The 57671-nt window shown below is 34.8% G+C and carries 52 protein-coding genes (1 of these 52 running past the window's edge); 33 read left to right on the top strand and 19 right to left on the bottom strand.

Going from position 1 to position 57671, the window contains the following annotated elements:
• The 10 genes from RTY06_RS00260 to RTY06_RS00215 all read left to right on the top strand — a co-directional run.
• A protein-coding gene (locus RTY06_RS00260; RefSeq protein WP_312821922.1) for a glycoside hydrolase family 88 protein crosses the window boundary here: on the top strand, positions 1-215 show its 3' portion. The gene continues 1018 nt to the left of window position 1, outside the view; only the last 215 of its 1233 coding nucleotides appear in the window; its start codon lies off the left edge, out of view; it ends in the stop codon at positions 213-215.
• A gap of 189 nt (positions 216-404) precedes the next feature.
• A complete protein-coding gene (locus RTY06_RS00255) occupies positions 405-2048 on the top strand; it encodes a glycoside hydrolase 43 family protein (RefSeq protein WP_312821921.1) in 1644 nt (547 codons plus the stop codon).
• A 172-nt stretch (positions 2049-2220) separates the two neighbouring features.
• Complete coding sequence (locus tag RTY06_RS00250) at positions 2221-3051, top strand: rhamnogalacturonan acetylesterase (protein ID WP_312821920.1); 831 nt, start codon at positions 2221-2223, stop codon at positions 3049-3051.
• Between the two features lie 98 nt (positions 3052-3149).
• Positions 3150-4817, top strand: a complete 1668-nt coding sequence (locus RTY06_RS00245; protein WP_312821919.1) for a glycoside hydrolase family 28 protein — start codon at positions 3150-3152, stop codon at positions 4815-4817.
• 28 nt (positions 4818-4845) lie between these two features.
• Positions 4846-5790, top strand: coding sequence for an alpha/beta hydrolase (locus RTY06_RS00240; RefSeq protein WP_312821917.1), 945 nt, complete (start codon positions 4846-4848; stop codon positions 5788-5790).
• Between the two features lie 4 nt (positions 5791-5794).
• Positions 5795-6766, top strand: coding sequence for a pectinesterase family protein (locus RTY06_RS00235; RefSeq protein ID WP_312821916.1), 972 nt, complete (start codon positions 5795-5797; stop codon positions 6764-6766).
• 355 nt (positions 6767-7121) lie between these two features.
• The gene (locus RTY06_RS00230) at positions 7122-7901 is read left to right on the top strand and encodes a T9SS type A sorting domain-containing protein (protein WP_312821915.1); all 780 of its coding nucleotides are present in this window, start codon (positions 7122-7124) and stop codon (positions 7899-7901) included.
• 215 nt (positions 7902-8116) lie between these two features.
• A complete protein-coding gene (locus RTY06_RS00225; protein WP_312821913.1) occupies positions 8117-9424 on the top strand; it encodes a T9SS type A sorting domain-containing protein in 1308 nt (435 codons plus the stop codon).
• A 35-nt stretch (positions 9425-9459) separates the two neighbouring features.
• A complete protein-coding gene (locus RTY06_RS00220) occupies positions 9460-12096 on the top strand; it encodes a pectinesterase family protein (RefSeq protein WP_312821912.1) in 2637 nt (878 codons plus the stop codon).
• Positions 12097-12274: 178 nt separating this feature from the next.
• A complete protein-coding gene (locus RTY06_RS00215) occupies positions 12275-13303 on the top strand; it encodes a LacI family DNA-binding transcriptional regulator (RefSeq protein ID WP_312821911.1) in 1029 nt (342 codons plus the stop codon).
• 44 nt (positions 13304-13347) lie between these two features.
• On the opposite strand, the gene RTY06_RS00210 is transcribed toward RTY06_RS00215, so the two are convergent.
• Positions 13348-14013 carry a head GIN domain-containing protein gene (locus RTY06_RS00210; protein ID WP_312821910.1) on the bottom strand — a complete coding sequence of 222 codons (666 nt, stop codon included), beginning with the start codon at positions 14011-14013 and terminating at the stop codon, positions 13348-13350.
• Positions 14014-14160: 147 nt separating this feature from the next.
• Between RTY06_RS00210 and RTY06_RS00205 the strand changes: the two genes are divergently transcribed.
• From RTY06_RS00205 to RTY06_RS00165, 9 genes are all read left to right on the top strand, one after another.
• A complete protein-coding gene (locus RTY06_RS00205; RefSeq protein WP_312821907.1) occupies positions 14161-15687 on the top strand; it encodes a S41 family peptidase in 1527 nt (508 codons plus the stop codon).
• A 182-nt stretch (positions 15688-15869) separates the two neighbouring features.
• Positions 15870-16409, top strand: coding sequence for a nucleotide exchange factor GrpE (locus RTY06_RS00200; RefSeq protein ID WP_312821905.1), 540 nt, complete (start codon positions 15870-15872; stop codon positions 16407-16409).
• A gap of 68 nt (positions 16410-16477) precedes the next feature.
• Positions 16478-17590 carry a molecular chaperone DnaJ gene (dnaJ, locus tag RTY06_RS00195; protein ID WP_312821903.1) on the top strand — a complete coding sequence of 371 codons (1113 nt, stop codon included), beginning with the start codon at positions 16478-16480 and terminating at the stop codon, positions 17588-17590.
• A 231-nt stretch (positions 17591-17821) separates the two neighbouring features.
• The gene (locus tag RTY06_RS00190; protein ID WP_312821901.1) at positions 17822-18184 is read left to right on the top strand and encodes a hypothetical protein; all 363 of its coding nucleotides are present in this window, start codon (positions 17822-17824) and stop codon (positions 18182-18184) included.
• A gap of 175 nt (positions 18185-18359) precedes the next feature.
• A complete protein-coding gene (locus tag RTY06_RS00185; protein ID WP_312821899.1) occupies positions 18360-19511 on the top strand; it encodes an ABC transporter ATP-binding protein in 1152 nt (383 codons plus the stop codon).
• Positions 19512-19524: 13 nt separating this feature from the next.
• Positions 19525-21423 (top strand): hypothetical protein, encoded by a 1899-nt coding sequence (locus RTY06_RS00180; protein WP_312821898.1) that lies wholly within the window; start codon positions 19525-19527, stop codon positions 21421-21423.
• Positions 21424-21528: 105 nt separating this feature from the next.
• The gene (locus RTY06_RS00175) at positions 21529-22572 is read left to right on the top strand and encodes a methylated-DNA--[protein]-cysteine S-methyltransferase (RefSeq protein ID WP_312821897.1); all 1044 of its coding nucleotides are present in this window, start codon (positions 21529-21531) and stop codon (positions 22570-22572) included.
• A 39-nt stretch (positions 22573-22611) separates the two neighbouring features.
• Entirely contained in the window at positions 22612-23124 is a 513-nt protein-coding gene (locus RTY06_RS00170; protein WP_312821896.1) for a GNAT family N-acetyltransferase, read from the top strand.
• 2 nt (positions 23125-23126) lie between these two features.
• A complete protein-coding gene (locus RTY06_RS00165) occupies positions 23127-23486 on the top strand; it encodes a cupin domain-containing protein (RefSeq protein WP_312821895.1) in 360 nt (119 codons plus the stop codon).
• A 1-nt stretch (position 23487) separates the two neighbouring features.
• Here the strand turns inward: RTY06_RS00165 and RTY06_RS00160 are convergent, their stop codons facing one another.
• Entirely contained in the window at positions 23488-23871 is a 384-nt protein-coding gene (locus tag RTY06_RS00160; RefSeq protein ID WP_312822261.1) for a DUF3037 domain-containing protein, read from the bottom strand.
• Positions 23849-24637 (bottom strand): HipA family kinase, encoded by a 789-nt coding sequence (locus RTY06_RS00155; protein ID WP_312821893.1) that lies wholly within the window; start codon positions 24635-24637, stop codon positions 23849-23851. The genes RTY06_RS00160 and RTY06_RS00155 overlap by 23 nt, the downstream gene beginning before the upstream one ends.
• A 290-nt stretch (positions 24638-24927) precedes the next feature.
• Between RTY06_RS00155 and RTY06_RS00150 the strand changes: the two genes are divergently transcribed.
• From RTY06_RS00150 to RTY06_RS00140, 3 genes are all read left to right on the top strand, one after another.
• Positions 24928-25863 (top strand): nitronate monooxygenase, encoded by a 936-nt coding sequence (locus RTY06_RS00150; RefSeq protein WP_312822260.1) that lies wholly within the window; start codon positions 24928-24930, stop codon positions 25861-25863.
• Between the two features lie 132 nt (positions 25864-25995).
• Entirely contained in the window at positions 25996-26424 is a 429-nt protein-coding gene (locus tag RTY06_RS00145) for a DUF4268 domain-containing protein (RefSeq protein WP_312821891.1), read from the top strand.
• A gap of 57 nt (positions 26425-26481) precedes the next feature.
• Complete coding sequence (locus RTY06_RS00140) at positions 26482-26718, top strand: hypothetical protein (protein ID WP_312821890.1); 237 nt, start codon at positions 26482-26484, stop codon at positions 26716-26718.
• On the opposite strand, the gene pnuC is transcribed toward RTY06_RS00140, so the two are convergent.
• A complete protein-coding gene (gene pnuC, locus RTY06_RS00135) occupies positions 26704-27366 on the bottom strand; it encodes a nicotinamide riboside transporter PnuC (RefSeq protein WP_116034893.1) in 663 nt (220 codons plus the stop codon). The two genes, RTY06_RS00140 and pnuC, sit on opposite strands and share 15 nt — an antisense overlap.
• A gap of 186 nt (positions 27367-27552) precedes the next feature.
• Here pnuC and RTY06_RS00130 point away from each other — a divergent pair, with 186 nt between their 5' ends.
• From RTY06_RS00130 to RTY06_RS00120, 3 genes are all read left to right on the top strand, one after another.
• Positions 27553-29085, top strand: coding sequence for an amino acid permease (locus RTY06_RS00130; protein ID WP_312821887.1), 1533 nt, complete (start codon positions 27553-27555; stop codon positions 29083-29085).
• Positions 29086-29353: 268 nt separating this feature from the next.
• On the top strand, positions 29354-30364 hold the full coding sequence (locus RTY06_RS00125; protein WP_312821886.1) for a glycosyl hydrolase: 1011 nt from the start codon (positions 29354-29356) through the stop codon (positions 30362-30364).
• Between the two features lie 212 nt (positions 30365-30576).
• Positions 30577-31230 (top strand): HAD-IA family hydrolase, encoded by a 654-nt coding sequence (locus RTY06_RS00120; protein ID WP_312821884.1) that lies wholly within the window; start codon positions 30577-30579, stop codon positions 31228-31230.
• Between the two features lie 9 nt (positions 31231-31239).
• Here RTY06_RS00120 and RTY06_RS00115 read toward each other — a convergent pair whose 3' ends face one another.
• The 10 genes from RTY06_RS00115 to RTY06_RS00070 form a co-directional block, all read right to left on the bottom strand.
• Entirely contained in the window at positions 31240-32421 is a 1182-nt protein-coding gene (locus RTY06_RS00115) for a hypothetical protein (protein WP_312821882.1), read from the bottom strand.
• A gap of 71 nt (positions 32422-32492) precedes the next feature.
• A complete protein-coding gene (locus RTY06_RS00110; protein ID WP_312821880.1) occupies positions 32493-33329 on the bottom strand; it encodes a glutamine amidotransferase-related protein in 837 nt (278 codons plus the stop codon).
• Positions 33330-33383: 54 nt separating this feature from the next.
• A complete protein-coding gene (locus tag RTY06_RS00105) occupies positions 33384-34487 on the bottom strand; it encodes a carboxylate-amine ligase (protein ID WP_312821879.1) in 1104 nt (367 codons plus the stop codon).
• Positions 34488-34552: 65 nt separating this feature from the next.
• Entirely contained in the window at positions 34553-35503 is a 951-nt protein-coding gene (locus tag RTY06_RS00100; RefSeq protein WP_312821878.1) for a hypothetical protein, read from the bottom strand.
• 168 nt (positions 35504-35671) lie between these two features.
• Positions 35672-36385, bottom strand: coding sequence for an alpha/beta hydrolase-fold protein (locus tag RTY06_RS00095; RefSeq protein WP_312821877.1), 714 nt, complete (start codon positions 36383-36385; stop codon positions 35672-35674).
• An 82-nt stretch (positions 36386-36467) separates the two neighbouring features.
• Positions 36468-37673 carry an ATP-grasp domain-containing protein gene (locus tag RTY06_RS00090; protein WP_312821876.1) on the bottom strand — a complete coding sequence of 402 codons (1206 nt, stop codon included), beginning with the start codon at positions 37671-37673 and terminating at the stop codon, positions 36468-36470.
• Between the two features lie 36 nt (positions 37674-37709).
• Complete coding sequence (locus RTY06_RS00085) at positions 37710-39116, bottom strand: leucyl aminopeptidase family protein (RefSeq protein WP_312821875.1); 1407 nt, start codon at positions 39114-39116, stop codon at positions 37710-37712.
• The gene (locus RTY06_RS00080) at positions 39109-40233 is read right to left on the bottom strand and encodes an alpha/beta hydrolase-fold protein (protein WP_312821874.1); all 1125 of its coding nucleotides are present in this window, start codon (positions 40231-40233) and stop codon (positions 39109-39111) included. The genes RTY06_RS00085 and RTY06_RS00080 overlap by 8 nt, the downstream gene beginning before the upstream one ends.
• 230 nt (positions 40234-40463) lie before the next feature.
• On the bottom strand, positions 40464-42218 hold the full coding sequence (locus RTY06_RS00075; RefSeq protein WP_312821873.1) for a discoidin domain-containing protein: 1755 nt from the start codon (positions 42216-42218) through the stop codon (positions 40464-40466).
• A gap of 50 nt (positions 42219-42268) precedes the next feature.
• Positions 42269-42679 carry a thioesterase family protein gene (locus RTY06_RS00070; RefSeq protein WP_312821872.1) on the bottom strand — a complete coding sequence of 137 codons (411 nt, stop codon included), beginning with the start codon at positions 42677-42679 and terminating at the stop codon, positions 42269-42271.
• Positions 42680-42813: 134 nt separating this feature from the next.
• Here RTY06_RS00070 and dnaA point away from each other — a divergent pair, with 134 nt between their 5' ends.
• The 7 genes from dnaA (at position 42814) to RTY06_RS00035 (ending at position 49600) form a co-directional block, all read left to right on the top strand.
• Positions 42814-44268 carry a chromosomal replication initiator protein DnaA gene (gene dnaA / locus RTY06_RS00065; RefSeq protein WP_312821871.1) on the top strand — a complete coding sequence of 485 codons (1455 nt, stop codon included), beginning with the start codon at positions 42814-42816 and terminating at the stop codon, positions 44266-44268.
• A gap of 180 nt (positions 44269-44448) precedes the next feature.
• Complete coding sequence (locus tag RTY06_RS00060) at positions 44449-44889, top strand: low molecular weight protein-tyrosine-phosphatase (RefSeq protein ID WP_312821870.1); 441 nt, start codon at positions 44449-44451, stop codon at positions 44887-44889.
• Between the two features lie 39 nt (positions 44890-44928).
• On the top strand, positions 44929-46206 hold the full coding sequence (locus RTY06_RS00055) for a dicarboxylate/amino acid:cation symporter (RefSeq protein ID WP_312821869.1): 1278 nt from the start codon (positions 44929-44931) through the stop codon (positions 46204-46206).
• A 289-nt stretch (positions 46207-46495) separates the two neighbouring features.
• Entirely contained in the window at positions 46496-47194 is a 699-nt protein-coding gene (locus tag RTY06_RS00050; RefSeq protein WP_312821867.1) for an SAM-dependent methyltransferase, read from the top strand.
• Positions 47195-47269: 75 nt separating this feature from the next.
• Entirely contained in the window at positions 47270-48418 is a 1149-nt protein-coding gene (locus RTY06_RS00045; RefSeq protein WP_312821865.1) for an AI-2E family transporter, read from the top strand.
• 124 nt (positions 48419-48542) lie between these two features.
• A complete protein-coding gene (locus RTY06_RS00040; protein ID WP_312821863.1) occupies positions 48543-49157 on the top strand; it encodes a DUF1684 domain-containing protein in 615 nt (204 codons plus the stop codon).
• Between the two features lie 65 nt (positions 49158-49222).
• On the top strand, positions 49223-49600 hold the full coding sequence (locus RTY06_RS00035; RefSeq protein WP_312821862.1) for a hypothetical protein: 378 nt from the start codon (positions 49223-49225) through the stop codon (positions 49598-49600).
• Positions 49601-49670: 70 nt separating this feature from the next.
• Here RTY06_RS00035 and RTY06_RS00030 read toward each other — a convergent pair whose 3' ends face one another.
• The 5 genes from RTY06_RS00030 to RTY06_RS00010 form a co-directional block, all read right to left on the bottom strand.
• On the bottom strand, positions 49671-50738 hold the full coding sequence (locus tag RTY06_RS00030; protein WP_312821861.1) for a 2,3-butanediol dehydrogenase: 1068 nt from the start codon (positions 50736-50738) through the stop codon (positions 49671-49673).
• A gap of 98 nt (positions 50739-50836) precedes the next feature.
• Positions 50837-52978, bottom strand: coding sequence for an endonuclease MutS2 (locus RTY06_RS00025; protein ID WP_312821860.1), 2142 nt, complete (start codon positions 52976-52978; stop codon positions 50837-50839).
• 276 nt (positions 52979-53254) lie between these two features.
• A complete protein-coding gene (locus tag RTY06_RS00020) occupies positions 53255-53755 on the bottom strand; it encodes a YceI family protein (RefSeq protein WP_312821859.1) in 501 nt (166 codons plus the stop codon).
• Positions 53756-53818: 63 nt separating this feature from the next.
• Positions 53819-55105 carry a hypothetical protein gene (locus RTY06_RS00015; protein ID WP_312821858.1) on the bottom strand — a complete coding sequence of 429 codons (1287 nt, stop codon included), beginning with the start codon at positions 55103-55105 and terminating at the stop codon, positions 53819-53821.
• A gap of 38 nt (positions 55106-55143) precedes the next feature.
• Positions 55144-55671, bottom strand: coding sequence for a YceI family protein (locus RTY06_RS00010; RefSeq protein ID WP_312821857.1), 528 nt, complete (start codon positions 55669-55671; stop codon positions 55144-55146).
• 926 nt (positions 55672-56597) lie between these two features.
• Here RTY06_RS00010 and RTY06_RS00005 point away from each other — a divergent pair.
• Positions 56598-57614 carry a TerC/Alx family metal homeostasis membrane protein gene (locus tag RTY06_RS00005; RefSeq protein ID WP_312821856.1) on the top strand — a complete coding sequence of 339 codons (1017 nt, stop codon included), beginning with the start codon at positions 56598-56600 and terminating at the stop codon, positions 57612-57614.
• Positions 57615-57671: the final 57 nt, after the last annotated feature.

Here is a 57671-nt window from a genome sequence, read left to right as displayed (position 1 = left end):
TTGCAAAAAAAGGTTATGATGGAATTATCAAAAATCTAATCACGGTTGAAAAAGATGGAACTGTAAATCTGAATCAAAACTGTGCGGTTGCGGGTTTGGGAGGAACACCTTACAGAAGCGGAACTTATGATTATTACGTTAATGAAGAAATCCGTTCTAATGATCCAAAAGGAACAGGACCGTTTATCTTAGCTAGTTTAGAATTTGAAAAATAGAATTGTAAAAGCGACATTAAAATTTTAGCGTTAAACAAATTGAGATTTCGGGCGTTAAGAAAAGTTTATTGTTTGAGCGGAGCGAGTTTAAACTTTTTAGAACGAAATTTCAATTTGTAGCTAAAAGTTTATAGTCTTGAATTTTTGGTTCTTTTGTTTCAAGACAAAAGAATAATTAAAATTATAAAAATGAAAGTCAATAAAAAACATATCATCCTTACCTTTTTTGCACTAGCAATCAATCAACTCAATGCTCAGAAAACGAAACCATATGTTTCAGAAGTTTGGGTTACGGATTTAGGAAATGGAACTTATAAAAATCCGATTTTATATTCGGATTATTCTGATCCGGATGCAATCAGAGTTGGAGATGATTATTTTATGACTGCTTCCAGCTTCAACGAAATGCCGGGTTTACCAATTCTTCATTCGAAAGATATAATTAATTGGAAGTTGGTCAATTATGCAATCACGGATTTAATTCCTAAAGAACATTTTAATCAACCAAGACGTGGCGATGGTGTTTGGGCACCAAGTATCCGTTTTCATAATGGAGAATATTACATCTATTGGGGCGATCCGGATTTTGGAATTTATATGGTAAAAACCAAGGACCCTTTTGGAAAATGGGAAGAACCAGTTTTGGTTATGGAAGGAAAAGGTCTTATTGATTCTTGTCCGTTTTGGGATGAAGACGGTCAGGCTTATCTAGTTCACGGTTGGGCAGGAAGTAGAGCAGGAGTCAAGAGTATTTTGACCATCAATAAAATGAATTCGGAAGGAACAAAAGTTCTGGACAAAGGAATTCACGTTTTCGATGGACACGATGCACATCCAACAGTTGAAGGTCCGAAAATGTATAAACGAAATGGTTATTATTACATTTTTGCTCCCGCTGGAGGCGTTGCTACGGGATGGCAATTGGCTTTGCGTTCAAAAAATATCTATGGACCTTACGAAGAAAAAATTGTCTTAGAAAAAGGTTCGACTAAAATCAATGGGCCACATCAGGGAGCTTGGGTTGATACGCAGAATGGGGAAGATTGGTTTTACCATTTTCAGGATGTGGACGCAGGTGGAAGAATCGTTCATCTTCAACCAATGAAATGGGAAAAAGACTGGCCTGTAATCGGAATTGATAATAATAAAAATGGAATCGGAGAACCGGTTCTAACATTCAAAAAACCAAATGTAGGCAAATCTTATCCAATAGAAACGCCTGCAGAATCAGATGAATTTAATGATGACAAAATAGGTTTACAGTGGCAGTGGAGCGCCAATGAAAATATCGTTTGGTCAGCCAAACTTCCCGGAAAAGATTATCTGAGATTATTTTCAATCAAAATTCCAGATGGCGAAAAAAATCTTTGGAACGTTCCGAATCTTTTAACTCAGAAATTCCCAGCTCCAAATTTTGTAACAACAACCAAAGTCAAATTATTTCCTGAAGATGTAAAAGAAGGAAAAACCGCGGGACTTTTAGTAATGGGAATGGACTATCAGTCATTAGTGATTACAAACAAACCTGATGGATTTTATCTTCAATTAAGAAAAGTCCAAAAAGCAGATAAATGTGGCGAAGAAAAAATTCTGAACGAAATCAAATTAAAATCAAACGAAGTCTATTTAAAAGTCAATGTCAATGAACCCAACGGAATTTGTACATTCAGTTACAGTGAAAATGGGAAAAAGTTTGAGAATATTGGTGAACTATTTCAGGCAAAACCGGGAAAATGGATTGGTGCAAAAGTCGGAATTTATTCTGTCAGCGATTCCAAAGTTTCAAGAGGAGGTTACGCAGATTTTGACTTCTTCAGAATTACAAAAAATTGAATTAGAAGAGAATTTTAAACCACATAGACACATAGAAAAAATGCAAAATTTATTAGGGAAAAGATAAAATCAAAAGAAATAATGGTAAGTCTATTTTATCTCAAATCTGCAGTAAAACTATGTGTCTATGTTGTTAAAACTAGATAGTAAAATTTAAATATTAATAATGAAAATGTCCTTCAAAAACATCTCAACAGCATTTTTTATCACGGCTTCTGTGATGGCATTTGCTCAGACAGAACAAGATAATCAAAAAGAGAGAATTGTAAAACCCGCAAAAGACAAGAATACGACCAATATTTTTCTAGCTGGCGATTCTACGTTGACAGATTATACTTTGGAAAGCAATTATCAGGAAAAACGTTATCCACAGCAAGGTTGGGGCGGTGTTTTTCAGGAGTTTTTTGTGGCTGACAGTCTCAAAACCTTCAAATCTCCATTAGCAAAAAACGTTTTGATTATTGATAAAGCCAAAGGCGGACGAAGCACGCGAACCTTTTTCCAGGAAGGCAGATGGCGTTATATTTTCGAGAATCTGAAACCGAAAGATTGGGTTTTGATTCAGTTTGGTCACAATGATGAATCGGAGAAAAAAGTCGACCGTTATGTGGATGTTCCGGGTTATAAGGAATATTTGAGATTGTACATTCATCAGGTTCGTGAGAAAGGAGCAACGCCGATTCTGGTAACGCCTGTTTCCAGAAATTATCCTTGGAAAGATGGTGTTTTGGGCGACAGTCACGTCGATTATGCAAAAGCAATGATAGAAGTCGGGCAGGAACAAAAAGTTGATGTTATCGATTTGAATAGGCTTTCCAGAGAGTTTTTCACACAAAAAGGAAAAGATTTCGTGACTACAACTTACTTTATGAACCTCCCCGAAGGCAAATTTCCGGCTTATCCGAATGGACAAAAAGATGATACGCATTTCCAGCCAGAAGGCGCAAAAGCAGTCGCTCAGTTGGTTTACAATGAATTCAAAAAAATAGTAAGCAAGAAATAATTTTTAAATACAAAAATTTATCTCGCAGATTTTGTCGATTTAGCAAATTTTAAAATCAGCCAAATCTGTTTAATCTGCGAGAATCAAAAAAGATTATAATGAAGAAAACGATTAAAATTTTAGCTTTAAGCTTAGCAACATTAGTTTCAGGAAACGCTTTTGGACAGAGTATTTCTGATATTTACAAAAATGTAGAATTCAAAATGCCTACAGTTGCAGAAACGTCTTTTCCTGCAACTTCTGTTAATATAAAAAATTACGGTTCTGTTTCCGGCGGAATTGTAAAAAATACCGAAGCTTTCAGAAAAGCTATTGACGAAACTTCTCAAAAAGGTGGCGGAACAGTTATCGTTCCAAGAGGAATCTGGTTAACGGGACCAATTGTTCTGAAAAGCAATATCAATCTGCATTTGGAAGACGGCGCTTTGGTAATGTTCAGCAGAGATTTTGTGGATTATCCCTTGGTTGATGTAAGTTTCGAAGGTTTGAACACAACTCGTTGTCAGTCTCCGATTTCTGCAAAAGGTGCAACCAACATTGCAATCACGGGAAAAGGTGTGATTGACGGAAACGGCGACGCTTGGAGATATGTGAAAAAAGGAAAAATGACCGATGGTCAATGGAAAGAATTATTGTCAAAAGGCGGAGTTTTGTCTGATGATAAAAAAACTTGGTTTCCAAGTGAAAGTTCTAAAAGAGGATTTACAAGCACTGGAAACTTCAATATTCCTGAAAAGTTGACCACTAGAGAGCAACTGGAAACTGTGAAAGATTTTCTTCGTCCGGTTATGGTAAGTTTGGTTGGTTGTGACAAAGTTCTTTTGGACGGTCCAACTTTCCAGAATTCACCAGCTTGGAATCTTCATCCATTGATGTCAAGCAATTTGATTTTGAGAAATCTAACCGTTAGAAATCCTTGGTATTCTCAGAATGGCGACGGTTTGGATTTGGAATCTTGTAAGAATGTTTTGATTTATAATAACACATTTGACGTTGGTGACGATGCAATCTGTATCAAATCCGGAAAAGATAAAGACGGCCGTGACAGAGGAATTCCAACTGAAAATGTAATCATCAAAAATAATACAGTTTATCACGCACACGGTGGAATTGTTATCGGAAGCGAAATGTCCGGTGGTGTGAAAAATCTTCACGCTTCAGATTGTACTTTTATCGGAACGGATATCGGACTTCGTTTCAAAACGACAAGAGGAAGAGGTGGAGTTGTTGAGAATATTTGGATTAGCAATGTGGATATGACGGGAATTCCGGCTCAGGTTATTGGCTTTAATATGTTCTATGAAGGCAATTCGCCAATCATCGAAGAAGACCAAAATGCTGATGACGAAAAAAGAGTGGTAAAGGATATTCCAGTGACGGATGAAACTCCGATTTTCAGAAATGTATTCTTCAAAAATATCACAGCTTCCAATTCTTACGAAGCTCTGTCTCTGAACGGTTTATCTGAAATGAATCTTAAAAATATTATTGTTGAAGATTCTAATTTCGATACCAAAAAAGCCTTGACAATCGTAGATGCAGACGGAATTACACTTAAAAATGTCAAAATAAAATATAACGACGGAACCGGTGCAACAATCTACAACAGTAAGAATGTTGACATCTCAGGTTTGACTTTGGAATCTTCTAAAACGCCTTTGATAAAGGTTATTGGGAGTAAAACCAAAGCTATCAAATTACCAAAAGGAATTACAGGCGATAAATTGTCTATTTCCAAAGATGTTCCGAAGAATGTTGTAAAATAATTTTTCTTATATTTTTTTCTTAAAACGGATGAAACCTACCAAAGTTAACTTGAATCACAATAGTCATCTGTGGAAGATTTTCATCCGTTTTTCTATTGTTTTGATTTCGATTTCTAAGATTTATTCTCAGGAAATCGAAAGACCAAAAGCACAACCTTACACCATTGAAGGAACCTATGAAAAACTGAAAAAGAAATATCCTTTCATTCAACCTTTAAATCTGGAATTTCCTAAAAACATCAAAGTCAAAAAAGACGTCGAATACAAAACAAGAAACGGAAAATCACTTTTAGCGGATATTTATTATCTTGAAAATTCGGTTAAGAAATATCCTGCGATTATTCTGGTTCACGGCGGTGGTTGGATTTCTGGAAGTAAAGAAAACGAAAGATTTCTCGCTCAGGAATTGGCTTCAAAAGGTTATGTAGCAATGGCAATTAATTATAGTTTGAGCGATGTTGCAAAATATCCTGCAGGAGTTGAAGATATCGAAGACGCTTTGAAATTCTTGAAGAAACATCACAAAGAATTTGCTGTTAATAAAAATAAAATTGCAATTGGTGGAAACTCTGCCGGAGCACAATTGGCAACTTTGGTTGGTGTGAAAAATAAAGTTCAGGCGATTGTGAATATTGATGGAATCGTGTCTTTCATTCATCCCGAATCCGAAGAAGGAAGTTACAGCGATTATTGGTTTGGCTTCACAAAAAAACAGAATTTCCAAATCTGGAAAGAAGCTTCTCCTTTGGAATATGTTGGAAAAAATACGCCTCCAACATTATTTATCAATAGCTCTCAACCGAGATTTCACGCAGGAAGAGATGATATGATGAAGTTATTAAAAAGTTATAATATCCCGACAGAATTTCACGAAATCAAAGATTCTCCGCATTCGTTTTGGTTGGTTCAGCCTTGGTTTGATGAGACTTTGAAATATACTGTTGATTTTTTGGATAAAGTTTTGAAAAATTAATCTAATGAAAAAGTTCTTTTCTTTTCTAAGTTTTTGGTTCGTGGTTTTGTCTTTTGCACAATCGCCTTATATCACGATTACAGTTGCTAAAGATGGTTACGGAGATTTCAAAACGATTCAGAATGCGATTAATTCGATTCGGGATTTGGGTCCGGGTGAGGCTTTGATTAAAATTAAATCAGGAATTTACAATGAAAAAGTAGTGATTCCTTCCTCCAAACATTGGATTACGATTGAAGGCGAAGACAAAGAAAATACAATCATTACCAATGATGATTTCTCAGGAAAACTGAACCCTTTGACCAATGAAAAACTCAATACATTCAATTCTTACACGTTTTTGGTTGCAGGAGATAACATTAAAATTTCGAATTTGACAATTAAGAATTCGTCATGCAATCAAGGACAAGCGGTTGCGCTTCACGTAGAAGGCGACCGATTTGTGATGAAGAATTCCAAAATTTTAGGTTGTCAGGATACGCTTTATGCAGCAACGGATCACAGTCGGCAATATTATGAAAATTGTTATATAGAAGGAACGACGGATTTTATTTTCGGTCAGGCGACTGCGGTTTTCAAGAATTGTGAAATCAAAAGTTTAGCGAATTCTTATATCACTGCTTCTGCAACAAGCAAAGACACTCCATTTGGTTTTGTTTTTATCGATTGTCATTTGACTGCAAAAGAAGATATTACCAAAGTTTATCTCGGGCGACCTTGGCGACCATTTGCAAAGACCGTTTTCATCAATACAACTATGGAAAGCCATATTTTGCCGGAAGGTTGGAATCCGTGGAAAGGAGACAAAATGTTTCCTAATAAAGAAAAAACAACTTTCTATGGAGAGTTTGGAAGTAAAGGAAACGGTTCAAATCCCGACAAAAGAGTAGAGTGGTCTCATCAGCTTTCCAAAAAAGAATTGAAGAATTATACGATTGAAAAGATTTTCAAAAAGTCTGATAATTGGATTCCGTAAAAGATTGTTGCACAAATTGTTTTTTTAGAAATTCCCAAAATTTGACTTTTCAGTATAAATTTTGGGAATTTTAATGCAATCGATTACTCAGTATTTTGATAAAAATTTAAGTTTTTGATGCTTTGTTTTTATCAGAATTGAAAATTTATTTAAACAAATATTTAACTGTTAATCCTTTTGGATAATGGTTTTTTTTCATTTAATATTAATTAAAATTAACATTTTGTAAGAAAATTTATTGCCCATTAATTGTGAGAATTAGAAATAATTTTATATTAGAACCATGGAATTATTACAAATAATCGTGTAATCGATTGCATACACTCTAAACAAATAATTAATAAATTACTTTATCATGAAAAAATCATTACTTCTTTTAGCATTTGCAGTTGTTGCTACTGTAGGAAACGTTAAGGCTCAAACAACTTGGGACTTTGGAACTTGGACTACTAATACCGGAGAACCTACTAGTATCATCAGAAACAATCTTGCTCTTGTTCCAGGACCTGAAACTGTTGTTAACTTTGGAGCAGTAGAAGCTAACACGGCTACATTCTCAGATGGCTATGCTGCAACAAAACGTTTTAAATTGAATGGAGGAGGATTCACTTCAACAGGAGTTAATACTACACCAACACAGCGTTATATATACTTCAAAGTGAATGGTAACTCAGAGATTACTGTTTGGTATAAGAACGGTGGATCAGGAGATAGAACTCTTTACATTGGAACTGGTTCTGCAATTCTTACCTCTAAAGTTTATTCTAATTCTACTGATGGTATTATTTATACATATCAATATACAGGTCCTGCTGCAGATTTGCACATATATGGAGATACGTCTCTTAACATCTATAAGATTAGAGCTACCAATGTTGGAACAACTCAATTATTGGCTGTAAACGATGTTAAAAAAGAATTGAAAGCTAATATCTTCTCTAGCGGAAACAAAGTGTATGTTTCTAACTTAGAAGCAAAAAATACTCAAATCAGTATTTTCAATGCTAACGGATCTTTGGTTAAGTCTGCAAGCTCTTCTGTAGATACAAACTTCGAAATCAACAATAAAGGTATTTATTTCGTAAACCTAAAATCTGATGCAGGTGTAAAATCTACCAAGGTTTTAATAAAATAATCTGAGAATCGAGAGAGGAATTTAAGATCAATAAAATTTATAGGGAATTAAATTTTTCATTAATTAAGGTTTGATGAAACGTGCTTTCATTAAACCTTTTTTTTACCCAATTTTAAATTTAACATAATTCATTTGACTGTTTGTCAGTGCTTTTATGTTTTATTAAGATTTCTTTAAACTAAATTTTTTCAACACATTTTAATGATTACGACATAATGAAAAAGATACTTTTATTAGCTTTCTTTGCTGTTGTTACGGGTTTCCAAACCAAGGCACAATGTCTTGTTTCCGGATGGGCTTCAACCAATGGAGTGACTGGAGGCGGAAATGCAACGCCTACGATTGTTACGACTTACGCTGAATTGAGAACAGCGGTCAATAGTACATCGGTAAAAGTGATTCACGTTTCCGGACAAATTACTTTCCCAAGTGCAGGAAGATTGACGCTTAATAATCAAACTAATAAATCAATTCTGGGATTAGCAGGAGCACGTCTAATCTCAACAGATCTCACGGCTGGAGGTTCCGGAATTTTAACTCTGAAAAGTAGTTCTAATATTCTGATCAAAAATATCACATTCGAAGGTCCAGGAGCTTACGATGTTGATGGTAATGATAATATGACGATTGATAATTGTACCAATGTTTGGGTTGACCATTGTACATTTCAGGATGCATTGGACGGTAACCTTGATATCAAAAATGCTTCGGATTTAATCTCAGTTACCTGGACAAAATTCGAATATCTGAAAGCTCCAATTCCTGGAGGTTCTGGTGGGAGCAACGACCATAGATTTTCGAATCTTTTTGGTTCTGGCGATGATGCGACTCAAGATGATGGTAAACTTAGAATCACAATGCAGTATTGCTGGTGGGCAGAAGGTGTAAAGGATAGAATGCCAAGAGTGAGATATGGAAAAGTACATCTGGTAAATAACTATTTCAGTAGCTCTGTTGGAAATATGTGTATCAATGCGGCATATAAAGCGGATGTATTAATAGAGCGTAATTATTTTGACGGAGTCAAAAATCCTATAAGATATGATGCTGTAAACGCTACAGCTGCGCAATCTGTAGATAATGTATTTGAAAATGTGACAGGATCCACATCAGGATATAAAACAGCATTCACTCCACCTTATAACTTGAACAAGATACCAGCTCAAGATGTAAAACAAACGGTGATGGCAGGAGCGGGAGCTGTTCTTTTACAACCAACAGACTGTCTTTTATTAGGAACTAATGAAGCGATTTCTAAAAGTATTTCTAATGCTTCTTTTTTTCCCAATCCTGCTTCGGAAAATATTTCTTTAAAGGTTTTTTCTGATTTTAATAACAAGCCTGTCACTATTAATGTTACAGATTTTTCTGGAAAATCAGAAGGTGTGATTTACAAAGGAACTTTAACTAAAGGAAATAACACCATTAATTCTATTCCATTAAAAAAACTGGGCAAAGGTGTAAAACTTTTCGAGGTTAAAACTGATGATGACTCTTATGTTCAAAAAGTCATTATCAAATAAAACTACTAAACTAACTACTAATTAATAACTTACCAATGAGAAAAAACTTAATTCTACCAGTTGCGCTTTGCAGTGTAGTGATGATTTTCGGGATCGGAAAAAGTATTTCTTTTTTTTCAGATTCATCTAATGGGAATTCAAAACAGTCTTTTTCAAATATTAATGAATTTAAAAAGACAAAAGATTCCTCGAAAAAATATTCAAAACCGTTTGAAGCAACGCCTGCTTCTGTCAATTGGCCTTTGATTGCTGATGTTACGACCAAATCTTTGGAAGGAAACTTGGAATCTGTATTGAGTTTTCCAACTGCAACTTTTAAATCAGAAATCGCTACAAAAATCGATTTTACAGAACCATTTAATTCAACATTTGATTCTAATATTGATTTTTTTGAATATACAGGAACTAATACAAATAGTTGGTCAGCAACATCTACAATAGATGAGAAAAAATATGTTCAAGTAGCTGTGAATGCTACTAATAATGGAACATTTACAATTAATAATGTTTCCGCTTTGGTAGGTTCAGCCGGAACCAGCTCTATGTATTATCAGGTTTTGTACAGTCTTAATTCGGATTTTTCTTCACCAAGTGTTCTTCAAGGAGAAAAGCTTGTAGCACGATATAATGCTGAAGTTTTAAGCCTAACATTTTCTACACCGGTTATAATTACTGGAAGTCAAACTTTTTATCTGAGATTTTATCCATATATAAAAGCAGCTACTACCGGAAAACAGTTTGGTCTTAGAAATGTGAAAATCTCCGGAACTATGGAAGGCGCGGTTGCTAATCCGGCAACTGTTTCTACAACTGCGATGTCATCAATTTCAACTACAACTGCAAAAACAGGAGGAACTATTTCCAGCAACGGAGGTGGAGCAATTTCGGAAAGCGGGGTTGTTTGGAGTACGAATCAAGAACCTACAATTGCAGATTCTAAAACTACTGAGAATGCAACATCAGGTTCTTATGTAAGTTCTTTGGCGGGATTATTACCAAACACAACTTATTACGTTCGTGCTTATGCTACCAATTCTGCAGGAACTTCTTATGGAGATCAAGTGAGTTTTACTACTTTGGCAAATATTGTTGCACCAACTGTTGCTACAACATCGCAATCTCAAGTTACGAATAAATCTTTCGTAGTTTCCGGAAATGTTACTGATTGGGGAGGAGCTGATATTACGGACAGGGGAATTGTCTGGTCTAAAACAGAAACTATACCAAGTCTAGAAAATGCAACCAAAGTTTCAACAGGTTCTGGTCTAGGCACTTTTTCATCTTATGTTCACGGTGTAGAAGCTTCGACTAATTATTATGTCAGAACATTTGCAACCAATTCTGCAGGGACATCTTATGGGAGTGTGGCAACTGTCTCAACCAAAGCAACAGACCCGGATGTCATTAGAACAATCGCTAAAGATGGGTCAGGAAATTATACGACTGTTCAGGCAGCCTTCAATGATGTTCCCGATAATTATACAGGAAGATGGATTATCCATATTAAGCCGGGAACTTATACAGAAAGACCAACACTTTTAGCGGCAAAATCAAATGTATTCTTAATAGGAGATGACGCTGCTACAACGATTATTACTAATAATATTTCTGCAGGAGACATCAATCCTGACACAGGTTTGGCTTATGGAACATCTTTGTCTCAGACAATGGCGATTTTCGGAAGTGATTTTACAGCTTCCAAAATTACGATTGCCAACACTTTTGTCAATTCTACAGCTAATACACAGATTAATTCTCAGACACAAGCTGTTGCGCTTAAAACTCAAGGTGATCGTCAGGCTTTTTATGATTGCAGAATTCTAGGTTATCAGGATACTTATTTAGGAAACAGCATTGGTAGAGCTTATTTTAAGAATTCTTATATCGAAGGTAATGTTGATTTCATTTTCGGAAGACAGACTGTCGTTTTTGACCATTGTACAACTTATATCAATCGTAATAATAGTGTTGTTACAGCACCTTCAACAGAATCAAGTACCAAGTTTGGATTTGTTTTCTTGGATTGTAATTTGACAGTTCCTACTGCTGGAACAACCGATTTTAATGGAACTACAATCAGTAATTTCCACTTCGGAAGAGCGTGGCAGAATACACCGAAATCTGCATTTATAAGATGTGAAACGCCTTCTATGCTGAATGCAACTGGTTGGACAACACCAATCAATGGAGCACTTCCTGTGACTTTTGTAGAATATGGAAATACAGGAGACGGAGCAACACCAGAAAGGCTGGCTCAAAGATCAAACGGTGGAGTAGTTCTTACGCAGGCTGAATCTTTGGTTTACACGATTTCTAATGTTTTCAAAAAAGATACTGATGCTTCATTTTTATTCGATTGGATGCCTGAGTCTTCTGTTAATATTGATTTTGGAACTTTAGCTGTGAATGATATCAAAGGAAATAAAACTTTAGTTTATCCAAATCCTTTTTCAGACCAAGTAACGATTGCTTATGATTTGAAATCTAATTCTGATGTTGTATTTATAATATATGATGTCAATGGAAGAATCATAAAGAATATCAAAAAATCTAATGAAAAATCTGGACAGAAAGAATTTGTGATTTCTACAACAGATTTGAAATCAGGTGTCTATTTCTACACTTTGAAAAATAATTCTGAGCAGATAAACGGAAAATTAATTAAAAACTAAACTATTCATTTTTCATAATAAGAGAGCCGTTTTCATTTCGGTGAAGCGGCTTTTTTTATAATAGAAATTGTAGAATTGAGGAACTGAAAAAAGAAATCAAAGATTTTGATTTCAAAAATAGTTGTGACAGGTATTATTTATATATTTACAACCACCAAATATTCATTAAGAAGAATATATGACGAAAAAAAATACGACGATATATGACATTTCCAAAAAACTGAATGTGAGCGTAGCAACCGTTTCTAGGGCGCTAAACAATCATCCAAGAATCAGCCAGGAAACCAAAGAATTGGTAATGGCTGCTGCAAAGGAAATGAATTATAAGCAGAATAATCTCGCAAAAGCACTCAAGAGCGGTGAAACGAAAACCGTAGGTGTCATAGTTCCTTACATTAATACCAACTTCTTCTCATCTGTCATCAGAGGTTTAGAAGAAGAATTGTCTCCGCACGGCTATCACGTGATTATCTGCCAAAGTCACGAAGATGCTGCTATAGAAAAGAAACAACTCAACACGTTGCTGAATACGCAGGTTGACGGAATTTTTATTTCAATTGCTAGAAATACTTCGGATATGGAGTACATCAAGGAAATCCTAGCAACGACTAATACACCCATTATATTCTTCGATAGAAAGAAGGATATTCCGGGAATCAGTACGATTACGATTGATGACCACAAAGGTGCTTTTATGGCGACAGAACATTTGATTAATCAAGGATATAAGAATATCTGTCATTTTTCGGGAGATCAGAATCTTGAGATTTATCAGAATCGTCTTAATGGTTATATTGATGCTTTAAAAGCGAATAATCTACCTGTTATTAAAGAAAATATCATCAATACAGGAAGTTCTATAGAAGAAGGGATCAATGCTGTGAAAAGCCTTTGGAAACGTAAGATAAAACCAGATGCAATTTTCTCTGCTTCAGATTTTACAGCACTTGGAGCGTGTAAAGAAATCAAGAATCTTAAGATTAAAATTCCGGAAGATATTGGTGTGATAGGTTTTAGTAATGAGCCTTTTACTCAGTTTATGGAACTGTCAATCAGTTCTGTGGACCAGACGCCTGTTGTGATGGGGAAAATATCTGGAAATGTATTTTTAGAAAGAATTAAAGACAACTCATCGGGGATTAGTATAGAGAAAAAACTAGTTCTTGCTCCTACTCTCTACATAAGACAATCATCTGACAGAAAATAAAATAACTCCCAAATTTTTGGGAGCTTTTTCTTAAACTAAATCTATTACTTATAATTGATTTTTCCGCCAGCAATTTTCTTTTCTTTTTTGGATTTAGGAGATCCATAGATATCAATTACGCCTCCGGCTCTTGTTGTGGCATCTACAGATTCTGTTGCATAGACTAGCGCTTTACCACCAGCATTTGTTGTAATGCTTGTGATTTGCGTTTTCAGATTTTGCCCGTCATATTTTCCACCTGTTGTGATAATAATAGATTGGGATTCTGCCGTACCAGACGTTTTTAACAAACCTCCCGTATTTACTTTTCCTTCGATGACATTGGCGTCAACATTCAAATCGATTTGAGAACCTTCGTTGGAAGTTAATCCTAATTTTGTGGATTTTACAACGTCGGTAGAAGTAATCTTTGCTCCTTGGCTAGCTTGGATATCATTGATATCTTTATAATAGAGTAAAATATTGACATCATCGCCTTGGAGTAACTTAGTTGTTTTCATTCGGATTTTCAGCTCATTTCCAGAGTTTACAAACTCAATGTCATCGGCCATTTTTCCACTAACTTCAGCCTTATAAGAATCTGATGGAATTAGCTGTACAGGGATTTTATCAAAGACTTTCAAACTAGTAAAAGCAGTTACATCTTTGCTCTGTCCGAAAGAAAACTGTGATATCAGAAAAGTTGTAGTTGCAAGAATTATATTTTTCATAGTATTTTAAATTTATAATAACACTGCATTACAAATCTAAAACCACTTTTTGTTATGAAATGTTAAAATTGTTATTGATAAAGAATTTTTTGATTTAAATGTCTTATTTTTAATTCATTATTTATGAGAAAATTAGTTTCTTTTTTTATGATAATATTTCTTTTTTCTTGTCAGTCTGTCAAGAAAAATAATTTATTTCTGGAAAAGAAGATTTCGGTAGAAGATCTTAAAAAAGATGTTGACTTTACGTATCAAAAACTGAAGAGATTTCATCCTAATCTCTATTGGTATATTACTAAGGAACAATTAGATCATAAATTTGATAGTCTAAAAACCAATATCATTCAGCCTTTGACGCCTAATGAGTTTTTCTTCAAATTAGCACCAGTTGTTGCGAGTGTGAACGAAGGGCATCTTAGATTGCGATCCTTGCCCAAAAGATATTCCAAAGCAGAACAGAAAGTCCTTAAAACCAAAAAACCTCTTTTTGCAATGATGGAATACAAGGTTTTGGGTAATCAATTATTTGTAATAGAAAACAAACAAAATATAGGAAGAATAAAAGTAGGTACAGAAATCATTAAAATCAATGATGAGAATGTATCCGACTTAATCAAAAAATATAATCAACTCTATAGTTCTGATGGTGAGAATAAAACTTTTCAGAAATACTTTATCAATCTCGCGTTTTTCAATTTTTATACTTTGGAAAAAGGTTATCTCGACAGTGCAAAACTACAAACCAAATTTGAAAACCAAATCACCGATGTTTCTATCATAAGAAAAAAGAAAACAGACAAAGAACTAGATTTGGATAATAATCCTCAACAAATTACGCTAGAGCAAAAAGTCCAAGACTATGATTCTGAATCTAAATCGTATAACAGAAGCTTCAAATTTCTAAAAAATGATAGTGCAATTGCATACATCAAGGTAAAATCGTTTTCTTCTGTCTATGCCAAAAAGTTTTACAGAGAAACCTTTGAGAAGATAAAAAAAGCCAAATCAAATTATTTGATTCTGGACATTCGAGACAATCTTGGAGGCTCGCTTTCTGAGATTAATACACTGTATTCTTATCTTACGGATAAAGATTTTACATTGATAAAGTCGCCGGAGATGACTTCTAAAACATCAGGAATGCATCAGAATTATTTCCGTGGGCAGACCTTTTTTTCGTCGGTATTGAGAGCTGCTGGTTATCCATTCTTTTTGGCAGGAAACTATCTTTTTGCATCCAAAAAGGATAACAAATATTATTTTCGTGAGTTTGCATCCAAACCTACAAAACCAAAAAACGATGCTTTTAAAGGTAAGATTTATGTATTGATTAATGGAGGTAGCTTTTCCGCTTCATCTATTATTTCAGCAAAATTGAAGTATGAGAAAAGAGCTGTAATTGTGGGCGAGGAAACCGGCGGAGCTAATGATGGAACTGTTGCGGGTGTTAACAATACTGTGAAACTTCCCAATTCCAGATTGGCTTTGCCAATTGGACTTTTGCTTATCCGTCCAAATATAGAATTTGAGAACAAGAGCAGAGGCGTATTTCCTAATTATGAAGTTGAATCTGGCTATGCTAATATTCTTAATTCGGAAGAAGATAAAATGCTGAATTGGATTCTAGATGATATTACTTTTAGAAATGCTATTACTGGAAAAAATAACTTTTAATTTCTCAGTTTTTTATCTAACTTGAGATACACCAACAAGTCTAATAAAACCTGAGAGCTTCTCCAACTCTCATACGCTCCAAGCCTAAAACTCTCAAACCCTCCAACCCAAATTCTGCCTAATTGGCAAAAAATCAGAATTGGCAAAAGAATTGAAAAAGCTATCCTGTAAAATATTAGATAATGAGCGAAAACAAAGATATACACGAAGAAAACCTAAGTGCAGAGACTGCAAACACTGAAACTACTGAGGGAACAAATCAGGAAAATGTGTCACAACAGCCGACTCTAGAAGAACTTTTGGCAGAAGAAAAAGACAGATACATCCGTCTTTATGCAGAATTCGAAAACTACAAGAAAAGAACTTTGAAGGAAAAAAACGAGTTCTATCTTTACGCATCAAAAGATCTTATGACATCTATGTTGGGCGTTTTGGACGACTTCGAAAGAGCGTTGAAAGAAATTGCTAAAAATGGGAACGAGGCAGACTTGAAAGGTGTTGAATTGATTTATCAAAAATTTAGAAACAAATTGGTTGAGAAAGGTCTAAAGCCTATTGAAGTGAATGCTGGAGATGTTTTCAACGTAGATTTTCACGAGGCTATTACACAAATCCCGTCACCTACACCAGAGTTGAAAGGCAAAATAGTAGATGTGATAGAAACGGGTTACCAACTTCACGACAAGGTAATTAGATTTGCTAAAGTTGTAACCGGAAACTAATTTAAGAATTTAGAAAAAGATATTAGATAATCGATTGCGGGTCAATCAGAATATATCAATCATCAATTATGAGTAAGCGAGATTATTACGAAGTTTTAGAAATATCCAAGTCGGCAAGTGCTGACGAAATCAAAAAAGCCTACCGAAAAATGGCTATCAAATATCACCCAGACAAAAACCCGGGTGATAATGCTGCTGAGGAAAAATTCAAAGAAGCAGCAGAAGCTTATGAAGTTTTGAGCGACGACAACAAGAAAGCGAGATACGACCAATACGGTCACGCTGGAATGGGCGGAGCAGCTGGCGGAGGTTTCGGTGGATTTGGTGGCGGAATGAATATGGAGGATATCTTCAGTCAGTTCGGCGATATCTTCGGAGGAGGATTTGGCGGTGGACAACAGAGACAACAGCAATCTCGTGGTTCTAACCTACGTGTTCGTATCAAGCTGAATCTTGAAGAGATGATTGCCGGAACTCAGAAAACCATCAAAGTCAAAAAGATGAAGTTGGCTCCGGGTGTTACTGCTAAGACTTGTCCAACTTGTCACGGTAGTGGTGCACAAATCAAAGTGATGAACACTATGTTCGGGCAGATGCAGACACAAACGACTTGCGGAACATGTCAAGGTGTTGGAAAAGTAGCGGATAAAATTCCTGCTGGAGCTAATGCACAAGGTCTTATCAAAGAAGATGAGGAAATCACAATCAACATTCCTGCTGGTGCAAGAGACGGTATCCAACTGAATGTAAGAGGAAAAGGAAATGATGCTCCACTTGGCGGAACTCCGGGTGACTTGCTTGTGGTTGTAGAAGAAGAAGTCGATAAGGTAATCAAGCGTGAAGGTGATAATCTTCATCAGGAATTATATATTTCGTTTGCAGAAGCTGCTTTGGGAACAACTAAAGAAATCAACGTGGTTGGTGGAAAAGTGAAAATCAAAGTGGACGAAGGAACACAATCTGGCAAAATTCTAAGATTAGCAGGAAAAGGTCTCCCAAATATCGAGGGTTATGGTGGAAAAGGAGATATGTTTGTTCATATCAACGTATGGACGCCACAAAAACTAACGAAAGAACAAAAAGAATTTTTCAAAAACCAAATGGAAAACGGCGATATGAACGCTGAACCAACTGGAAAAGAAAAAACATTCTTTGAGAAAGTAAAAGATATGTTCAATTAATTGATAATTATTTAAAAATATTAATCCGAAAGATGTAAGTTTTTCGGATTTTTTTATGGAATAAGGATGTTTCTAATGTAGTAATTTGAAGTTGATGTATTTTTACAAAGATTATATCCGTTTGCATTTGTGAAAATTTTTAATGATGAAAATTCCGATAAATCAATTGCTTAACGAACTTAAAATAATATTGATTTTGCTAAATCATTACAGAATCAAAGTAATGAAACCTTGAATTTCCGAACATCAGAAAATAGCTGGAGCATTTTGGAATGTCTGGAACATCTCAATTTTTATGGAAATTTCTATCTTCCTGAAATCGAAAACCGAATTAATGAAAACCAATTTATTGCAACTCGATTTCAAAACTGGATTTTTAGGAAATTATTCGCCAGTATGATGCTTCCAAAAGAGAAGCTTAATAAAATGAAAACGCTTAAGATTTCTAATCCGATTCACAATCTTTTGGATAAATCTGTTATTGATGAATTCATCAAACAACAGAACAAAATGCTTGAACTTTTGGAAAAAGCAAAACGGTTGATTGGGAGAAAACTAAAACATCAATTAGTATTTCAAAATTCATTAAACTAAAGTTAGACGATACTTTCCGATTTGTGATTTACGATAATTTGAGACATATTAATCAGGCCGAGAATACTTTGCTGAGATACAATAACCCATAAAATACAATATTTTATTTTTTGAATTTTAATAATAAATTCAGTTGCAAATTAGTTATCTTTAAAACGTTCAAAACAAAATAACTATGACGAAACATCAACAGAGAGTGAGAGCCGTTTTTCACTTTTTTGATAATAAAGATACAGTTTTAGGTTTTCGGAAATTACTAGATTGTGCGATGGATACTCAGGATATGACTATCTATAAAACAGCCATCGAGTTGACGGATTGGAAAGAGGAAAATCCTGAAAAGTCTGACGAACTAATAGAAAAATGCAAAAGTTTTCTTTCAGAAATCGAGAAAATATCTGTCAAAGAATATCCTACAGAATCTCCGGTTTTACAATCGAGTCAAATTCAAAAATCTTACGGAAGCAATCGTTTTTCGCTCGGTCCTGTTTCTTTGGAAATCAAAAAAGGTCAGGTTTACGGTTTGGTTGGTGAAAATGGAAATGGTAAAACAACCTTGCTTAGAATCTTAGCTAAAGAACTTTCTCATACTAAAGGCGAACTGAAATATCAATTCGATTCTGTCCCAAAGGATGAATTTGATTTAAGAACAAAACTCGTTTACATCCCACAAAGAACCGAAAAATGGTACGGAAGTCTGAAGGATAATTTGAAATTCGTTCTGTCAAATTATGGCGTTAATCCAGAGGAAAATGAAACAAGAACGCTGATGATGATTGCGCGTCTCGGACTTTGGAATTACAAACACTTGAAATGGAGTGAGTTGTCTTCCGGTTACAAAATGCGTTTTGAATTGGCGAGAACACTTCTTAGAAAACCTGAAATTCTTTTGTTAGATGAACCTTTGGCAAACCTTGATGTTCTAGCACAACAAGTGATTTTGGAAGATTTGAAAGCGATTTCCAATTCAGTGAATAATCCTATTGCATTGATTTTAAGTTCTCAGCAATTGTATGAAGTAGAGAAAATTTCGGACAAAGTGATTTTTCTGAAAAACGGAAAATATCAAGACAACGAAATCAAACCTGAAACCGAAAATCAAAATCTGATTGTAGAAATTGATACAGATAATTCCAGAGAAGAATTGTTGCAAATCTTCCAGCAATTCAATCTCGAAAAGTTGAATTTCAATGGTGGGATTTTCGTAGCTTATTTCAGTCCTGAAACAGAATTTTCCAATGTCTTATCTGCGCTTGGGAATTCGAAAATTCAAGTGACTTACATCCGTGATATTTCAACTTCTACGCGCCGTTTCTTTATGGAATAAAAACTCTTGACCAATGCAAAAAATCAATAAAATCAATCAATATTTATTGGAAAGATATCCTAATATCTGGAACACGAGAATCGTTTGGATGTTGCTTTTAGGAATCGCCGTTCATTTCATTTTCTTTTTCATCGGCTTTGTTTCACACGCGAGTCCTGTGACTTTGCAACATACGCGGGCAATAGACGATTATTTCTCAACAGGCCTTGTTTTTGTCCACGTCATTATTTCTGTTTTGATGATTGTCGGCTGGCTGATATTTATGTTAAAGAATAATGCTTTCAAGAATTTTTATCCGAGTTCTGGCAAGAAATTGTTCTTGGAATATTTGCAATATTTCGTCATTATTTTTGTTTCTACGACATTTTATTTCTCTTATATGACGGGTTTTCGTCTTTTCATCAATTATAAATATGATGATGAGAAAATGGCGAAAAACATTGATGTAATCAATCGTTCCGTTCCTTTTCTTTCTCAGGATTTGGAATCTTATACCTTAGAAAATCGGTTGTCTCCACAAGAATTTTCAGACTATTATTGCGAAACTGATATTAATAAAATTGAAAAAGATAAAAAGTATTTTGTCTATCACAATCGTGTTTATCAGTTCTTTAGTCTGTATAAAAAAACGGTAAAAGATAAAGATGAAAAAGGTCAGTTCTTGTATCCAGAAGAGGAAAAGAAAAGTAAAACTGCTTTGGCTTATTATGATGATAGTGGAGATAGGAAATCCAGAACCTACTTTTTCAAAAAACAAGTTGAGGATTTGTCGCCTTACATCAAAACTTCAATGCCGAGTTATGTTAATTTTTCATCAGTTTTTTATGACATTAAAAATAATCCTTCAGCTCATATTAGAAAATATAGATTTGAGAATAACATCAGTAATCTTGAGGATGAAGATTTATTAAAACAACAACAAGCTTTAATCAATGAAAAAACCATCAAGATTCTTGATAATAAAAATTCTCAAGAATTGCAAAACTTGATGAGGGATTTTCTTGCTATTTCTAATGAATTTGGGATTGTTAATAACCTTAATCCTAACGATTGGTCAAAGATGGTTTACAATCCGGATAAATTTGAAGTCAGACAATTCATTAAAAAATATAAACCTGAGCTAGGAGAAGAATACGACCCAAACAAATCACCTGATAATTATTACGATCGAGTTGAAACTGTTATTACTGATGCCGCTGCAGATAATTATCTGGATGAAAATGGCGAAGTGAAACAAGATACAATCAGTGTCAAAGATTTCAACCCGAACTGGGATAAAGAAGTGTCTCCTGATGAATTTTTAAAGAAGTATATTTCCGATTATTATTACTATACATCGGACTTGCAAACACTTTTGGAGAATGTTGATACGATTAAAAATGATGATTTTTTTACAGATGCCATTCATCTTTATATTTGGATTGCTTTTGCTTTGGCAATGTTTATTTTCAGTTTCCGAGTAACGGATTTACGTTCGCTATTGTGTAGTATTATTTCTGCTGGTGTTATTATTTTGGTGGTGACGCTGTTTTGTGTGGCGTCGTTTTTTATCTTTAAGTTTAATAGTATATTCTTTGTTTTTTATACCATTTTAGTAACAGGAGTTATTATTTTATTGCTTCCTTTTATATCGATGGGAAGATTTCCTAAAATCATCTCGGCGATTTTTATGATTATATCAATGATTGGTTTTCCACTTCTTATTTGGTTGATTTTTGGAATTATTAATGAACATCAAACTGTTGATTGCCGAGCCGAAATGTATTCGACAGACAATTATAATTATACAAGTTGCAAAGGCGTTCTTGATGATTTGGGATTAACAACAAGTTATATAATGTTGATTTTGTCTTTTATATTTTTATATTTCTACACAGGATTTATCAAAAAATGGAAAGCTCTTCCGGAGTAAAAAAATACTTGTTCAGTTTTCGGTTGTTTGTAAATTACCAAATGATTTAGATTTGCATCACTTTGTCAAAGATTCCAAACATTGACAAAGTTTTAAACATCATTTATGAATTTGACAAATGAAATAATGTATCAAGCTTCTTTTGATAAAAATCCCGAATTCGAAGGGGTTTTTTGGATGGGCGTAAAAACGACAGGAATCTTTTGTCGTCCAACTTGTACAGCAAGAAAACCTAAACCTGAAAATGTAGAATTCTTTGATAATACAAAAGACGCTATTCTAAAAGGTTACAGACCGTGTAAAGTTTGCAAACCATTGGAAAATCTAGATGAAACACCTGCCGAAATCCAAAAATTGATGGACGAGTTATCGGCTGATCCAAGTCTGAAATTCAAAGATTATGATTTGGTGAATCGAGGGCTGGAACCTGCTAATGTAAGACGTTGGTTTTTGAAACATCACGGAATGACCTTTCACACGTTTCAGAGAATGTTCAAGATTAATTCTGCTTTTAAAAAACTTCAACAAGGAGAAAATGTTTTGGATGTGGCTTTGGATAATGGATATGAAAGTTTGAGCGGTTTCAATGATAGTTTCAAAAATGTGTTTGGTGTTTCTCCTAAAAACTCGAAAATGGAAAAGATTGTTGACCTCAAAAGAATCGAAACACCGCTCGGAACGATGATTGCCTGCGCCAACGAAAACGGAATATGTATGCTAGAATTTTCTGACAGAAAAGCACTTCCAACGGAACTTAAAGATATTTCAAAGCATTTTGATGCCAATATTGTTCAGGGCGAGAATCCTCATTTCAAAACTTTAGAAAAGGAATTAGAAGAATACTTCGAAGGAAAACGAAAAGATTTTACAGTTCCATTGGCTCCGGTTGGGACAGATTTTCAGAAAAATGTTTGGGAAATCCTCAGAACAATTCCTTACGGAACCACGAGAAGTTATCAGCAACAAGCCGATATTCTGGGCAATCCAAAAGCTGTAAGAGCAGTTGCTAATGCGAATGGACTTAATAAAATATCAATCATTATCCCTTGTCATAGAGTGATAGGAAGCAATGGAACTTTGACAGGTTATGGAGGCGGAATCTGGAGAAAACAAAAATTGCTTGAATTGGAGAAAGCGATTTTGTTTTAAATTTAAAATATTATAGTTTAGTTATTTGAAATCATTACAATGAATATCCAATCCACTTTAGAAAACGAAAATGTCAAACTCGTCCCTTTGAATCCGAATGATTTTGAGGAGCTATTTTCCGTTGCATCTGATCCGAAAATTTGGGAACAACACCCTAACAAAGACCGATACAAAAGAGAAGTCTTTGAAAACTTTTTTCAAGGTGCGATGGAAAGTGGCGGCGCATTTAAAATCATTAATAAAGAATCTAACGAAATTGCAGGAAGCACAAGATTCTATGATTATAATCCGGAAGAAAATTCTATTTTTATCGGATATACATTTTATGCTACAAAGTTCTGGGGTTCAAAGCTAAATCCGCAGGTCAAAAAGCTAATGTTAAATTATATTTTCCAATTTGTGGACAAGGTTAATTTCCACGTTGGGAAAGATAATATCCGTTCTCAGAAAGCGATGGAGAAATTAGGAGGGAAGATGGTAGATGAGTTTAATGTCGCTTATTTCGGAGAACCAGAAAAATTAAATGTTGTTTTTGAAATCAATATACCATAAAAATGAAAAAGTACAGAGTCCAAACCAGACCATTCGTCGTCCCAACAACAGATGGAAAATTAATTGAAGAACATTGGGGAAACTCTACCAGAACGCCTGATATCTCTATTGCTCATATGGTTGCACCGCCAGATTGGAGCGAGCCACATCAGACTCCAGAATTTGATGAATTCACATTAATTATCTCTGGGAAGAAGCATTTTGAGATAGATGGCGACATAATCATTCTTGAGAAAGGACAAAGTATCTTGATAGAAAAAGGAGCAAGAGTTCGCTATTCTAATCCTTTTTATGAGCCCTGCGAATATATTGCGATTTGTTTACCTGCTTTTTCTATGGATTTGGTTCATCGAGAGGAATAATTTATAAAACTAACTCTTCAAATAATCTATCAAAAGTTTTTTCTAAATCCAAGCTAGAGCCAGGATGAGGCCTTGAAGTCTGAATAATAGAACTTTTTACTGCAGTTAACCAACGGAATCTTTCAGGGATTTCCATTTGTGCAATAGAACCTGCGAATCTGTCGCCATTGGCAATTTTTTCAAAAGAGATCAAGTGATTTTGTACGTCTTCAAACTCTGTTTTGGAGTGCATTAGTTGAAATTTGTCTTTGCAAAGATGAATTTTAACTTTAATAAATTTTTCTCTCTTTGAAAACATAATTAATCCTACATTGAAAAATTCTTCACGTTCAGGTTTTGGGACCAGACGGATTACTGCATACTCATATAACTTTGGCTCTTGCATTTTTGGCTTCATTTAAAAAGTTATCAGAATTAGCGAGTCTTCTTGTTAGAAATTGGAAATACACCTCCTTGATTTCATTTGGGTTAAGGTCTGTATCATTCCATTGTAACCAGTCTTCTGGGATTAGCTCTACAATTTCTCTTAGAACCTCATCCGTTAATATCGCTTTGAATTTTTCATTAGCAGCATCCAATTCAGAAGCTTGAGGCAATAAAACGTGATCTTTTATCATTACAAAAGGACTCACTGCTGTTTTCTCCCAATTGTCCCAAGAATGGTGGAAATATAAAGAAGCACCGTTGTCAATCAACCACAATTCCTGATGCCACATCAGCATATTGGTATTACGGAAAGTCCTGTCTATATTAGTCAAAAAAGCGTCTAACCAAACAATCTCGGAAGAAAGTTTTGAATCAATTTTTACCGCTACCGGATCGTAAGTTATCGCTCCAGAAAGATAATGTAGAGCGAGATTAAGACCACAGCTATTTTTTAATAAATCCTGAATTTCTTCATCAGCTTCAGTACGACCAAAATCCTCCGAGAGATTTGCAAAAACAAGCTCTGGGATTCTGAAGCCTAAAACTTGCGATATCTTTCCTCCAATTAACTCCGATATCAATGCTTTTACGCCATGACCAGCTCCTCGAAATTTGAGAACATATTTGAAGTCGTCATCCGCTTCTGCCAAAGCAGGCAAAAATCCGCCTTCTCTCAAAGGAAGAATGTAGCGCGTGACGGTAACTGTTCTTAATGATAAGTCCAACTTGTATTTTTTTGTAAAAATAAGTTTTTAAATCCATTTGGGCGCCTATATCCGCACTCCGTTCCCGCTTTTTTCTGTCATTGCGAAGGAAGAGAAACAATCTGTTGAACTTTTAAGCATTCGCAATGTCAGAAAAAGAGCTCCACTCAGTTCGGGGCGCGCTGCGCAAAACAGAAACATTTGTCATCATATAAAAACTTTCCACATCATATTAGTTTTCCTATTTTTGAAAAAAATAAAAAATGTCCAGCTTCATAGATTTTGGAATTGCCCAAAAACAATATAACAGAATGAATAAAATCACACAACTTTTCGGAACCCAATATCCAATTGTTCAAGGTGGGATGATTTGGCATTCTGGGTGGCGATTGGCTTCGGCTGTTTCTAACAATGGCGGGTTGGGATTGATTGGTTCTGCAAGTATGTATCCGGATATTTTGCGAGAAAACATCAGAAAATGTAAAGCCGCAACGGATAAACCGTTCGGTGTTAATGTTGCGTTGCTTTATCCAAATATTGAAGAAATCATTAATATCATTCTTGAGGAAGGTGTGAAAATCGTTTTTACATCGGCGGGAAATCCAAAGTCTTATACAGAGACTCTCAAAAAAGAAGGTGTAAAAGTAGCTCACGTTGTATCAAGTGTTAAGTTTGCTGTGAAATGTCAGGAAGCTGGAGTAGATGCGGTTGTAGCAGAAGGTTTTGAAGCAGGTGGACATAACGGACGAGATGAAACTACAACACTTTGTTTAATCCCGAATGTCAGAAAACATATTGATATTCCTTTGATTGCAGCGGGTGGAATCGGACTAGGAAGTCAAATGAGAGCAGCGATGACTTTGGGAGCGGATGGCGTTCAAATTGGTTCTCGTTTTGCAGCAACAGTAGAAGCAAGTTCACACGAGAATTTCAAAAATAAAATCGTTGAACTGAAAGAAGGTGATACACAATTAACTTTGAAAGAATTAGCACCAGTTCGTTTGGTTAAGAATAAATTTTATCAAGATTTAGAAACTTTATATGAATCCGGTAGAAATATTGAAGCTTTGAAAGAAACACTTGGAAGAGCTCGCGCAAAACGTGGAATGTTCGAAGGTGATTTGGTAGAAGGCGAACTGGAAATCGGACAAGTTTCTGCTTTGATTGATGAGATTCTTCCTGTCGAAAAAGTTTTTGAAAACTTAATCAAAGAATTCAACGAAGCAAAAGTGGAGCTCACATTGTGAGAAGAAACTAGATAAAAGTAAAAAGAGTCAATTTTGAAAGGCGCCTGACAAGCTTTAACATTCGATCAAGAAAGAAAAGTAGCGAATTGCTCATCATTTATAACTCATCATTAATCATTTATAATTAACAACGTGTTTTCTAAACAAGAAGCTCAACTTTTAAAAACAGAATTTTGGACCGCTTTTGGAAAAGCTTTTCCAAGAAAATGGCTGTTGTACGATACCAAAATCAAGGATTTCTCATTCAAGTTCTATGCAGATAATAAAAAAGCTGAGGTTTCGCTTGATATAGAAATGAAAGATGAATTATTCAGAAATGCTTATTATGAGAAAATTTGGTCTTTGGAATCGATATTAGAAGATGAGATTGGTGAGTTTACAAAAGATGAATTCTATACTTTGGAAAACGGGAAAGTCATCAGTAGGATTTGGGTTGAGAAATCCGGCGTTAGTATTTTTAACAAGCAGACCTGGCCAGATATTTTCGAATTCTTTGTTGAAAAAATGGATGGTTTTGAAAGGCTCTTCTATGAATATGAGGATTTTATCAAAGATGTTTAGAAATGGGTAAAAAAGAAATACTTTTTACTTAATACAATTATACTTATTACAATAGCAATGAAAAACATTACAATAAAAGCCAACGACTTCTTCGAATTACTGAAACTAAAAGATCAATCTATGTGGGATATTTTCGCGCAAATGATTGACGGCGAAGAAAAAGAAATCGTCTTCCTAAATGATGATAAAGAGTATATCTTTCATTACGTTTTGCCAACAACTTTAGAGAAATTGCAGCACGATAAAGAGCTTTTTGCTAAAGAATATACTGAGAAATTATCAGGACTTAATTAAGTTTTTCTTCCACTCTATATAACCAATGATGGCCATGATAGTGAAAATAATATATTGCAATGTGGTGAATCCTAGCCCTTTATAAAGCATCATAGGAATGCAGATAAAATCCGCAACAATCCAAAAAATCCAGTTTTCCAAAAGCCGTTTCGCCATAAAGTACATCCCGACAAGAAATAATGAAGTCGTGATGATGTCGGTATAATTTGCCCAATCAAGATGATATAGTCCTAATTGGATATCCTTCATAGAAAACTGATTATCAATAAAAGGTTTGTAATAATATACTGTTCCCACAAAGAGCAAACTTCCCACAAATAGAATACTTCCAATCTGCCAATCTTTCAGATTGGCTTTTTTGACTTCTACGTGGATGTGATCATCAGAATGTTTGTTCCAGAGAATCCATCCATATATGCTCATGACAGAATAATAGACATTGATTAACATATCTCCCATCAATCCAAAAACATACATGATATAGATGAAAAGTATGGTAGAGATAATTCCTGTAGGATAAACCCAGATATTTTTTTTAATAGAAAAGTAAACACTTAAAGTTCCAAAAATAACGGCAATAATTTCTAGAATAATAAGATAAGTGTCGTAAGAACTATACTGCGCAGTAAGATTTTGCCAAAGATTCATGGTTTCAAAGATAATTATTAATAGTCTAAAAAATCAAGCTATTATTAATAATTAATATAGATAAGTGAAATTAATTACTTAAAAAAAGTTAATGAAAGCAATTTTTTAATACTTTCGTAATTCAAAATAAATAAATAAGAAGAAACCACCTCGTTTTATACGGGGTAATTAAAAAAAGTTAAAATTATGTCGAAAATTTGGACAAAAAAACCAATGAGCGCCTTCGAGGCAGATGTAAAAAGCAGTGAGCTGAAACGTGTTCTTGGAAAATGGAGTCTTACCGCAATTGGAATTGGAGCTATTATTGGAGGAGGTATTTTTGTGTTAACGGGAACCGGAGCTTACTACCACGCAGGACCAGCATTGGCTCTTTCTTTTGTAATAGCGGGAATTGCTTGTGTTTTTGCAGCACTTTGTTATTCAGAATTTGCATCTATATTACCTGTTGAAGGTTCAGCTTATGCTTATGCATATGGAACAGTAGGAGAGATATTCGCTTGGATTATTGGATGGGGGCTTATTCTCGAATATGCAATGGGTTCTATGACAGTAGCTGTCTCATGGTCAGGATATTTTAATAAGTTACTCAAGATGTTCGGTTTACACTTGCCAGATTATTTGACATCAGACCCTGCAAGTTATACAGGAGAAGGATTTTCTATGAATCTTCCCGCTTTTCTCATCGTATTATTTGTTATTTCCATCCTTATCAAAGGAACAAAAGAAGCCGCAAAAGCCAACAATCTTATAGTGATTATGAAGGTTTCTGCGGTTCTTTTTGTTATTATAGCAGGTGTTTTCTTTATCAATGCAGAAAACTGGTCGCCATTTATTCCGGCTCCAGAGTTGGTAAAAGAAGGCGATAATCTTAAGGAAGCTTATGGTATTCAAGGGATAGTTTCTGGAGCAGCTGCTATTTTCTTTGCTTATGTAGGTTTCGATGCTGTTTCTACGCAAGCGGGTGAAGCTATCAATCCTAAAAAAGATGTCCCATTTGCAATTATTACATCACTTTTAGTTTGTACTGTTTTGTACATCTTGGTGTCTTTAGTTTTAACAGGAATGATGCACTATACAGACTTTAATCCTCAAGGAAAATTTCCTGATGCTATCAAGGCGCCCGTAGCTTATGCATTCGAGATTGCAGGTCAAGGTTGGGCAGGTTATATCATTACAATTGCAGCTACAGTAGGTTTGGTTTCTGTATTGATGGTGATGATTATGGGACAATCAAGAATCTTCCTAGGAATGTCAAAAGACGGATTGATTCCAAAGATGTTCAGTGACCTTCATCCTGCAAGCAAAACACCCGCAAAAAGTTTGATGCTTTTAGGAATTGTGATTGCAACTATTGCTGCATTTACACCTATTAGTAAACTGGCAGATATGACAAGTTTTGGGACATTGTTCGCTTTTACAATGGTTTGCGTAGCGGTTTGGATTCTTAGAAAAAAAGAACCAAATTTACCTAGAAACTTCAAAGTTCCCGCGTTGCCGATTATTGCAACTCTAGGTATTGCTATCAATGTTTATTTGATTTGGAACCTTAGCCACGAAGCAAAGGCTCTATCAACAGGCTGGTTGTTATTAGGAGTTATCATTTATTTCCTTTACAGTATCAGAAACAGTAAGCTTCATAAAGAAGGTTACGGAGAAACTTTCAAGGCAGAACAGCAACCTTTACAAGATGTTGACATCGATATCGACAACAAAGATTAACAATATAAATTCCGCTAAATGATAGCGGAATTTTTTTTGGAGCTATTTCCCGCTATCCGCTATATCTTTTTCGTCATTGCGAACGAAGTGAAGCAATCCTTAGAATTTTTTCCCGCAATAACAAAAAAGGATGCCGCTACTATCGGGGCTAGGGATTTTGTTTGTTAATCTAGCTTTTGCAAAATTTTTATTTTAAACATTTAGTGCGATGTCATGCTGAGGTTCTCGAAGCATCTGATAATTTCAAAACTTTCATTATTTTTATAAAATGAAAAAATTAATCCTATTTTCTTTCACGATTATTTCGTCATTTCTATTTTCTCAGAAATTCACAATCGATACATTATTGACTGACAAAATCAGTATCCGAGCTATCCAACTTTACGATGGTAAAGTTTGGTATGCAGGAACAGATTCTAAGTTTGGTTATGTCAATTTGAAAAATAAATCAGACAAAAAACAAATTAAACTTTCTGATAAAAAACTTCAGTTTAGAACTTTAGCGCAAAATAATAAATATTTTTATGCAATTAATATAGAAAGTCCAGCTTATTTTTTTCAAATTGATAAGCAAAATTTACATTCTAAAATTGTTAAAGTTGATACTGTAAAATCTGCTTTTTATGATGCTTTGATTTTTAATAATAATAATAGAGGTTTAGCGATAAGTGATCCTAACAACAATTTAAATAGTTTTGCCTATACAAAAAGTGGAGGAGAAAATTGGCGCAAAGATGATGGTGTTAAAAAGTTAGATTATTATGATGGAGAAGCTCATTTTGCAGCAAGTAATACAAATATAGCTTTTCAAGATAAAACAATTTGGATTGCTACAGGAGGTACAAAAGCTAGAATTTTTAAATTGAGTAATTACAATTGGCAAGCCTTTGAAACTCCCTTCACTCAGGGAAGATCTTCACAAGGTATTTATTCCATAGATTTTTATGATAAAAACTTCGGTATTGCAGTTGGAGGAGATTACACCAAACAATCCGACAACATCAATAATATCGCAACAACCAATGATGGCGGAAAAACTTGGCAAATCCAAGCCAGCGGACAAAATGCAGGTTATATGACGTGTGTTAAATTCCGTCCAAAAACTAAAGGAAAAGAAATCGTGGCAGTTGGCGACCAGCACATCAGTTTCTCCTCAGATTACGGGAAAAGTTGGACAAAAATATCCGATGAAAAAAATCTCTACGCCTGCGAATGGTTAGATAAAAATACTTTAATTCTAACAGGAAAAGACAAAATCATTAAATTGAATTTCCAATAATATTTCAAGACATTTAATTTGTATTTCTTATCTGAGCGAAGCGTCTTTGTGAACCTAAAAGTATTTTCAATAAATTCAAAAATCTTAGTGTGCTTTGTGTTCAAAATTCTGCGTTAAAATCATAATCCCTATTTTTGCACCGAAATTAATGAAACAGGATTAATGAAACACTTCAGTGTTCCATTAGACAAATGAAAATTATAAATCAACTAATGAAAAATACGGTTATTTTTGATATGGATGGCGTGATTGTAGATACAGAACCGCTTCACAAAAAAGCTTATTATCAACATTTCAAAGAATTGAATATCGATGTAGATGCAGAATTATTCTCAAAATTCACCGGAAAATCTACCCGAAATGTTTATCAAATGATAAAAGAGATTTTCGGAATAGATACCAATGTTGAAGAATTGATCCAAAGAAAAAGAACTCTATTTTACGACTTATTCGATTCTGACCCAGCTTTGAAATTGTTAGATGGAGTAGAAGTATTGATTAATAATCTTTATTCTGCCAATTTCCAATTGATATTAGCGTCTTCTGCGGCTAAATCTACGATAGACCGAGTTTTCAAACGCTTCAATTTATTCCCGTTTTTCTCACATCTAGTAAGTGGAGAAGATTTCCCAGAGTCAAAACCAAATCCTGCGATTTTTATTGAAGCTCAAAGATTGTCAGGAAATGATAAATCCAATTGCATCGTCATAGAAGACAGCACAAACGGAATAAAAGCAGCAAATGCTGCAGAAATCTTCTGTGTTGGTTACAAAAGCGAGAATAGCAAGAATCAAAATTATGAAACTGCTGATTTAGTTATTCATCATTTTGATGAGTTGAAAGTGGAAGAATTAGAATTGATTTAGGTTTGATTTTTATTGCCCAAAAAACGCCATAGAACTACCAATCCAGATCGCATCTTTCTTGTTGAAATCCACATTCACCATTGCTGCTTTTGTCATTCTAACGAGATTTACTAGAAGTTCAGGATTTTCTTCGTCAGGATTCCACGCAAAAAGCAGACGGATTTCAGCTTTGGAGAATTCTCCGTTGATGTCTTCAAAAAGTGGAGCATAAGTCACTTTTCTTTGAAGGATATAATTTTCTTTATCTTCTATTTGATTGATGATTTCTTGAGTCGGATTCAGATTTACGCCACTTCCTGCGAAAGAGAAAAGCGGTTTCAGAACAAAATTTTCCAATTGTTCTGTTTCAGGAAAGTTAGGTAAGAAATAACTTTTCGGAACAAACTCGTGTTTCAGTTTTGGAAGAATGTATTTTGAAATTTTGAAAAACCAATTCGGATGCGTAATCCATTCTACATCGATGTCTTCTCGGAAATCAAATTCAGTTTCCAAACCTTCGAGTTTATCCAATTCATCAAAAATCACACGATTGTAAATTCTATTAATTGGAACTAATTTTCCATCATTTTCATAGAATAATTTTTTGCCTTCCTTTTTGATTTTCGTCAGACAAACCGTTTTAATTCCGAGATATTGTTCTGTTACAACAAAATCTATTGCTGTTTTTTGTTTTTCAGGGTAGATTTCCAGAAGAATAACGTTTTCAGGATTCTCTTTTCCAATAATAACTTGTTTCAGTTTTTGGATGTATTCATCTTTTGGAAGCGAGTTTTTAAGTTCATTCAGGAAAGGATAAACTTCGGTAATCACTTCTTCAAACAACTTCTGAAATCCAAACAAACTCGGGAAAGCCTGCAATTCTATCAATTGCGGAATGACGTTTCCATTTTCATCCTGACAGATTCCAAAATCTATCGCTACAAAATGTGGTTTTTTAGTGTCATTAGGAACATTACAATTCGCAGGAATTGCTTTGCTGAGTTCTTCATCAGACATTTCTTTAATTTGCGAAATAATCGACTGAGAAGCATCATCCAGCTTTTGTTGAAAATCCTTAGTTAAGAAAATCGGACTTTCAGAAATTCGAAACGCGGCTTCGTGACCGCATTTCTCTTTTATTAATTCATTGACTTTTTGATATTTTTCCTGAGAAAATTCTTCGTTGAATTGAGTTCTGTATTTTGGAATCATAGTTTTTAATTGTAAAATGTATAAAGTAAAAAGTACAAAATACATTGTACATCTTACATTGTAGGAGTAAATTAACCGAATACTAAGTTTTTAGTAATTTGTTCAGAAGCCAGTTGTAAAAATCTTGGGATGATTTGTGCTCTTGTTAGAACGATTTTGTCGTCATCGTCCATTCTGTCAATCGTTTCAAGATACTTTTCCATCCCAAAAGTTTCAATCATTGCCTGTTTATTTTTCTCGTCTTCCAGATTTTTGATAAAACCAAGTGGGTCGGCTTCTGGATGAAATTGTGTTCCGAAAATCTCATCAGAAAAACGAACGGCCATCATTGCTCTTTCCAGATGAACCGTTGGACGGATTTTCTCCAACGCCATTATTTTCATTCCCAACGCATTGATTTTGTCATCATTTGGTTCTATACATTGGTAAGCTCTGGAATCTACGCCATAGAATGGTTCCGGCAAGTTTTGGAATAAAAAATCTTTTTCGCCGTCTTCGGTTTTGTGAATGGGCATTACACCGAAAGAATATGATTTTCTCTTGCAGACATTTGCAATCCCGAAATGAATAACCGCCAATTGGAAAGAATGACAAACCAAAAACAGATATTTTTTCTGTTCATTAGTTTTGTTGTGTTCCCAGATTTGCGTCAAAAAATCAGCAAATTTCTGCTCCCATTCGTAACCTTCACGATGCGGATTTCCAGGTCCACCAGACGAAATGAAAATATCAAAATCTTTAATATTTGGCATTTCATTTTTATAGCGTACATCAAAAAGCTCCACAGAAACCTCGTATTCTGACTGTTCCTGAAATGCTTTCGACAGCTCTTTTATGTTTCTCATTCCTTGATTCGGATGATTATTATTCATATCAAGAAGTGCAATTCTTACATCATTTTTAGTCATATTCATAAATTTTTACAAAAATACAGAATCTAGAATTAGAAGTAATTTTCCTCTTTACAAAAGTCCCTTTTCCGTCTCGTAAATCATATAATCCACGACTTTCTTCATATCACCGCCGCTTTCGTGAAAAACTTTGAGTTGTCTGTCTGCACCCGTCCCGTTTTTGATGATTTCTCTGGCGTATTCCACTTCTTTTCTGCAACCTAAATCATCAACAACATCATCAATAAACGCCAGTAATTCTTCCAATAAGTCTTTATAAGGTACGCTGATTTCTTTGCCAAAATCTATGAGATGTGCATCTATTCCATCTTTGGAAGCACGCCATTTATTTTCTGTCAGTAGAAGTCTTCTGTAACTTCTATAACTAGTGTTTTGTTGATGCATTTTGTAAACCTTTGCAACCAAAGATTGCATAATCGCCGCAAGACAAACTGTTTCATCAATCGTCAAAGGCATATCACAAATCCTGAATTCAATAGTAGGGTAAAATGGATGAACTCTCAAATCCCACCAAATTTTCTTTGCATTATCAATTGTTCCTGTTTTGACCATTAGATTAACATAGGCATCAAATTCCGCAACGCTACTGAAATAACTTGGCAAACCGGTTCTTGGAAATTTAGCAAAAACTTCTTGTCTGTAAGATTTGAAACCTGTCAATCTTCCAACCCAAAACGGGGAATTGGTAGATAAAGCATAAACGTGTGGCAAGAAATATCGCATCACATTTTGGATTCTTATGCCTTCTTCACGGTCAGGAATACCGATATGAACGTGCAATCCGAAAATCAGATTCGACCTTGCAACATCGCCCATATCACTTACGATTTTATCGTAACGAGCATCTTTTGTGATGATATTATCTTTCCAATGCGAAAATGGATGCGTTCCGCCGCCGGAAACTCGCAAACCTTGGTCGTGAGCAGTTTTTACAAGATGTCTTCTGAGGTCGGTCAATTCCTGACGTGCCTGCTGAATATTTTCACAAATGCCTGTTTCCATTTCTACGACAGACTCGTGCATCTCGTGTTTTAAGTTTTCGCTTAGAACGGCTTTTCCTCCTTCAATGATTTTGGAAACGTGAGACACCAAATCGCGACTTTCCGCATCTATAATTTGGTATTCTTCTTCCACACCTATTGTGAATTTGTGCATTTTTTTTCTTGTGTTAGTTAGTAGTAGTTAGTTGTAATTTAAACCTTGAAGGTTTTATTGTTTTATTAAAGTTTGTTGGTTACAAATGTTCCCCAATCGATATTGATTTTCCCGGGCTTGTAATCTTTAGCTTTTTCGATTGCCAGTTTCGCAGCGTGCTCTACAATCCATTGGAAATTTTCTTCTCCAACCGAATTTCTGTCCGCATCAGGCGCTGGATTACAGAAATCAATCGCATAAGGAATTCCATCTCTCACAGCAAATTCAACTGTGTTGAAATCGTAACCCAAAGCTTCATTCATTTTAATAGTATAATCTGTAATAGTTTTCAAAAGTTTTTCAAGTTCTTTTCCTTCTGTTTGATGTGTAGTTGCATATCTCAAATGGTGTGGATTTCTCGGCTCGTAAGGCATAATGTGAACATATTTTCTGCCCAAACAATAAACTCGATAATAATCCTCGAAAACAATTTCTTCCTGAACCATCATTACCAATTGCTCGGTCTCAGCGTGTTTTGCCCACATATCTTCTGGACTTTCAACTCGATAAACATTTCTCCAACCACCGCCATCGTGAGGTTTCATATAAGCCGGAAATCCAATGTAATTGAAAATATATTCCCAATCGTGCGGGAATTTCAAGTTTCTGAAAGATGTTTCCGAAGTGTTGGTAGGTCTTTCGTGAGATGGCAAAAGAACGGTTTTCGGCAACGGAATTCCGATTTTTGACATCAATGCATTATTGAAAAATTTCTCATCCGCACTCCACCAAAATGGATTGTTGATAACGTAAGTTCCGTTCACAGCAGCATTTTTAAGATAAGCTCTGTAGAAAGGAACGTCCTGCGAAATTCTGTCAATAATCACAGCGTAACCATAATCTGCGCCTTGTTCCAATTTATCAATTTGAACTGGTTCGGCGATATATTCTCCTTTTCCAAGTTCATTTACTTTATCAATAAAAGCCCAAGGAAATGTATCTTCCATTCCGAATAAAATTCCAATTTTTTTTGCCATAATTTTGTTTTTTTTAAGGTCGGAAGACGGATGTCCGAAGTCCGAAGTTTGTATGTTTATTTTATTAATTTAATATTATTTGCCTCGCTGATTAAGCAAATTCTGCAGATTTTTCACAATTATATATTTACTAAATCAATAAAATCTGCGAGAGATTTATCTTAAGATTTACCCGAAAAATCGCCCTATGAACTTGGGAAAAACCATTCTCCAAAGTGGCCAATCGTGGTTGATCCATTTGGCTTCGTCATACCAATGGTTGATTCCTTTTTCGGTTAAGATTCCAGCCATTTTTCTTGTTGGTTCCAGACAAATATCTTGGTCAGATGTGCAGAGAACAATGTGCATATGTTTGTATCTCCAAGCGGAATCATTTTTTACAAATTCATCAGGACAATTGAAATAAATTAAATCATCTTTGTAACCGTCCATAAAACTTCTGATACAAAATGCGCCCGACAAACAGAAAAGATGCGAAACCAAATCTGGAAATCTAAATGCAAAATTCGCGGCGTGATAACCTCCGAAACTTGCGCCTGCAACAGCTACGCGATGTGTGTTGTGAGTTCTTTGTATATAAGGAATAAACTCCTGAACCAAAAACTGAACATACATTTCGTAATTTCGGATTCTTTCATAAGGCGAAATTCCTTTGTCATAAAAACTGAATTTATCAATTGTCTGAACATTGTATAATTTCAAAATTCCATTATCTGTGAAATGAGAAATACTACCGTTCAAATGAAAATCGGTATTCTGAGTATAAGAACCTTGAGAAGTTGGAAACATAATAATCGGATAACCGAAATGTCCAGTAACTTCAACCTGAAGGCTCATTCCAAGAATGTGTGAATAATAATCTGTATGTGTTATTTGAGGCATTTGTATTTAGTTGCTAGTTATTTAGTTGTCAGTTTTGAGTGAATTTTTTGTTATTAACAATTAATAATTCATCAATTAATAATTAACTCGTTGGTTTGTCTTTTGGGGGAAGAATATTTAGAATCTGTTCTGTGACAACCTCTGCGGCTTGGTCTAATCTTTCCTCAATGATATCTGCAGTTTTTGCTTTGTAAACAATCCCAATGTGATAATCGATTGGTAAAAATTTTTCCACTTCGTCACTCTGTAAATTATGAGTGTCAGGATGTTTATCTTTTGCCAAAGCAACAATCAATCCTCCAAATAATTTCTGAGTTTCCTCAACAGAATATTGAGTTCCGTCTAAAAGGGCATTTTCCAATTTCGCCCATTCTCTCCAAATATTAACACCAGTCGCTGCTTCCACCATATCTGGAATATGGGCTCCGCCAACTCTGGAAGATGTTTCGAGGAAATAATATCGTCCGTCTGTTCCTCTGATATATTCGCTGTGAGTTGCGCCGTTTTGGATTCCGAATTTATTCAAAACCTGTTTATTAATTTGGTCTAAACCTTTTGCTTCCTCCGAATTTTTGTCTAGAGTTTTAGTCCGGAAAACGCCACCTTCATGAGAAACTTTCATCGGTGGAGAAAGATATTTTGAAAAGCAGGAAAACACAATTTCCTTATTATAAACCAAACAATCTACGTGATAAACATCGCCGGGTTTGAAAGATTCTAAAAGAAATTTATAACGTTCATTGCCAAGATTTTCCACAGCTGGCCAAAGTTCATCAGCTGAATTAATTTTCTTGATTCCACTTGCTGAAGCTTCGGAACGAGGTTTCAAAACCCAAGGTCCGGGAACATCCTGTGTGAATTGATGTAGTTTTGCATCATTGAAAATCGAGGAAAATTCAGGTACAGAAATTCCGTTGTCTTTTGCCTGCTGACGCATTGCCAATTTATCTCGGAAATAACGATGTGTTGTCTGTCCCATTCCCGGAATACGATAGGTTTCACGAATCATCGCTGCTTTTTCCACATCGAAATCATCCAATGCAATCACTGCATCAATCTGATGATTCTTCATCAAATAAGCGAATCCCTGAACCAAATGGTCAAGATTCCAAACCGAAGGTTCCAATTCAGGCATATAATAAACTTCATCTATTGCGTGCCAAGGCCAAGGTCTTTCCTTCAGGTTTTCCGAAGTGATTAAAATGACTTTGTTGCCGAGTTTTTTGCACTCGTCCATAAAGTCGTAACCTTTGTAATAACAGGAGATGCAGACAATCGTTTTTTCCATATTCATATTTTTGTCAGAGGTCAGTTGACCGATGATTTAATTATAATTTTCTATAAAGTCCAATAAAAGCTGAACACCATAACCAGTCGCCATTTTGTCTTTAGCATAACCTACATTTCCAAAAGCAACGCCGGCAATATCAAGATGCGCCCAATTTGGATGACCTTCGATAAATTGTTCCAAAAATTTCCCTGCAATAATGCAGTCTCCAAATGGTTTCATCGAGATGTTTTTAAAATCAGCAACATCCGAAGTGAAATCATCTTTCCAAATATCCCAAAGTGGAAGATTCCAAAGTCTTTGATTGGTTTTATCTGCGGATTTTTCTAGCTTGATTTTCAAATCACTATTGTTGGCAAAATAAGCACCACAAGTGTAACCAAACATTCTAACCGAACTTCCCGTGAGTGTTGCCAAATCTATCAAAACATCGGTTTTGTAATTTTTTGATAAGTATGAAAGTCCGTCTGCTAAAGTCATTCTCCCTTCTGCATCAGTGTTCAGAACTTCAATTGTTTTTCCATTGTAAGCTGTCACAACATCGCTCGGCAAGTAAGCGTTTTCCGAAACTGCATTATCTGTAATCGGAAGAATGGCTATGATATTAACGGGAAGTTTCAGTTCCGAAGCTGTAATCAAAGCTCCGATAACTGCGCTTGCTCCGCCCATATCGCTTTTCATATAATGCATATTGTCAGAAGGTTTTATGGAAATTCCGCCTGTGTCGAACAAAACGCATTTTCCAACTAATCCGAAGGTTTTTGCATCTTCTTTTCCGCAATTGTATTCTAAAATCGTGAAAGCTGCTTCTTGTGAACTTCCTTGATTTACGGCGACAAACGCACCTAAGCCTTCCTTAATCGATTCTTCTCTATTGAAGGATTTATATTTTAAGTTATATTTTTCTGCAGTCGATTTCAGAAATTCAGAAATTTGATTCACTTTTTTGTGATTGGCAGGTTTGTTCAGCCATTCCATTCCTGCAAATTGGCCGTTGCAAAGCGCTTCTGTTTTTAACGCTAAATTTTTTCCTTCTTCTTCAGAAATATTTTCAAAATGAAGTTCAAAATTCTCCTGCCAAAACGGATGCGATTTTTCAAAAGGGTAGAGGTAAGTTCCCAAAAATAGACCTTTCACAAATTCTTCTGTCAAATCCAATCCTAACTTTGAATGAACAGAAGTTGGAACTGCCTGCAGATTTTTCTTATAGTCATTCGCAAATTTGTTCGCGATAGCTTGAATTTCGAATCCTTTTAAATCTTTTCCAATTCCAATGAAAAAATCATATTTATCAGAATGAGTCTTAATGAAAACTTCATTCTTCTTTCCATTGAAGAATAATTCAACGTTTGGATGCGAGCTTTTTTCCTGTTCCCAATCGTCTTCGCTGAACAGATATATGTTTTGTGCTGTTGATTCTTTTTTATTGTAAATCTTAATCATTTGTCTGATTTTCTAATTCGTTTTTGGCTTTCAAAGGACTTTCTAAACTGTCTATATAAAGCCATTCCACTGCTCTTGGGAATTCTTGAGACCAGAAAAATTCCTGATGCGTTCCTTTGTCGCTGATGTTGGTTCTGACTTCAAAATCAAATAATTTCTGAACGGTCAATTTTTTCAAAGCTTTTTCAAATAATCTGATTCTGCCGACCATTCTAGAGCCTTCCAATCTTCCGCCGTAGAGATAAACTTTAATCTTATAAGGATTCGTGAAGTTTATCATCGGGAAATCATTTTCCGGTTCAACCCAAAGCGACGGCGAAAAAATCAACAGTTTGGAGTAGACTTCCGGATAAAGAAATCCTCCATAAATGCTAATCAATCCACCTAAAGAACTTCCACCAATTCCGGTATTTTCTCTATCTTTTTTAGTTCTGTAATTTTTATCAATCCAAGGTTTCAAAGTATCTGTAATGAACCTTAAATATTTTTTTCCTTCTGCATTTTTCGTCACATCTTCGTTATCGAAAATATATTCTTTGATTCGGTCATCTTCGCCGTGTTCAATAGCAACCACTATTAGGTCTCCGCGACCGTATTCCGCAAGCAAAGACAATTTTTTATCGATTTCCCAATTTCCATAAGCAGAACCTTCATTAAACAAATTCTGCGCATCCTGAAGATACAAAACCGGATAATCCTTCTCCGAATCGTAATAATCATAAGGCAAAAGCGCCCAGACTTTTCTGGTTTTGTCGAGCTGAGGAATATAAAATTCTTCATCCACCAATTCTACAATCGGGAAAAATTCTTGCTTGAAAGGTCCCCAATTCAGTCTCCATTTTTCTACAGAATCCTGTGTTTTCTTGTTCTCTTTTCTTGTTTTTCTGTTCGGAGTGATGCTATCATATTTATCAATCTCTACATTTTCCCAACCGCCTTTTGTGAATTTATATTCGATTTCGTCATTTAAAAGTTCGTCGGAAATATTGATGTAATAATTATTCTCATTCAATTTTTCCAACTCGAACTTTGAATCTTTCGGATTCCATTTGTTGAAATTTCCGGTAATAAAAATCGGTCGGTCATCATTATCTTCTGATGTCAGGAAAAACTCCATTCTATTTTTAATTCTCTTATTTCTTATAAATTTATAAAATTATTTCAATTAATAAAAAATGTTGCGTATTTTTCTTTTTAAATTTAAGTTTGTTAACGAATATTAATCTAATTTTTAAAATCATTGAATTAATTAAAATTTAATATTTCGAAATAATAATCAGAAATAATAAAAAAGCTTTCGAAGATTGACTCCGAAAGCTTGAATTTTTATTTAAAAAAGTTTAAAATTTATTCTGATTTTACAACCTCGGTTCTCTCCGATATTCCATTTGAGTTAAAAGCCTCAATTTGGAAATAATAAGCATCGGTTCTGTCGGCTCCTGTGAAGAAATATTCGTTTTTGCCATAAACCATAATGCTTCCATATAATTTATCAGGTGATTTTCCCCAATAGATAACATATCCGTCAGCATCAGAATTTTGTTGCCATTTGAACCAGATGCTTCTTCTTTCGCCATATTTTTTCGGGTCAGCTCGCAGTGGAACGAAGTTTTGAACTTTTGCTGGTTTAGTTCCAGCTCCTTTTCCAAAAACTCTGAATCCACTTAATGCAAATTTTCCTGTTGGCATTTTCAGGTTTTCCATTTTCAGGAATCTTACTTTTGCAGGCGTTTCTAATTCTACATAATCGTGCGGAACATCGGTTTGGTTTTTTGATTTGTCAACAATCACTTTCCAATTTTTGCCATCGTTAGAACCATAGATTTTATACTGATGCATTTTACCGAGTGTTTTTCCCATAAACTCGACATCTTGGTCAGCATAATTAATTTGAATCGCATTGATTGTAGAAACTTCTCCCAAATCTGTCTGAAACCATTCTCCCGAATTTCCGGTTTTTGAAGACCAATAAGTTTTGATGTCTTCATCAACGGCGAGATTCGGTTGATAACCACCTAAAGTTGAAGAAACCTGAACAGGTTTGTTATAATTAAGTAACATCCAATTGGTGAATAATCCTTTAGAAAAATCTTTTCCTTGCGCATATTGCGGAAGAAGAGTAGGGTAGTCTCCATAAGCTGTGTTGGTGTACATCACATCATCTTTATCAAATCCAGTTGGCCAGATTCCCAATCTTCTCTCGAAATTATTTTTTGTTGAAATGAAAATCGTAGAAACGTGCCACCAATTATTGAAGTTATCCTGAAATGTAGCACCGTGACCAGCCCCTCTTGCAAATCCACCTGGTTTATAGGAAAATGGATTGTGTTGCTGATATTCAAAGCCTTCTAAAGGGTTTTTGGAAACATAAACACCATCCGAATAACCACTGAATTCTGTTGCTGGTGCACCGTATTGAAGATAGTATTTGTCATTATGCTTCGTCATCCAAGCGCCTTCCACAAATGGTTGAAGAAATACATTGTCATTATATTCTCCAAATCTTTCCCAACCGTGGTCTTCTGGTTTTAATCTGATGACAGGTTTTACGAAGCCTTCGGATTGTAAAGTTTTAGTTTTAACTTCGGTTCCGAGAAGTGGCCATTCATTGCTTGAACCCCAATAAAGATAAAGTTTGTCTTTGTCTTCATCGTAATGAAAAGCTGGATCCCAAGCGCCGACTTTTAAAGTGTCAACGGCAATTTTCCAATCATCTTTTGTTGGATTGGTGCTTTTCCAAATCGGAAAATCCTGTTCCCAAGTTGAGCCAAATACATAAAGAGTGTCTTTCATCGCCCAAACTGCAGGCGCATTCAAATCGTGAATATATTTGTTGTCTCTAAGAAATTTTCTTTTTACAAATTTCCAATCTAACATATTATCAGAATACCAGTAGCCTTCCTGGTTAGTAGAAAACAAGAATAATTTCTTCTGAAAATTAACAATTACAGGATCAGCAGTTGCACGATGTTTCCCTTGTTTTGAAAAAACTTCGAATGGAGTATAACCATAATCTATATTAATAGGGTTGCAATAAGTTTTTTGCTGAGCAGAAAATAATGTTATAATAGATAATGAAACTATTGCTAGTAATTTTTTCATTGACAATTATTTTAATCCCGAATATATTGAATTTTTTATGAAGAACAATTTTATTCCTTCCAATTCTTGTTGATTAAATCCAAAAGGAAATCAGGACATCTTACAATTTTATTAGTTTCAGCATCTAGGAAAAATAGAGTGGTTGAAGCCTCGGTGATTTTAACTTTATCTTCGTTGTAAATTTCATAATCAAATTCAATTTTTACTCCCGGGATTTTTTTGACGTAAGTGTGAATTTCTAGAAGTTGATCATAAAGTCCTGGTTTTAAATACTTAATTTTATATTCGGAAACGGGTAAGAAAATTCCTCTTTTTTCTATCTCGTCGTATGAGATCCCAAGTGTGCGGAAAAGCTCAACTCTTGCGACTTCAAAATATTCTGCATAGTTGCCATAATAAACATATTTCATAGGGTCGGTTTCTCCGTAACGTACTCTTATTGAGTGTGTTGTGTGTATCATTTCAAGCTCTTAATAATTCATACAAATATATTTTTTAATAATCAATAGTGAAAAAATTTTTTTAAGAAAATTAATAATGAGATATTTGTTGCCTTCATAAAAACGAAAATCCCACCGAAAATAGCAGCAGAAAAATGAACGAAAATTTAGTATTGATCTGGGATAGGTGTCTCCAATTTATGCGGGATAATCTAAACGCAGCGGAGGATAACACAGACCTCAAAAAGTTAGAAAATTCTTTCGACTTATTGTTTGATAAAGTTCAGCCAATTTCTTTGGTGAACAATAATCTTACGTTGCTTGTTCCTAGTGATTTTTACAAAGAATATATCGAGGATAATTATTTGTCTTTACTATCTGCTGCGCTTAAGAAAAATATTGGTAAAGGTGTGAAGTTGTGGTATTCTGTGATGGAAAACAAACCATCAGGAAAAGAAAAGCCAATTACGATGAACGTAAAAGGTATATCTACACAAGCACCAAAAATCCAAGAAGCTAGACCTGTTATTAGAGAGAATAACGTAAATCCTTTTGTGGTTCCTGGGATCAAAAAAATAAACATCGAGTCGAACCTTAAAGCTGATCAATCTTTTGATAACTTTATAGAAGGAGAAAGCAACAAATTTGCTTCTACTGTTGCAAGATCAATTGCAAAAAGACCTGGTTCTACGGCTTTTAACCCGTTATTTGTTTATGGAGGTTATGGTGTTGGGAAAACACACTTAGCTCAGGCTATTGGACTTGAAGTTAAGGCTACTTTTCCTGAAAAAGTAGTTCTTTATCAGTCTTCAGAAAAGTTTATTCAAGACTTTGTGAAAGCGGCTAAGTCTCAGAATAAAACAGATTTCCAGCATTATTATCAGATGATTGATGTGTTGATTATCGATGATATTCAGTTCTTGTCTGGTAAAGCGGCAACTCAAGATAGTTTCTTCCATATTTTTGATTATTTGCATCAGAACGGGAAACAGATTATCTTGACTTCCGATAAAGCTCCAGCTGATATTCTGGATACTCAGGAAAGAATTATTTCCCGCTTCAAATGGGGACTTTCTGCCGAAATCAAATCTCCAAACTTCGATACAAGAAGAAAAATTATTGTTGATAAATTAAATCGTGATGGAATCGAATTAACGGAAGATATGCTAGATTATCTGGCTTCTGAAGTTAAAACAAACGGAGTAAGAGAACTGATTGGGGTTGTAAATGCTGTAATTGCTTACTCAACAGTTTATAAATCTGATTTTAGCCTTGATTTATTAAAAGATACAATTAATAAACTAGCAACAACTCAAAAGAAAACTATCAATATTCCTTATATTCAGGAGGTTGTTTGTGATTATTTTGGGATTCAGAGAGAGCAATTGTTATCTAAAACCAGAAAAAGAGAAATTGCTTTGCCTAGACAATTGGCAATGTATTTTGCAAAAGAATATACCAATGCAACATTCACAAAAATCGGTGAAGAAATGGGAGGAAAAGACCATTCAACGGTAATGTATGCTTGCGATACGATTCGAGATGTTTCCAAAATCGATAAAGAATTGAAGAAATACATCAAGGACTTGAAGGAAAAAATTGGACAATAACAATGTAAGGATTTAATTAATTTTAAATCCTTTTTTATTTAGAATTACAACCACAAAAGGCACAAAGTTTTTTGTTGTCTTAATTTAAAAGTCTAAAAAAGAATTGCTTTAAACTTTTTAGATTTGTCTTTTGTTACTTTTGCGGTTAAAAATTATTTCAATTTTAAAATGTCATTATCAATGAAAATACTAATGGTCTGCCTTGGGAACATTTGCAGAAGTCCTTTAGCAGAAGGGATTTTGAAATCTAAACTCGATGATAGTTATTTTGTAGACAGCGCGGGAACAATCAATTACCACGAAGGCAATGGTCCTGACGAACGTTCTGTAAAAACCGCTTTCAAAAATGGAATTGATATTTCGATGCAAAAATCTAGACCAATCAAAAAATCAGATTTAAATGATTTTGATTTAATTTTCTGTATGGACAAAAACAATTACAAAGATGTTCTAAAAATGGCAGACGATTCTCAAAAGCCTAAAATCAGATTGATTCTCGATGATGAATTGGAAGTTCCAGATCCGTATTATGGAGGAATTGACGGATTTGATAAAGTTTACAAAATGCTCAACGATTCCTGCGAAATAATTGCAGAAAAAATCAGGAAAAATATAATATAATTCACAAACAATTCTAAATTTGTAAGACAAGCCATTCTTATGAATTTTGATATTGAACAAAAACCTATAAAACCAAAAAAATTCTATCAGCTTCTTTATATTCAAGTGATGATTGCGATTGTTTTTGGTGTTTCTCTCGGTTACTTTTATCCTGACTTGGGTGAGAAAATGAAACCTCTCGGCGACGGATTCATCAAGCTGGTCAAAATGATTATTGCGCCGGTAATTTTCTTGACCGTTTCTACTGGAATTGCCGGAATGAGCGACCTTAAAAAAGTTGGAAGAGTTGCAGGAAAAGCATTTATTTATTTTTTTACATTTTCAACTTTAGCGTTGATTATTGGGATGATTGTCAGTCATATCGTTCAGCCGGGAAAAGGTCTTAACATCGACCCAAGCACTCTGAACGGTGCGGAAATTGAAAAATATGTAAAAGCGGCTCACGACAATTCGTTGGTCAGTTTTATTTTCAATATTATTCCAGAAACCTTGTTGAGTCCGCTGACTGGTGATAATATTTTGCAGGTTTTGCTTGTCGCAATTTTATTTGGAGTTGCTTTGGCACTAACTTCAGAGAAAAGTTATCCAGTTTTCGATTTTCTTCAGGCTTTGACAATTCCGATTTTCAAAGTTGTGGAAGTTTTGATGAAACTCGCTCCAATTGGCGCTTTCGGAGCAATGGCTTTCACAATTGGGAAATATGGTGTAGAATCGCTAAAAAACTTGGCTATGCTTGTCGGAACATTTTATGTGACTTCTGCATTGTTTGTCGTTTTGATTTTGGGCAGTGTTGCGTGGTATAATGGATTCAATATTTTCAAATTTCTAAAATATATCAAAGAAGAAATTTTTCTGGTTTTAGGGACAAGTTCGTCTGAACCTGCACTTCCTGGATTAATGAAAAAGATGGTAAATGCAGGCTGCGACAAAGGCGTCGTTGGTTTGGTGTTTCCGACCGGTTATTCCTTCAATCTCGATGGAACCAATATTTATATGACTTTGGCGGCGTTGTTTATTGCGCAGGCTTGTAATATCGATTTGACTTTGGAACATCAGATTGGATTGCTTTTGGTCGCGATGTTGAGTTCCAAAGGTGCGGCTGGCGTTACAGGTGCAGGATTTATCACGCTAGCAGCAACTTTAGCAGTCGTTCCTGAAGTTCCGATTGCCGGAATGACATTGATTCTCGGGATTGATAAATTTATGTCAGAATGCCGAGCGTTGACCAATGTGATTGGAAATGCAGTCGCTACGGTTGTCGTTTCCAATTGGGAAAATCGATTGGACAAGGACCGATTAAAAGAAGTTTTGAACTAAATTTGTGATGATTCAGGTTTGGGCAGCTTAATCCGCCTTCCACTCCCAATCTTTTTTGCAGACGATTTCAGTTTAAATAGAACTTTAAGGTTGGCAAAAAAGGATTTCCGCTCAAGTCGGGCTGCAGCTTCAATATAAAACAAGATTCAACATAAAAACATAATTTTGTAATTCCATAGGAATCTTTACATTGTTTAGATTTCTATGGAATGACAAATGAACTTAAAATCAATTAAGTATAATTGAAAAATACATTTTACGTTATACTTTTTACAATAATACAATAGAAATGTTATACCTTTTACCTGCCTATCTTTCCGAAAATTCTCCAGCAGATTATTTTGCGCCGATAATCAAAGACATCATTATGAATGTGGACCATTATTTTGTGGAGAACGAAAAAACAGCTAGAAAAGTCATCAAGTTTTTTGCACCCGAAAAAAAACAACCGGAACTCAAATTATTTCTGCTCGACAAATATTCTGAAACAGCAGATTTGAAAGAAGCCCAGAAACTGATGAAAGAGGGTGTCGATTTTGGATTGTTATCGGAAGCTGGTTTGCCTTGCATTGGCGATCCCGGAAATATAATGGTTGGTTGGTCTCACAAAAATAACATTAAGGTGATTCCTGTTAACGGTCCAAGTTCCTTTGTTTTAGCTCTGATTGCAAGTGGCTTCAATGGGCAACAGTTTTCTTTTAATGGTTATTTGGCGATTGAAAAAGATAAGAAAAAAAAAGAAATCCAACATTTGGAAAATCTGGTTGAGAAGACAGGATTTACACAAATTTTTATGGAAACACCTTATCGTAACAATCCATTATTTGAAGATTTGACCAAGTTTCTCAATCCAAATACAAAGTTGTGCATCGCCGCTAACATCAATGACCCAGAAACCGAATTCATCAAAACAAAAACTATTAATGATTGGAAAAAAGAAAAACCAGAATTACATAAGATTCCAGCAGTTTTTCTAATCGGAAAATAATTGTAAAAAGAAGTTAGATATTAGAGGTTAGAATTTAGTCTAATTTCTAACTTCTAAAAACTAAAATCTAATAATATGAACCAAACTTATCCTTTTTATCTCAAGTTATCTTGTGTTCTTATAAGCATCGTTGTTTTAGGATTCCTTGCAATTATTGGTGAGCAGGTTTTTGTTCCGATGATTTTGGGATTGCTTGTTGCGATTTTGCTGACTCCGCTTTCTCGTTTTATGGAAAAAAGATTGAGATTTCCGAGAAGTTTGTCTTCTATTGTTGCAAGTCTTTTAGCTCTAGCAATTATTGGAGGTGTGATTTACGGAATCTCGATGCAAGTTGCGAAATTATCCAATGATTGGCCTCAATTTCAGAAACAATTTATCACTTTGACGGACGATTTGCAAAGTTGGATTTCCAAGACTTTCGGAGTCAGAAGACGTGACCAATTGGAATATCTGAATGACACAGCAAAAAAATCAATTAGTACAGGAACTGCGATTTTAGAAAGAGCTTTGAAATCGATTGGTTATATCTTGATGCTAACAGGTTTTACGTTTTTGTTTGCCTTATTTTTCCTTTTATACAGAACGCATCTTTTAAAATTCTTGGTCGCAAGTTTTACAGAATCACATCATAAAACTGTTTTTGAAGTAGTTCACAGCATTCAGTTTATGGTGAAAAAATACTTGGTTGGATTGTTTCTTCAAATGATTATTGTGACGATTTTATCTTTGATTGCTTACACGATTATCGGCGTTAAATATAATTTTATGCTGGCAATCATCACAGGAATCTTAAATATTCTTCCTTATATCGGGATTTTCATTGCTTTGTTGATTGGTGCTTTGATTACGTTTGCAACATCGGGAATCAGTCACGTTTTGTTTATTGTGATTGCGATTGTTGTGATTCACGCGATTGACGGAAATATCATAATGCCAAGAGTTGTGGGTTCCAAAGTGAAAATCAATTCTTTGATTGTTATTATTGGACTTGTAATTGGAGAAATGCTTTGGGGAATTGCGGGAATGTTTTTGACGATTCCGGTTTTGGCGATTCTGAAAATTATTTTTGATAGAGTAGAAGGTCTCCAGTCTTGGGGTTTCCTAATGGGTGAAGACGATGAAGTTCCGGTTTTCAAATCGACTTTTGATAAGTATTTTCAAATGAAAAAAGCTAAGTTGAAATCCAATGAAATCAGTGATTCTGAAAGTGAATCTGCTGACTAAACGTGATTGGTATGAATCACTTGCAGCCCGGCTTGAACGGAAATCCTTTTTACGCAACGCAGTGGAGTGAAAAGATTGGGAGCGGAAGACGGATAAAGCTGCCCCAAATAATTAAAATTGAATTATGAAAAAATTAAGTTTCCTATTCCTAATATGGTCTTTGTTTCTGAATGCACAGACTGAAAAAGAAAATATCATATCGATAAAAAAGTTCCAAAAAGAACTGAATGCAGAATATCTGAACCCCAAAGAATCACCTTTACGAGGCGATAATCTGAAGAATTTTAAAAAGCATCCGTTCTTTCCAATTAATCTGAAATACAGAGTGACTGCAAGATTTGTTAAAACCGAAAATCCTGTTCCGTTTGAATTGCCAACTTCTTCTGGAAAATTCAAACAATATCAGGAATATGGAAAAGCAACTTTTGAATTGGACGGTGAATCTTTAACCCTGACATTGTACCAAAGTTTGGACTTGATGAAAATAGAGAAATATAAAGATCATATTTTCCTACCTTTCCGTGACGAAACCAATGAAAAGGAAACATACGGTGGCGGAAAATATATGGATTTGAAAATCCCGACCGGAAACGAAATCGTTTTGGATTTTAACAAATCTTATCAGCCTTACTGTGCTTATAATGCTTTTGATTATAACTGTCCAATTGTGCCGGCTGAAAACAAATTACCGATTAGAATTGAAGCTGGTGTGATGTATGAGGATGTTTATCATCATTAACTTTAACGTCTGTTAACAACACTTTTGCACAATCCTTGAAACGCTTCTCTCAAAATAATAAAATTATGAGCGATAAAAAATTAGCCGGACTATGGATTGACGGCAGAAAAGCAATAGTTGTAACGAATCACGATGGACAGGATGTTTCAGAATTTGAAGTGAAACAAATTGTATTTGCTGATGTTCAGCACGGCAACTCCAACGAAAATGCAGCCAATAATGTAGAACAAACCAACAAGTCAAAATTCTTTAAAGAAATAGAAAAAATCATCACCAATAGTACAGATTTGTATGTTACGGGGCCTGGAACTTCTCAAGAAGAATTACGAAATCATTTGTTAGAAACACCTCAATATAAGAATTTGAACATCAAATTAGGAACAGATTCTCAACTCAGTGAACAGGAGGTTTTGGAAGAAGTGAAATCTCACTTCCACGCATAAAGCAAAAGCGAAGGCTAATCTTCGCTTTTTTTTATAATGTTTAGTTAATTGTGAAATCCCAAACTGTATCTTAACTGTTTGTAGAAGCAATATCTATTAAGATTTTGACTTCGGATGGATCTTTGATTAGTTTTTCAAAACCTTCTTCTACAATATTATCCAGAGAGATTTTGCTGGTTATCAATTTTTCAACATCCATTTGTTTGGAGTTGATGAGCTCAATGACTTGTGGGAAAATATTTCTGTATGCTATTACGCCTCTAATAGTAATTTCTCTACAAACTTGGTCAAACGCATCAAGAGTTACAGGTTTGCCAAATAAAGCAACTAATAAAGAGGTACCGCCATTTTTAAGAGCATCTATTCCGTTTTGGAAAGTGGCTTGTACACCAGCAGCGTCTATCACACGATCTACACCGTCATTTCCAACAATTTTTTTTATTTGCTCTGGGATGTCGTTATCCATTCCATTGATCACATAGTCTGCGCCAACTTCTTTTGCTTTTTCAAGGCGGGTTTCGGAAACATCTATCACAAAAGTAGTTGTTGCTCCTGCGACTTTTGCAGCCTGAAGACATAATAGTCCTATAGGTCCTGCTCCAAAAATGGCAACACTTTCGCCAATTTCTAGACCGCTAGATTTTACAGCGTATACTGCAACAGCTGCAGGTTCTACAAGAGCGCCTTGTTCAAAACTCATGCTGTCGGGTATCTTGTGAACCATGTAATCTTCTACCACTACATATGGTGCAAATCCACCATTAGAAGATAATCCTACAAATCCTAAAGGAGAAGAAAGATTATATTTTCCATTAGGAATGAAAGAACTTTCAGGATTCTTATATATTGGTTCTACTACAACTCTGTCTCCAACTTTAAGTTTTGTGCTGGCATTTTCGCCAATTTCGGAAATGACTCCAGAGAACTCGTGGCCAAGTGTTGTTACTCCTATATGTCCTGTCAAAAGATATGGCTCATCTTTCGGAATTAGGTTGGGGCCGTGAACATATTCGTGTAAATCGGATCCACAGATTCCTGCAAACTTTACTTCAACTTTAATTTGGTTAGAACCAACTTTTGGGATTTCTGTTTCTTCTACTCGTACATCTTTTGCGGCGTACCATCTTGCTGCTTTCATAATTGGATACTTTTTATTTGATTATAATATCAAATTTATGAAGGATTTTTCGAAGCAATATTCTATTGTGTATGAGTTATCTCACAAATGATAAATTATCAAATTCTCTCCAATTCTCCTGCATCAATCGTAGTTTTGAAGGTTCCATAGTTGACAATCACTTTGTTTTTTGAAATTTTTTCAATGGTGCCTACACTGGTGCTTCCGGAAATCCTAACACGTTGACCGACTTTCATCCAAACGGCGCGTTCTGCTTTTCGCTTTTCCTCCAGTTTCTCGTTGGTTTCAGCAATTTTTTCGATAACATCTTCTTTTTTTAATTGTTGCGTGATTTTGCGTTTCACAACTTGAAGACGTTTGCTTTCGTCTTTGTCAGTGCCCAATTTCCGGAATTTTTCCTGTTCCAAGATTTTTACAAAATCTTTAACCACATCTTTTCTGGATTTACCTTTTACGTAACTGTCGATGAAGTTTTCGATCTTGTTTCCGAACTGCAGTTTTCTGTGTTCTTCTTCATAAAGTTTTTGAAAATTGAATAACTTTTGCTGAAGCTGTTCGTTCAGTTTTTGGAGATTGTCGCGTTTGTCTTCTACAGAATCTCGTTTTTCCGACAAATCAGATTTTAATTTTTCAACTTCGAATTTTTCCTGCTGAAGTTTCACAATTGTTTTGTCAAGATTTACAATGTCGTGCTCAACTTTCTTTCTAGCATTTTTAATAATGAATCTCGGGATTCGGTTTTTCTCAGCGACTTCAAAAGTAAAAGAACTTCCGGCTTGCCCGATTTCCAATTTGTAAAGGGGTTCCAATGTTCTCTCGTCAAAAAGCATTGCGGCGTTTGTAGCTGCGGGCAATTGTTCTACAACCAGTTTGATATTGGTGTAATGCGTTGTTATGATTCCGAAACTTTTCTTGTCATAGAAATATTCCATAAAACTTTCCGCTAAAGCGCCTCCTAATTCTGGATCGGAACCAGTTCCGAACTCGTCAATCAAAAGCAAAGTTTTGTTGTCAGCTTCGCGAATCATTCCAGACATTTTTCTCAATCGGGAAGAATAGGTTGACAGATGATTTTCTATGGATTGATTATCTCCAATGTCAGTCATTATTTTATCAAAGAAAAACATTTCGGATTTTGGATGAACAGGAACAAGAATTCCACTCTGAATCATTAATTGTAATAATCCAACCGTTTTTAAAGTAATGGATTTTCCACCAGCATTTGGTCCGGAGATACAAATGATTCGATTATGCTCGGTTAAGGTTAAAGTCTGAGAAAAGATTTCCTTATTTTCATTTTTATTTCGAATCCAAAGAAGTGGGTGAAAAGCGTCTTTCAAACGTAAAGTTTGATGTCTATTGATTTTCGGTAAAATTCCATTGACTTTTTCAGCAAATTTGGCTTTTGCTCGAATTAAATCTAAATCAAAAATGTAAGTTTGATAATCCGAAAGCTGTGGTTGAAATTCCGAAAGTTCTGCCGTTAATTTTCTAAGGATTTTATCGATTTCTTTTTTCTCTTCTTCCTGATTTTCCTTCAGTTTGAAATAATGTTTCACAACGCTTTCCGGTTGCATAAAAGTAATAGAACCTGTTTTGGAAATTCCTAAAACGCGTCCATTGACTCTTTTTTTGAAACCTGATTTTACTGCTAAAACTCTTTGGTCATCAATAATACTTTCTCTGATGTCTTCTAAAAAATCGGAATAAGTTGCCAAAGATCGATTAAAATTCTCATCAATGGCTTTTCTGGCGTGTTGAATTTCTGTTCTTAAAGTTTTTAAAATTGTAGAAGCTTCACTTTTGACATCTCCAAATCGGTTGAAAACTTTGTCAACTTTATCAATAATTTCTTTTCGGAATTCTAAGTCTTTAACTTCTTCAATGAGTGTTGGAAATGCTTCTGAAAACTGAGGGAAGAATCTCTGTAATTTCCCGATTTGTTCGGTAATTGTTTTGATTTTGATGAAGGATTTATTCTCTAATCGAAAGTTTTCGATATGCATCAATTTCAATTCTTCTTCGATGTCTTCGTATTCATCAAAAGGGATTGCGTTGGAACTTTCAAAACTCGTTAGGAATTCCGAGGTTTTCTTCAAAGAGATTTCTGCTTCGTCTATTTCCATTGGACGAAGTTCCATTATTTTGTCTGCCGTTTTCGGCGAGTAAGCGAAAGGTGCAATTTCCGAAAGAAGTTCCGGAAATTCTAATTCATTGAGGTCTGCTTTATTAATATTCACAATACAAATTTACGAATTTGAATTGATGTTGCGAAGTTGATTGAAAAGTGAAAATTTTAGATGGATAATTTCTTTCAGAAATTGATTTTTTATATGTCTTCAAGAGCCTCAGATTGAAAGATTGTCCGTTATGAATTAGCAGAGAATAAGACGTTCAAATTTAAAAAAGGAACCTGCAGCTGAGTCTGCAAGTTCCTCAATTCACAATACCATTCTAGCCCTTGGCATTGCTACGTTGAAAAATCTAATTATATGAAAAAGTTATTTGTTTGATTTTTAAATTTTTGTTGCTAAGCTGAATGTCAAGTCGAGGTCGTCTTTCACGACAATCATCCCGCCCATTTTTTTCGGAGGCGTGATGTTGAAATCACTGAATTTTACATTCTTTTTGCCAACCAATTTGTTGTTTTCTATATCAAATTCGATACTGTATCTTTTACTTTGGTTCATCATTTTGACTTCTACTATTGCATTGAAACCGTCTTGGTTTTTTGTGAAGTTGATGAACTTGATGGTCATATTTGGGTATTTATCAGAATTCAGAATTTTTTGAAAATCTTTGGTCATCATTTTGTTTCCACAATCGAAGTCTGTGACTTTTAAAATGATGTTTGGGAGATTTTTTTCTGAGAATGTATAAACACTTCCGTCATTTTTGAATTTGTTGTTGATGCATTGAAACTTGTTGACATTTGTGCTACCATTGATTTGAACAAAATTTCCTTGGGCAAATGTGAATAGTGAAAATAAACCGAAAAGTAAGTGTAAAAGTTTCATAGCTAGATATTTTTTTAAAACAGAGGAGACCCGAGAGTTTCCTCTGCTTCTGTTAACTGAATATTAGAAAGATATTGCTGCCTCTAATACAAATCCATCGAATTTGCCTCCATATAGGATGTTTGTAGGTGCATATCCATCATATTTTTGATTGACATATTCTAGTTTTGTAAGGATGTTTTTGGTCATAAACCAGCCTCCGCCAACATTATATCTTGTGACATCTACTTTTTCTCCAGTTGCTAGTTTGCCATCAACTCCGTTATATCTTCCTGCGATATAAAAATTCTCGTTGTTCCCAAATCTGTAAAGTAGTTCTGCAACATATTGGTTCCAAGTTCTTCTGTCGGTTTCTGCAAAGTTTCTACCAGATGCGTTTTCGTATGTTCCGAAGAATTCCAAACCTTTGTATTTTACAAACGGATTAATCATAAAAGATGTCAGTTTGTTTTTGAAATCAGGAACAACTTGTCCAGATCTGAAGTTTGCAGAAGATGTTGCAGCAGTGTTTTCCATTACGAAGTAATATCTAGATCCCGCTCTGTCACCGTCATAAAAATCCATTCTTTGAGTGTGTGCAGTGTTGTAAACAGATCCTGTTAGTCGTACTCTTAGATCATTGTTAAGTTGTTTGTCGTAACCTAATTTTGCATAGATTGATGGGCTTGTACCTCCATTAGCATTTTGATTTAATCGTCCGTTGGTAATACCCGCCATTCCTATGAAACCATCTCTTCTGTAATAAACTTCTGCAAAAACCATTGTAGCAAATGCGTCCATCAGATAGTTTCCTACAAACGGATTGTTTGTTACATAAGCATTATCACTTCTTCTATAATGTACATCACCATAATTAATTTCGTCGTGACCAAACTTAATCGTTGCATATTTCATTACATCTTTTAAGAAGTCTTTTTTGATGAAGTCTAACTTATTGATTTGTAAATATCCTCCTTTTACATAAGTTTCATTGTGGTGACGAGAAGATAAAAATGTTCTCAAGTGTAAATTTACGCCATCGTATAAAGCTACGTCAAGATCCAAGTTTGCAGTTGCAAGATTGAAGTTGTTTCCTATATCATATAATTGATTTGTGTTTACACCTGCAGCATTAATAACTGGAGTGGCATTGTTTTCATGTTGTATTGCTTGGAATTGTAGTGCAAATGCACCGCCAACTCTTACTTTTAATTTTTCAAAAGTACTTACTGTATCTTTAACATTTTCAAAAGAGTTTACACTTCTTTGATCACGGGGGTTTAGATTATCAATTGGAAATTCCTGTGCTAATCCAAAGTTTGCGGTTAGTAAAGCTGCGATGAAGCCGACTTTTAATAGATTTCTTTTCATGATATTATAAATTATTCAGTTAATTTTTAAAGATTGATTTACTCTGCTACTATGTTTACTTTTACTGTTACTACATCTCCGGTTTTAATTCCCATAAATCCTGGGCGATCCATTCCGAACTCAGATAGTTTTACAGTTTCTGTTCCGTCGATCACATAAGCATTTCCTTTTTTTACAACAGATACTGGGAAAGAAACATTTTTAGAAGTTCCTGCGATGGTTAATTTTCCTGTAGCATTACTTTTTCCTAGGTTGATAGAAGTTGCTGTGAAGGTTACATTTGGGGTTTTGTCAGCTTTCAAAGCTTCGTAGGCTTTCTTTTCCATTGTTTTTCCTTTTTCGGCTTTTATCGTTTTTACAGGAACATTTAAACTTACATTTGTGATTGCGTTACCTGCTACTGTTCCCGAGAAAGTTGCTGTAGAACCTGTCATTTCCCAATCGTGCATTGGAGAAGTTCCGTTGATAGCAATTGTTGTAGTTTTTTGAGTTAATTTTTGAGCATTTGATAATTGGGCAAAACACAATGTTCCAAGAACTAAAGTTGCAGTGATTAGATTTTTCATTGTTTTCATTTTCTTAAATTTTGATTGTTATAATTGTTTATATTTCATTTTTGATAGTACAAAGGTATGAGTGTGTTAATTAATTTGCTATTTTTTTGTAATGACAAAAATCTTATCAAATGGTCTGGTTATGATATTGATAAATAAAATCGATAAGTGTTATCGATTTTGTCTTATACGTAATTGTTTGCTTAATTTATGGATACTCTTTCTGGTAAAAGAATAACGAATAATCAGAGATGACATTTGTTAGGTCTTTGATTGATGATGAAAATCAGTGTTGATATTTTTGAATATATATAAAATTTGTTAAATTATTGAGAAATTAATAAAATTATATGACGGATGTCATATTTGAGACTGATTCACGTAAAAAGTATTTTAAAGAAGTCGGTTTAGTTATTCTTTTTGCTTGTCAAATACTGATTTCTGGCGTATATATACAAAAGTTTGCGGATTTTGTTTTATTACGAACAGATGATAAGCTGTTTTTACTGAGGGTTTTAATATTTAATCGAAACTTGTGGTGGAGAATGGTGTGTTTTTTGATAATGCTTCGAACCCAAATGTTTTTCTGTAATTGATACAGTTGGTTGTGGATGTTTGTTTTAAATTTAAAATAGCTGCTGGAAACTAGAAAATCTTTGGCTCTTGGTTTCTTATGGCTAATATTTTTTCAAATATTACGTTTCTAAGGAAATGGTCTATAGTTAAAGTTTCGATACTGTGGATGGAAAATGGTTATGTATGTTTTTTTTTAAAAAAAATTGATGGAGTTTGTTATTTTAAGTTTGTTGAGTCTGAAATATATGTTTGATAATAAATAAGTTCCAGTTAAGTTGATAGATGGTAATAAAATAATGTCATCCAATGAAGTAGGTGGACGGATAATATGCATAACTTTAGCGAATAATTAATTTATAAATATGGATAAAAGTATTATCGATTTGCATCCTGGTCTTGTGGCGGGTTTTATCATAGTTGTAGTGGTGATGTTGTTGTTGGATCTTGGTGTTTTCAATAAAAAGGCGCATGAGGTGTCTTCTAAAGAAGCAACAACATGGACTATTGTTTGGATTTCTTTATCGATGGTTTTTTCAGTTGTTGTTTATTGGGTTTTCAATCAAGATGCAGGAGGACACGCTTTGGCAATAGAGAAGTTTACTCAGTTTCAGGCAGCGTATTGGATAGAAAAAGCATTATCTGTAGATAATCTCTTTGTATTTATTTTGGTATTTGGATTTTTCAAAGTTCCAAGACATCTTCATCATAAAGTCTTGTTTTGGGGGATAATTGGAGCGCTTATTTCTAGAGCGATTTTTATTTTTGCAGGTGTTGAGTTGATTGATTTGACTTATTTGCCAGAGATGACGGTTTTTGGACATGATGTTAAAATTAATGTAGTGATGACGCTTTTTGGGCTGTTCCTGATTTATGCGGGTGTCAAATCTTGGGGTGGAGGAGATCATGATGAAGAACAAGATTATAGTAAAAGTGCTGGCGCGAAATTGATTAAAAGTTTCTGGAAAGTTTCTGATAGCTATAATGGAGATAAGTTTTTCACAACACAAAAAGGAGTAAAAATGGCAACGCCTCTTTTAGTTGTTGTTGCTGTAATCGAGTTTACAGATGTTTTGTTTGCGGTGGATTCTATTCCAGCGATTTTTGCGATTTCTAAAGATCCTTTTATCCTTTATACGTCTAATATTTTTGCGATTTTGGGATTGAGATCTTTATATTTCTTGCTTTCCAATTTCATACATATGTTCAGTAAGTTACCTTATGGGCTTGCTGTGATTTTGAGTTTTATTGGAGTTAAAATGTTGATTTCACCTTGGTATCATATTTCATCTCCTGTCTCATTAGGGGTTGTTGGGGGGATTTTGATATTATCGGTTGTTGTTTCAGTAATGTTTCCGGATAAGGAGGAGAAGTCTGCTTAAATGGATCAGTCTTAAAAGTTGGGGGATTAGGCAAAAATTTTTGATAATCTGAATAAG

It is taken from the genome of Epilithonimonas sp. (assembly GCF_032055105.1).
In the GTDB taxonomy this organism is placed as follows: domain Bacteria; phylum Bacteroidota; class Bacteroidia; order Flavobacteriales; family Weeksellaceae; genus Epilithonimonas.
This window is presented reverse-complemented; position numbering and strand designations above follow the sequence as displayed.

Coding starts and splice junctions, on each gene's coding strand:
- RTY06_RS00255 (WP_312821921.1), top strand. CDS start 405: ATGAAAGTCAATAAAAAACATATCATCCTTACCTTTTTTGCACTAGCA.
- RTY06_RS00250 (WP_312821920.1), top strand. CDS start 2,221: ATGTCCTTCAAAAACATCTCAACAGCATTTTTTATCACGGCTTCTGTG.
- RTY06_RS00245 (WP_312821919.1), top strand. CDS start 3,150: ATGAAGAAAACGATTAAAATTTTAGCTTTAAGCTTAGCAACATTAGTT.
- RTY06_RS00240 (WP_312821917.1), top strand. CDS start 4,846: ATGAAACCTACCAAAGTTAACTTGAATCACAATAGTCATCTGTGGAAG.
- RTY06_RS00235 (WP_312821916.1), top strand. CDS start 5,795: ATGAAAAAGTTCTTTTCTTTTCTAAGTTTTTGGTTCGTGGTTTTGTCT.
- RTY06_RS00230 (WP_312821915.1), top strand. CDS start 7,122: ATGAAAAAATCATTACTTCTTTTAGCATTTGCAGTTGTTGCTACTGTA.
- RTY06_RS00225 (WP_312821913.1), top strand. CDS start 8,117: ATGAAAAAGATACTTTTATTAGCTTTCTTTGCTGTTGTTACGGGTTTC.
- RTY06_RS00220 (WP_312821912.1), top strand. CDS start 9,460: ATGAGAAAAAACTTAATTCTACCAGTTGCGCTTTGCAGTGTAGTGATG.
- RTY06_RS00215 (WP_312821911.1), top strand. CDS start 12,275: ATGACGAAAAAAAATACGACGATATATGACATTTCCAAAAAACTGAAT.
- RTY06_RS00210 (WP_312821910.1), bottom strand. CDS start 14,013: ATGAAAAATATAATTCTTGCAACTACAACTTTTCTGATATCACAGTTT.
- RTY06_RS00205 (WP_312821907.1), top strand. CDS start 14,161: ATGATAATATTTCTTTTTTCTTGTCAGTCTGTCAAGAAAAATAATTTA.
- RTY06_RS00200 (WP_312821905.1), top strand. CDS start 15,870: ATGAGCGAAAACAAAGATATACACGAAGAAAACCTAAGTGCAGAGACT.
- dnaJ (WP_312821903.1), top strand. CDS start 16,478: ATGAGTAAGCGAGATTATTACGAAGTTTTAGAAATATCCAAGTCGGCA.
- RTY06_RS00185 (WP_312821899.1), top strand. CDS start 18,360: ATGACGAAACATCAACAGAGAGTGAGAGCCGTTTTTCACTTTTTTGAT.
- RTY06_RS00180 (WP_312821898.1), top strand. CDS start 19,525: ATGCAAAAAATCAATAAAATCAATCAATATTTATTGGAAAGATATCCT.
- RTY06_RS00175 (WP_312821897.1), top strand. CDS start 21,529: ATGAATTTGACAAATGAAATAATGTATCAAGCTTCTTTTGATAAAAAT.
- RTY06_RS00170 (WP_312821896.1), top strand. CDS start 22,612: ATGAATATCCAATCCACTTTAGAAAACGAAAATGTCAAACTCGTCCCT.
- RTY06_RS00165 (WP_312821895.1), top strand. CDS start 23,127: ATGAAAAAGTACAGAGTCCAAACCAGACCATTCGTCGTCCCAACAACA.
- RTY06_RS00160 (WP_312822261.1), bottom strand. CDS start 23,871: ATGCAAGAGCCAAAGTTATATGAGTATGCAGTAATCCGTCTGGTCCCA.
- RTY06_RS00150 (WP_312822260.1), top strand. CDS start 24,928: ATGAATAAAATCACACAACTTTTCGGAACCCAATATCCAATTGTTCAA.
- RTY06_RS00140 (WP_312821890.1), top strand. CDS start 26,482: ATGAAAAACATTACAATAAAAGCCAACGACTTCTTCGAATTACTGAAA.
- pnuC (WP_116034893.1), bottom strand. CDS start 27,366: ATGAATCTTTGGCAAAATCTTACTGCGCAGTATAGTTCTTACGACACT.
- RTY06_RS00130 (WP_312821887.1), top strand. CDS start 27,553: ATGTCGAAAATTTGGACAAAAAAACCAATGAGCGCCTTCGAGGCAGAT.
- RTY06_RS00125 (WP_312821886.1), top strand. CDS start 29,354: ATGAAAAAATTAATCCTATTTTCTTTCACGATTATTTCGTCATTTCTA.
- RTY06_RS00120 (WP_312821884.1), top strand. CDS start 30,577: ATGAAAAATACGGTTATTTTTGATATGGATGGCGTGATTGTAGATACA.
- RTY06_RS00115 (WP_312821882.1), bottom strand. CDS start 32,421: ATGATTCCAAAATACAGAACTCAATTCAACGAAGAATTTTCTCAGGAA.
- RTY06_RS00110 (WP_312821880.1), bottom strand. CDS start 33,329: ATGACTAAAAATGATGTAAGAATTGCACTTCTTGATATGAATAATAAT.
- RTY06_RS00105 (WP_312821879.1), bottom strand. CDS start 34,487: ATGCACAAATTCACAATAGGTGTGGAAGAAGAATACCAAATTATAGAT.
- RTY06_RS00100 (WP_312821878.1), bottom strand. CDS start 35,503: ATGGCAAAAAAAATTGGAATTTTATTCGGAATGGAAGATACATTTCCT.
- RTY06_RS00095 (WP_312821877.1), bottom strand. CDS start 36,385: ATGCCTCAAATAACACATACAGATTATTATTCACACATTCTTGGAATG.
- RTY06_RS00090 (WP_312821876.1), bottom strand. CDS start 37,673: ATGGAAAAAACGATTGTCTGCATCTCCTGTTATTACAAAGGTTACGAC.
- RTY06_RS00085 (WP_312821875.1), bottom strand. CDS start 39,116: ATGATTAAGATTTACAATAAAAAAGAATCAACAGCACAAAACATATAT.
- RTY06_RS00080 (WP_312821874.1), bottom strand. CDS start 40,233: ATGGAGTTTTTCCTGACATCAGAAGATAATGATGACCGACCGATTTTT.
- RTY06_RS00075 (WP_312821873.1), bottom strand. CDS start 42,218: ATGAAAAAATTACTAGCAATAGTTTCATTATCTATTATAACATTATTT.
- RTY06_RS00070 (WP_312821872.1), bottom strand. CDS start 42,679: ATGATACACACAACACACTCAATAAGAGTACGTTACGGAGAAACCGAC.
- dnaA (WP_312821871.1), top strand. CDS start 42,814: ATGAACGAAAATTTAGTATTGATCTGGGATAGGTGTCTCCAATTTATG.
- RTY06_RS00060 (WP_312821870.1), top strand. CDS start 44,449: ATGAAAATACTAATGGTCTGCCTTGGGAACATTTGCAGAAGTCCTTTA.
- RTY06_RS00055 (WP_312821869.1), top strand. CDS start 44,929: ATGAATTTTGATATTGAACAAAAACCTATAAAACCAAAAAAATTCTAT.
- RTY06_RS00050 (WP_312821867.1), top strand. CDS start 46,496: ATGTTATACCTTTTACCTGCCTATCTTTCCGAAAATTCTCCAGCAGAT.
- RTY06_RS00045 (WP_312821865.1), top strand. CDS start 47,270: ATGAACCAAACTTATCCTTTTTATCTCAAGTTATCTTGTGTTCTTATA.
- RTY06_RS00040 (WP_312821863.1), top strand. CDS start 48,543: ATGAAAAAATTAAGTTTCCTATTCCTAATATGGTCTTTGTTTCTGAAT.
- RTY06_RS00035 (WP_312821862.1), top strand. CDS start 49,223: ATGAGCGATAAAAAATTAGCCGGACTATGGATTGACGGCAGAAAAGCA.
- RTY06_RS00030 (WP_312821861.1), bottom strand. CDS start 50,738: ATGAAAGCAGCAAGATGGTACGCCGCAAAAGATGTACGAGTAGAAGAA.
- RTY06_RS00020 (WP_312821859.1), bottom strand. CDS start 53,755: ATGAAACTTTTACACTTACTTTTCGGTTTATTTTCACTATTCACATTT.
- RTY06_RS00015 (WP_312821858.1), bottom strand. CDS start 55,105: ATGAAAAGAAATCTATTAAAAGTCGGCTTCATCGCAGCTTTACTAACC.
- RTY06_RS00010 (WP_312821857.1), bottom strand. CDS start 55,671: ATGAAAAATCTAATCACTGCAACTTTAGTTCTTGGAACATTGTGTTTT.
- RTY06_RS00005 (WP_312821856.1), top strand. CDS start 56,598: ATGGATAAAAGTATTATCGATTTGCATCCTGGTCTTGTGGCGGGTTTT.